Source organism: Streptomyces sp. NPDC043427, from assembly GCF_056436655.1.
On sequence record NZ_JBWKCC010000041.1, the window covers coordinates 1 to 55,932 of the forward strand.

A 55,932-nucleotide genomic window follows, 5' to 3' on the forward strand; every position below is an offset into this window, starting at 1 on the left:
TCGTCGTGCTCCGAGGAGACGACCAGCTGCTTGATGTTGAGGATCAGGTCGGTGACGTCCTCCTTGACGCCCGGCACGGTGGTGAACTCGTGCAGGACACCGTCGACGCGGATGGACGTGACCGCCGCACCCGGGATCGAGGAGAGGAGCGTGCGACGCAGGGAGTTGCCGAGGGTGTAGCCGAAGCCCGGCTCCAGCGGCTCGATCACGAACCGGGAGCGGAACTCGTCGACGACCTCTTCGGTCAGGGACGGACGCTGAGCAATCAGCACGGGGTGTTGCCTCCAGTGGTTTGGCGTCCGCTGTGTGACGCCGTGGACACCACGAAGGGTACGGGCGATACGGTCTCCGGTGGCAGCGCCGCACTTCCTCGCGGTGCACGGCGCCCGCAATCTGAACCGCCTCACGGGATGAGCTTCAGTGCTCGTCCCCCGATAGCGTGACCTTGTACGCCGGTGCTTCGGGGTGGGCTCCTGATCGAGGTCGCATCGGGGCTGGTTCGTGGTGAGGACCGCGCTCGTGGTGGCAGGACGGGCACGGGCCTGGGGGTGACCTCGGTGGAGATGTCCCTGGCGCGGCTGAAGGAGGCACTGAAACGGGCAGTGGCCCGGCGCCTGGTCGCCGCGGACGTCGGCCCAGGAGGTCACGATCCCTCGGAAAGCGCGCAAGGCGGAGCGCAGGGCCAAGGCGGTGGTGCAGCCCTGGAACGTCGAGGTGACACGTCGGCTGCTGCTTGCACGGTCAGCGCCTTGCCGGCGGCAGCCTGTGCTCGGCTGACCAGCGCCTTGCGGCGGCCACGGCTGTTCCCGCTGCTCCACAGGGCCGTCGGCCCCTGGTCGACACCGGGTGGAGGTGCACACCTCCAGCAGCGCCCAGCAGGGCAGGTGTGCCCTGGGCGGCACCGCGTTCACCGCTGCGTGGCACAGCCGGCTCGCGCCGAGCGGCGGCACTGCGACAGGGTCGTGCACCGGCGCCAGATGGATGTGGCAGAGCCAACCCAACCCCCTGTGGGTTTCGCTGCTGCACTTGCCTGGGTCTGCTGGGCGTCACGGTTTGAGACGGCGTGTGCGTGGCGTTGCCAGGGTGAACCACTGGTATGGGCGGTGTCGGCTCAGGACCGGTCGGGAACGGTCTCAAGGGATGCCCCGGGGCCGCGCAGGCGTGCGCGGGCTGCCCGGGGCTCACGGGTAGCTGATCCGGCCCTGTGACGCTTGCCGGCCACAGCGGGTGATACCGGCGCGTGGCCAGTGATGCGTGCGCCCGGCCCGCTCGCACGTCGGGCCTGGCCACGGCGACGCCCCCCGCACCCGGGACTACTTTCAACGGCGTACGGCGGAAGGCAAGACGCGCCGGGAAATCGTCCGCTGCCTCAAGCGTTACGTGGCACGCGAGGTCTTCCACTTGGTCCGGCCTGAGAGTGCACAGCGGTCTGGTGAGAATGAAGCCCATGGACCATCTGCTGCACCTCGACCGCACGCTCGACGAGCTGGACCCACCCCGCTGGATGCCTCCTGCCGCTGACGCGACCCACTTGGTGCGCACAGTGCATGAGCTGCGGTGCGTGCCCCTGGGCGAACTCGGTCCCGCGGATCTGCGCACCCTCATTTCACAGCAGGTGGCACTGCCCTACGTCCTTCCCCTCGCCGTGCGCCTGCTGATCGAGGAGCCGCTGCTCGACGCCTACTTCTACGAGGGCGACCTGTTGCTCGCCGCCGTCAACGCCCCTGCCTCGGCCTGGGCCGTACTGCCAGAGCTCGGCGCGCGGCTGCGGACCGTCATCACGACATTGCCGGAGACCGCGGTCGCCGGCCTGCCACGCGGTGCCGCAGAGGAGCTTGCGCACTTCGTCGGAGAGCCTGCGCCGCGCCCTTGAGCTGAAATCGGAGATTGGGGCTACAGCCTGCCCGGCGTCGCAGGCTGCCCTGAAACGACGCGACCTGGAAGGTTTGGCCACTCGCCTCATCGCAGTCGTGTCCCCGGGAAGGGGCCGGTCCGGGGCACAGGCCCCGGACCGGCTGCGTGGGAGTGGGGGGCGTCAGCCGGCCGTGGGCACAGGGTCACGGTCCGATCCGGCCGCTGACTTCGGGTCGGCCGCTTCGGTCTCTTCGAGCTTCGCGCTGGGTGCGGGGCTGGCCTGCGGCTTCGGATCACCCTGAACCTCATGGGTGCGGTCGGTCTCGGGAGCGGAGGTGTACGGGATCTCGCCACGCAGGACGGCCCTGGCGCGGTTCTCGTCGAGCTGCCCCTCCCATTTGGCCACCGCCAGGGTGGCGACGCCGTTGCCCACGACGCTGGTCAGAGCACGGGCCTCGGACATGAAGCGGTCGATGCCGAAGATGAGGGCCAGGGCGGCGACGGGTACGTGCGGTACGGCGCTGAGAGTGGCGGCCAGGGCGATGAAGCCGGAGCCGGTGACGCCGGCGGCGCCCTTGGAGGTGAGCAGCATGACGGCGAGCATCGACAGCTGCTGGGTGAGGCTGAGGTCGATGCCGAGGGCCTGGGCGAGGAAGACCGAGCCCATGGTCAGGTAGATCGCGGTGCCGTCGAGGTTGAAGGAGTAGCCGGCGGGCAGTGTGATGCCCACGACCGGCTTGGAGGCGCCCGCGTGCTGGAGTTTGGCCATCATGCGCGGCAGCACAGGCTCGCTGGACGAGGTGCCGAGGACGATCAGCAGCTCCTCCTTGATGTAGCGGAGGAAAGGCAGCAGGCGCAGGCCGTTGATGCGCATGACCGTGCCGAGGACGACCAGGACGAAGAACAGGGCGGTGAGCCAGAAGGAGCCGACCAGCAGAAAGAGGTGACGCAGGGTGTCCAGACCGTAGTTGCCGATGGTGAAGGCCATGGAGCCGAAGGCGCCGACCGGGGCCAGCCGCATGATCCAGCGGATGAGCGTGAACAGGACCTTGGACAGCTTCTCGACGCCCTGGGTGATCCCCGTCCCGGCCTCGCCGGCGGCGTTCAGACCGAATCCGAACAGGACCGAGACCAGAAGCACCGGCAGGATCTCGTGGCCGGTCAGCGCGCCGGGCAGGGTGTCCGGAATGTTGGAGAGGACGAACGCGGAGACGCTCTCGTGGCTCTGGGTCGCCTCCGGCGGCAGGCCCTCGGTGGAGAGGGTGGAGGGATCGACGTGCAGTCCGCTGCCGGGCTGGACGATGTTGACGACGACCAGGCCGATCACCATGGCGACGGTGGTCAGGACCTCGAAGTAGATCAGCGCTTTGAGGCTGACCCGGCCGACGGCGCGCGCGTTGCCCATGGAGGCGATGCCGTGGACGACGGTACAGAAGATGACGGGCGCGATCATCATGCGTACGAGCGCGATGAAACCGTCGCCCAGGGGCTTCAGGTCGGCTCCGAACGACGGCCACAGCCAGCCGACCGCTGCTCCGGCAAAGACGCCGATCAGGCACTGGACATAGAGCAGGGACAGCAGTCGGCGGATGCGGCCGGGTGGAGCGGTGACGGTGCCCGGGGCGGCGTCGTTGCGGCTCATGCGGGGCGTCCTTCCAGGACGGGAACGAGGAGTTCGGCTCGGGCGATGCGGCGGGCGGCGCGGTGCAGCAGCACCGTGGGGGACGCGCCCTCCGCTGCGGGGACGGCTCGGGCGGTGATGACACCGGCCGGGGTGCCCAGGCGCAGCGTGCCGTCGGCGGTCTGCCGGGCGACGCGGTGGGCGAGGGTGCCGGGGGTAGCGGCTGCGGTGACCAGCGCGACGGCCGAGGTGAGACCGATCGCCGGGTGGGGTGCGTGCATCGAGACCATGCGGACGGCCAGGTCGTACTCGTCCGGTCCGACCGGGGTGCCGTCGGTGGTGCGGTAGGCGGCGGGGCGGGCGACGACGCCGACCTTCGGCACGGCGTGGCTGACGGGATCGTGCTCCTTGGCCAGGCCCATGGCAAGGGCGGCCTGACGGCGCAGCACGGTGAGCGCGGGCAATGCCGTGGCGAACTCGGCCAAGGACTCGGTGCCCTGGAGACCGAAGGCCTTGGCCTCGAACAGTGCGGCCGGGGCTCCGGCGTCGACCAGGGTCGCCTCGATCCGGCCGGCCGGGCCGGTCAGGGCGTCCACGGCGCGGCCGGTTGGCAGTGCGCGCCCCGTGGTCGAACCCGCCGGGTCCTCGAAGCCGAGCAGGACCGGCACACCGAGCGCGGCGGTGCCCGGTACCGCGGCCGTGCCCTCGTCGAAGGCCGTCCGCCCGGGGGTGGGGATGGTGCCGGTGAGGCGGGCCCGGGTGTTGACATTGCGCATTCGCACCGTGGTGGAGTCCGACGTGATCGGCACCAGGCCGTTGTGGACGGCGTACAGGGCGACGGCGGTGGCGCAGTTGCCGCAGTTGCTGGCCCATTCCACGCGCTCGTCGCCGATGCCGACCTGCGCGAAGGCGTACTCGACGTCGACGCCCGGCTCGTCCGAGGCCCGGACGATCGCGGCCTTGGAGGTGGTGGAGGAGGCGCCGCCGACGCCGTCGATCTGGCGGGGGTCGGCGGCGTTGTAGGCGGCGAGCAGCAGGGTGTCGGCGTCCACGCCGGTCGCCACCACGTCGTGGTGGTCGAAGATCCAGCACTTGCTGGTACCTCCGCGGATCATCTCGCCCTGCAGACGCAACACAACAGACTCCTCATGGGAACCCCGACGGCACTTCCGTACGGGGTGCGATCCACAGTGGGCGCGCAGAGCGTGAAGTACAATCTCGGAAATCTGCACGGGTATTAAGTTGAAATTAACGCTGGAGGTGACGTGATGCTCGACGTGCGGCGCATCCTGCTCTTCGCCGAGGTCGCCCGCCGGGGCTCGGTCACCGCGACCGCACGGGCCCTCAACTACACGCCCTCAGCGGTCTCCCAGCAGGTCAGCCGTCTGGAGGCGGAGGCCGGACAGCCCTTGTTGGAGCGGCATGCGCGGGGCGTCACCCTCACCGACGCGGGACGCGCACTGGCCGAGCGCGGGGAGCGGATCAAGCGCGAGCTGACGGCGGCGGAGAACGAGCTCGCCGACTTCGCGGGACTGCGTGCGGGCACCCTCCGGGTCGGCACCTTCCCCACCGTCGGCGCCTCCCTCCTCCCGCGGGCCGTGATCGCCTTCCGGGAAGCTCACCCCGACGTGCGGCTGACGGTGCGCAGCGCCCGCATCGCGGGCCTGTGGGCGATGCTGGAGAACCGGGAGATCGAGATGTCCCTGATGTGGGACTACGACTGGAACCGCATCGACCGCGAGGACATCGTCGTCACCTCGCTCGTCGACGACCCTCCGGCACTCCTCGTCGGCCAAGACCACCCCCTCGCCGGCCGCTCTTCGGCCGCCCTCGCCGACTTCGCCGACGACGCCTGGATCACCCGTGCCGACCACCACCCGGTGGCCGAGGCCCTCGCCCGCAGCTGCCGCGCGGCCGGTTTCGAGCCGCAGATCGCCTACGAGGCCCACGACTACCAGGAGGCCCAGGCCATGGTCGCCGCCGGCATCGGTGTCGCCCTCGCCCCCACCCTCGCCCTCGAAGGCATCCGAGCGGGCGTCAGCGTCCTGCCGCTGCAACCCCCCGCCCCGGTGCGCCGCATCCTCCTCGTCCGCATGAGCGACCACGACCTCACCCCTGCCGCCCTGGCCTTCGCGGGCTTCCTGCGCGACAGTGCGACAGTCGGCGCGCCGTCCTGACATGCCGCGTTGTACGTCCAGCAGGGCAACGGCTGCCCCGCCGACGTCTTCGCCGGGATAACCATGATCCCGGACCTGCGATCCGGCTGGCGTGGCACTGCCCGCGACAGGTTCCAACGGTCTGTCACCGGGTGGTGGCGGCTCGGCGCCGGCGCGTCAGTCGTCCCCCGGCCTGGGTGGTCAGGCATTGACCTTCCGCAGCAGACGGGTCGGGAGCCGGGCCAGCAGGTATTCGGCGACGGTCCAGGGCACTCGGGGCACTGTCGCGTGGACGGCGCCGGACTCGATGCGGTCCATGATCTTGCGGGCGCCCGTGCGGGTGTCGATGAGGAACGGTCGTTTGTCGCCCAGGGCTTCGTTGATCGGGGTGTCGATGTAGCCGGGGGCGACCGTGGTCACGGTGATGCCGCTGTTCCACAGCTCGCCTCGGAGCGACTGAAGGTACCTCGTGAGCCCTGCCTTGGAGGCGCAGTACGGCGCCCCGCCTGGCAGGCCCGCCCCGGCCACGACGGAGCTGAAGCCCACCACCTGCCCGCCGCCCTTGCCGCGGAAGTGTGCGACGGCCGCGTCGATGGTCGCCATCGCCCCCAGCAGATTGACGTCGACCACCGCACGGTGCGCCTTGAAGTGGCCCTCCCCGATGTTGCCCCCTACGTCCACGCCCGCGTTGGCGATGACCATTCCGAGTCCGCCGAATTGCCGGGCCGCGTCGTCGACCGTCCGCGCCACGGCCTCGTACTCGGTCACGTCGAGGGCAGCCACGGTCACCGAACGCTGCGGGAACGCGGCGGTGAGCTGCGCCCGCAGTTCTTCCAGGAGCTCGATTCTGCGCGCGGTGAGGTACACGTCGTAGCCGCGGGCGCACAGCTCGGCTGCCAGCGCCTTGCCGATGCCCGAGCTGGCACCGGTCAGGAACGCGGTTCTCGCGGGCAGCGGGGGCCGGCCCGGGTCGACGAAGGGCAGCTTCCCGAGCAGGCGGCGCGCGGTGGTCAGTTCAGTGCCGTTCATCGGTCACCGTTCCTGTGATCCCCGAGCGCTTTGGCCGTGCGTCCGTCGAGGGCGGGCCTGCGGTACAGCTCTTCTCGGATGGCTGTCATGCGCTGTCCTTCGTGGAGTGCCGGAGAAGGGGGTCGAACGACCCCGTCGTCATCATGGCCACCCGCCCCAAGAGTGTCAACACTGGTGACAGGCATGCTGACACCAGAGTTAGCACCACTGTTGACACCGTTGGAATTGCAAGTCAGGGTGAGGGCGCCGAAGTTCTGCATGTCCGCGCGATGAAGGGGCTCAGTAATGCGCAATGAAGTGGGTGGATGGCTGCTGGGAGCCGCCGCGGCGGGCGCCGGGGCGGTGTGGCTGTGGCGCCACCAGGACGAGGTGATGACCGGCCGCCCGGTCAATGAGTGGACGTTCACTCACATGAATCTCCTCATGCCCACCGACGACGTCCGCCGGGGCGGGGACGTGTTCCCCCTGCCCGGGCGACCGCGCCCCCTGGCAGTGACCTACGGCTTCGAGGGGCGGGAGCGGAGCCTTGCCGAACTGCACGCTCGAACGAACACCACCTCCTTCGTCGTGCTGCATGGCGGCGAGATCGTCCACGAGTCGTATCCGGGGCTCTTCGCCGGGGACGACGTACGGTTCCAGATGTTCTCGATAACCAAATCGGTGACGTCGATGCTGATCGGGATTGCCCTCGACGAGGGGGCGATCAAGGATGTGACCGAGCCGGTGACGGGGTACTGCAGGGGGCTGGTGGGCTCCGCCTTCGACGGCGTGACCATCGAGCATCTGCTCGACATGAGCAGCGGAGTGGGTGACCTGGTGGAGGACCACACCGTTCGGGACAGTCTGATCAACCGGTTCACCAAGGCCGCCACAGGGGGCGGCTCGCTGCACGAGGTCGTGTCCTCGGCCGAGCGTTCGACCGAGGCCGGCACGCAGTTCAGCTACTCGACGATCGACACCCAGGTCCTGGGATGGGTGCTGGAGTCCGCCACCGGCCGCTCCCTCGCGCAGTACGCCACGGAGCGCCTCTGGAGCCGCATCGGCGCTGAGCACGACGCGTACTACTGGCTCACCCGTGGGCATCCGCGTACCGCGATCGGCGGCGGCTCGCTCAATGCCACCGCCCGGGACATGGCCCGGCTGGGGCTGCTGATGTCCCGTGGCGGAGAGCTGAACGGGCAGAGCATCGTGCCCGAGGAATGGGTGGCGCGCAGCCGGGGCCGCGGGGTGCCGCACCTGGAGGTCGGCGCGCTGGGCCCCAGCGGCTACCCGCACTACGGGTACAGCAACAAGTGGTGGACGCTCGGTGGCGAGCGACGTCCGTTCACCGCGGTGGGGATCCACGGCCAGTACCTGTATGTGGACCCGGACGCCGACGTGGTGATCGTCAAGACCAGCGCGTGGCCGACGGCGGACGACCCCTCACGTGACGCGGAGTCCGTCACGGCACTGCGGGCGGTGGCCGACCACCTGCAGGAGGACCACCGTTGACAACGCCGTCGATAAGATGACAGCCATGACACGCGCGAAGACCAACCCGGCAGGAGCCACTCCCGCGCGGCGGAAGCAGCGTCCGGCATCCTTCCTCACCCCGGATCTGATCCTGGACACCGCAATGGCCGTGATCGAGAGGGACGGTCCGCAGGCGCTCACCTTCCGTCGGCTGGGCACTGATCTGGGTGCCGACCACACAGCCGTGCTGCGGCACTTCCGCGGTAAGGACGACCTGCTGCTCGGCCTGGCCGCCCGGCTGGTCAGCGATGCCCTGCACGACTTCGCACCGTCGGAAAGCTGGCGCGAGACCCTCGCCTCGCTCGCCCGACGGATCCGTGCCGCATGCTTGCGGCACCCGGGTGTGGCCGTCCTTGTCGCGGCCCGCACCTCGCGGCGCGAGCCGGAGTTCCAGGGCGCCGACGTGGTCATCGGCGCCCTGCTCGAGGCCGGCTTCCATGGACGCGAAGCGGCCTCCTACTACCGGGTCCTGGCCGAAATGGCACTCGCCGCCAGCGCCTTCGAGGCTTCCTTCAACGTGCTGGACAAGGCCGCTCAGGAAGGCGACCGGCTGGCCTGGCGCCGCGAGTACCTGACGGCCTCGCCACAGCGGTACCCGAACCTGGCACAGGTCGCCCCCTATCTCGCGGAAATCGACGAAGAGGACCAGTTCGAGACCGCGCTCGGCCTGCTCCTCGACGCCGTGGAGCTCCGCGCGCAGCGGGCCCGCGCAGAGGGAAGCGAACGCAAGGAGAACTGACGCCTCGCCGGGACGCCGACCGTCTCGACGAACACGTACTCACCGACGCCTGCGCGACTCATCCCCTCGTCGTCTCCGCCGGCAAGACCCGACGTGAGATCATCCGATGCCTCAAGCGATATGCCGCCCGAGAAGTCCGCAACCTGGTCAGGACGGGTCTCCGGCGAGTGGTCCCCGGGAGCGGTGCAGGAATCCTGCCCGAGCAGCCGACCCGCCGCACGAAGGCACTCTCCGGTGCGAAATACTCTTCCGATGAGTTCACGCACTTCCCCGATCAGCCAGCCGATCACGATACGGAGGGCCGTTGCGCGGGATGCCAAACGGCTCACGCGGCTCGTGCGTGGCTCAGGCGCCTACGAGGGTAAGTACGCAGCCGCAGTCGCGGGCTACCGGGTCGGTCCTGATTACATCGAGGCCCACCGCGCCTTCGTAGCCGTCGGCGCCGACGAGCCCGGAGGCCGGGTCCTCGGGTTCTACTCGCTCGTCCTCGCTCCACCGGAGCTCGACCTGCTGTTCGTCGCTGACGAAGCGCAAGGACGGGGTATTGGACGACTGCTCGTCGCACACATGCAGTCCGAGGCCCGTGCCGCCGGGCTCGACCGTGTCAAGGTCGTGTCGCATCTTCCCGCCGAGGACTTCTACCACCGCGTCGGTGCAGTGCGGACCGGGACCGCTCTCGCGAACCCGCCCGCCGTGCCGTGGGACCGTCCCGAATTCGAGTTTCGCATTCCTTCGGAGTGACGCGGTGTGCCGGTTGGCGGGGCACCGGCTTCGCCTGCATGGTGGGCGGCATGCAGGAGCGGCTGGAGCCGCGCGCTCCGTGTGTGCCGTCGCCTCTGCCCTGGCGGGGCGATCGCCTGCGCCAGCGGCCTCCCCCGGCGACCCCCTCGCCTCAGGCACTCCCAGGGCCATCGAAATCGCGTACACCTCGGCTCGCTCCACACACGATCGAGGTCGGACGCGTAAATACGTAGTTCACGTAACCCTGATCTGCGAGATGAAGTGGCCACAGTCCACCGTCAGCGCTGTAGGGGGTGATGCCTTGCCAGTGCAGCCATCAGTGCAAGTGGAGGTAGTCAGAGCCCTTGCCCCGTGGAGTCTGGGCTGCCTCGCAGCAGGGGGCCGAGGGAAGCAACTGGTGCTGGATCTCCGCCGCCAGGCTGGTCTCGGTGGTGCGCCGGCCCTGGTGGTACAGATCGGTGAAGCGGCGGTCCGTGACGATGATGTAGGCCAGCGCGTGGGCCGCATGGCGGACCTGGCGCAGCACGGTGTCGTCTGCAGACTGCAGGCTCACCTCCAGGACGCCGATGCAGTCGCCGCGGTCGGTGACGGGCGTGATGACGCGTCGTCCGCCCTGGCCGTCCGGTTCCACATGCTGGCGCTGGCTCTGCAGAACGCTGTCGTAGACGCTGCCCTGCAGGTCGATCGGCTCACCAGGGTCGGCGGCCTTGTCACCGGTCGCGGCGAGGCGTATCAGCCGCTGGCCGATGAGGTCGACGAATTAGAAGGATACGGCCACGGCACCGAACCGCTTCCGCAGGTCGTGTGCCACCGCGTCGACGGACTCACCGGGCGGGGCCGCCTCCGCAGCGGCCAGCAACTCGCCCAGTTCCAGATCTCCACCCTTCACAGCAACCTCCTGTCGGTTGCCGCGCCTTCTTCCCCGAGTCTGCGCAACCTCACATATGCTGCCCATTTTGCCTGGTCAGGGCAGCATTCCAGATCGGTGCGAGCACGTCCGGCCTCCGTCAGGCGACGTTCGTGGGCGATCGTGCGGGCGGGCCACCCGTGGCTCATCCGTCGGTTGTCGTCGTCCGGGGTCCACCGCGTCCTCCCACCGTGCGAACAGGCGCCTGTGCAGGCCGGTGGCATGATCGTGCTTCTCGTGGGCAGGCGACCGGCGTGTCGTGCGCCCCGGCTGAACTTGTGTCCCGGGTGAGCTCTTGCCTGGTCCAGGCCGGCTTTCAGCTGCTGGGCGACGCGGACAGTGGGATTCCGGGGCTGCGGGTGACCGAGGTGTCTGCGGGCGCGCTGGTCAGCTGGACGGCCTCGGACGGGTTCACCGCGCTCGCCCGTGACCGGGCAGGCCGTGCAGCGAGCAGTGACAGCATGAGGGTGATCGTGCAGGCCGCAGTAGCAGGGCTGCTGGTCCAGCTCGGGCACAGCGTCACCGAAACGCCTGATGGCTGTGGTTTGGTGGTGCTCGCCGAAGCGGTCCTGCCACGGGGCGGCAAGGGCAGCTAGGCACCGGCCCGCCCGACGCACTGGGCGCCGGCAGTGTGCGTATGCGGGGCGAAGTCGGCGTCGCTCGCGACGCTGCCAGCCGGCGGCGCCACCCCGCACGCCGGCACCGTGCCCACTCCGACCGCTCCCCGCCGAATTCGCCCCTGTAGCGCCCCGCTTCACGGCAGATCGTCAGGGAAGGCGGCGAGGCCGACGGGAGCGCAGGCTGTTACTGGGAGCGGCGTCCGGTGATGTCCCCGCCGGGGTTGTCGAGTAGGGCTATGCGGGCGGTGATGCGTTTGCCGACCGGCTCCCGCTGGGCCTCGAAGCCCTGGGCGACGGCCATGACGATCTCCGTGCTGCCCGACTCTGCCCGCATCGGCGGCCCGCGCCACCGGCAGGACGGGATCGCTGTCCCACACGACCACTTCCACGACGGCGCCAATGATGCGCAGCTCCATCAGCACGGGGCCAGGGGCGTACTTGCGGGCGTTGGTGACCAGCTCGCTGACCACCAGCTGGGTCAGGTCCATCGCGCGAGCGGACACCGGCAGGCCGTGCTCCGCCTGGACACGGGCGAGGAAGTCCACTGCCCGGTGGCGTGCCTCAGCGATCACGTGCCCGTCACCGTCCAGCGCGACGGTGTCCTGTATGTGAGGGGCGTCCGGCGTCACGCTGCCCTCACCCGCAGGGACTGATTCGGCCGGGTCCATCCTTGTTTCCCCTTCACACGTCCTGCGCGTACCCGGCACTCTGCCTCACATGTCCCGTGAGAACCGCATAACGGGCCGCACACGTGTTCGCCGTAGCATCGAGGCAGGTCACCGGCGCACTATCGCGCCGGGCCTTGAGGTCCCATCAGCGAGAACAGTCGAGGAAACGGTGACAGACACTCACGGAGCAGCCCGGCCCGGCCACCTGTCGATCGGCCACACCGCCATCGACGGCATCCGGGTGGTCACCGTGCACGGCGAGATCGACCACGCCGTCAAGGGCATGCTCAGCGAGGCCCTCCTGTCCTACGACGGCTCGGGGCCCCTGCGGACCGTGGTGGACCTCACCGGCGTGACCTTCATGGACTCAAGCGGAATCAACGTCTTCGTCGCCGCCCACCAGGCCGCGAGTGACGATCAGGGATGGCTGCGTATCGCCGGCGCCCAGGAATCGGTGCTACGGCTCCTTGAGATCGTCGGCCTGGACGAGGTCATCGGCTGCCATCCCACCGTCGACCAGGCACTGACCGCCTGACCCGCGCCGTGCCCGGCCACCGCGTCCTACCCGGCTTCCGCGCCTGGGGCATCCCGTCGGCGTGAGCGCCGCTGCACGGCCGCGTACAGCTCCTGCCCCACCGGTTCCGGCAGTGGCTGCCCCAGCGCCCAGGCGATCACCGTCTCGGCCACCGTGTGCAGCTTGGTATTGGTGTGCTGGGACACCTCACGCAGTACCTCGAACCCGACGGCCGGCGCGAGCTGGTGGCTCGCGGTGAGGACACCGATGGCCTGGTCCACCGTCGCGTGGGAATCGACGGCGTGCCGCAACTGCGCGTTCTCCTGCTCCAGGCGGGCTCTCGCGGCGCCGTCAGGTATGCCGTCAAGCGAGGACCGCGGCACGCGAGAGGTCGTCATTACTGGTCTCCATACAGGGGCAAGGCTTCCTGTACGCCTGCCCCCTACCGCGACAGCAAGGCACCCTCAGTACGGCAGCGAAAATCACACACGTGGGATGGGCCTCTTCGCCAGCCGAGGCTGGCGAAGAGGCCGAGAGGCTGACACGCTGACCAGCCGTGGTCGGCAGTGGGCGCGGAAAGCCCGGGCTCATGGTCGGGCCAGCTGGCCACCCCGGCCACGGCTCACGGCTGCGTTTCCTGGGCGGCAGCGGCTTCACGGCCGTCGCGCAGCGTGCCGGTTGGCAACTCTGCTGAGACGTTGAACTCCGAGTGAATCAATATCTGTTCCCGAGGGATCAGATTTTGGGGGGCCGCGCAGCGGGGGTTTTTGCCGCGAAGAGCAGAGTGGAATTATCCAACACGCGCGGGCCGCTCCGGCGTGCTACTGTCTATCTCAGTTGCAGTTGTGGTTCCCGAAACTTCAAGTGCCCCCACCAGCCTTCTGTCGGGTGGGAGCGCTTTTGTATTTCCGGTCATTTCCGGGCGGGGTAATCATTGCGGCGACATGGCGTTCGCGCAGTGCGGACGCCGATGCACTGCCCCAAAGGAGAAATGACATGGCTGCTGGTACTGTGAAGTGGTTCAACGCGGAAAAGGGCTTCGGCTTCATCGAGCAGGACGGTGGCGGCGCTGACGTGTTCGCCCACTACTCGAACATTGCCGCGCAGGGCTTCCGTGAGCTGCTCGAGGGCCAGAAGGTGAACTTCGACATCGCGCAGGGCCAGAAGGGCCCGACGGCCGAGAACATCGTTCCGGCCTGACGCTCACGCACCATCTGTAGCTGGGGCCCGCATCCTTCGGGGGTGCGGGCCCCAGCTGTACGCGTTTCCCGCAGCGGCTTTCACCCGCGGGACGAGTCGGAGGAATCCGGAGTACGGCCACACGTGGTTCCTCTTTCAGGACGCAGGCGCATCCTGAAGCGCTGCCCCGCAGCCGGCGCCCGGATCGCAAGGTCCCCATCGCGTCACCCATTTCCGCACCTGCGCCCACGGATGTTTGCGCAGGCCAGATCTGCTTTCTTTTGTCACCGGTCCATACTTGTAATTCTCCATGCCGTTCATCGCAGCGGGAATTCCTTGATATGTGCCAAATCGAGGAAGGTTCCGCATGAACCGCACGTACACGAACGACCGCCCCTCCCGCTCCCGTGACAGCCGTGCCGACGCAGGAAGGGGTGGCAGCGGCTACGGCTCGCAGGCACCGCGCCGTACCGGCGCCCCCGTCCGCTCCGGCGGTTACGGCCGTCGGCCCGCCGCAGTGCAGGGTGAGTTCGCGCTGCCCAGGACGATCACCCCCGCACTGCCCGCTGTCGAGGGCTTCGCCGACCTCGACATGCCCGAGCAACTGCTGGCCGAACTCGGCAGGCAGGGTGTGACCGCACCGTTCCCGATCCAGGGCGCGACGCTGCCGAACTCCCTGGCGGGCCGTGACGTCCTGGGCCGCGGCCGCACCGGTTCCGGCAAGACGCTCGCCTTCGGCCTCGCCCTGCTCGCCCGCACCGCCGGACAGCGTGCCGAGTCCCGCCAGCCGCTGGGGCTGATCCTCGTACCGACGCGTGAGCTGGCGCAGCAGGTGACCGACGCGCTGACCCCGTACGCCCGCTCCGTGCGGCTGCGGCTGGCCACCGTGGTGGGCGGCATGTCGATCGGCAGGCAGGCCAGCGCGCTGCGCGGCGGAGCCGAGGTCGTCGTCGCAACCCCGGGCCGACTCAAGGACCTCATCGACCGCGGCGAATGCCGGCTGAACCACGTCGGCATCACCGTGCTGGACGAGGCCGACCAGATGGCCGACATGGGCTTCATGCCCCAGGTCACCGCGCTGCTCGACCAGGTGCGCCCGGAGGGGCAGCGCATGCTGTTCTCCGCCACCCTGGACCGCAACGTCGACCTGCTGGTACGCCGCTACCTGACCGACCCCGTCGTGCACTCCGTCGACCCGTCGGCCGGTGCGGTCACGACGATGGAGCACCACGTCCTGCACGTCCACGGCGCCGACAAGCACGCCGCCACGACCGAAATCGCCGCCCGCGACGGCCGCGTGATCATGTTCCTGGACACCAAGCACGCCGTCGACCGCCTGACCCAGGACCTCCTCAACAGCGGGGTACGGGCCGCCGCGCTGCACGGCGGCAAGTCGCAGCCGCAACGCACCCGCACACTGGCGCAGTTCAAGACGGGGCACGTCACCGTGCTGGTGGCGACCAACGTCGCGGCGCGCGGCATCCACGTCGACAACCTCGACCTCGTCGTCAACGTCGACCCGCCGACCGACCACAAGGACTATCTCCACCGCGGCGGCCGTACCGCCCGCGCCGGCGAGTCCGGCAGCGTCGTCACCCTGGTCACGCCGAACCAGCGCCGCGGCATGGTCCGTCTGATGTCGGATGCCGGAATCCGGCCGCAGACCACCCAGATCCGCTCGGGCGACGAGGCCCTGAACCGGATCACGGGAGCTCAGGCCCCGTCCGGCATCCCGGTCGTCATCACCGCACCGGTGGTCGAACGCCCCAAGCGCAGCGCCACTTCGCGAGGCCGCCGCCGCCCCGCCTCGGCGGCCAGGCGCACCCCTGTACGCCAGTCCGGCTTCGGCACGGTGGCCTAGAACTTTCGTGATCAGGAGCCGGCCCGTCTCTGCAGGAGGCACCCTTTGACTCTGGTTCAGACGCAGCCCCGCCCGGCGGACGCCAACCCCGTGCACACGACGGTGGCTGAGGACATGGACCAGGCCGGACCGCAGGTCTGTGACGACATGAGCGTCGAGGTGGCGCTGGCCGTCATGGCCGCCGCACGCACGGGCCGTCCTGGTCGTCTGCGACCAGGACGGCCCGTGCACCGGCCTGGTCACCCGCACCGAACTCGCCGCCGTCCGTGACAGCTCCGACTACACGGACCGTGTCCGCCTGCGCGACATCCTCGGCGACCACGGTTCGTTCACCTCATCCGCGACCACGATGGCCGAAGCCGAGCACGCGATGCGCACCCGTCGGCTCGGTGTCCTGCCGGTGGTCGACGAGCAAGGCAGCGCCCTGGGCATCCTCGCCCTCTCCCGCTGAAACACCTCGCCCCAGGTCGGACCGTTCCTTCCCTTCTCTCTGTGAGGCCACATGCGCTGCGTCATCGCCCGCTTCCCCTTCGAGCTCACCAAGGGCGGCGTGCTGGAATCAATGAAGGGCATCAAGCCCGAACCGGTCACCGGCGAATCGGTGATCATCGGCCGCCGCCACTACCCCCTCAAGCAGGTCGGCCAGGTCATCACGCGCCAGGACCGCCGTGACTTCAGCGCCGCCGAAGTCCTGCGGGCCATGGCTCAGCTCGGCTTCACCTGCCGCGCCGTTCCCAAGGCAGCGCCCCTGGGCATTCTCAGCCCGATGCAGCACGCCTCCGCGATGCTCGGCACCCCCGTCACGGTCTGACCGGGTAAACAGACACGAGTCGACACCTGACCAGCAGTGTGGGCCCCACCGGTACGCCGGTCGGGCCCACACTGCGTGCAGCGGGTTCCCGTCGCCGTTGCCCTGCAGGATCCGGGCGGCATGGAAGTGCAGACGCGTGGGCGGCCCGTCCTCCTTCACGGGGGCGTCGAAGACGGCGGGCGAACTCGCCCAAGTGGGCGGAATCCCTCAGCACATCCGACACCCTCTGCCTCCACACCGCTTCGGCAGCCAGCCGACCGGTGATGACAGCGCCACCGGCGGCCACGGCCAGGGACATCTGGTTGCTCTGGCCGGACTCCACCAGGGCGGCAACGTCAACCAGCAAGTCGTCAGGCTGCGGCATGAGGCGGACCATGTTCGCCGGCCATCCGGCTACTTGAGCGGTGACGCTACCGGGCGAGGAAGGCGCTCACGGTCTTGCCGCCGGAGGCCCGGCGGGTGACCGCCGTGGTGTGGGTGAGGCGGGTGACCATGGGCCAGCCGAAGCCCCCCGGTGCCGCCGTTCAGGTTTGGCCGGTGCCGCCGACGCTCGCCGCGGCGCAGTCGGCGACGTCACATCCAGCCCGACATGCCACGCGGCGGTGGGTCACTGTGAGCGCCGGACAGAGCCTCGCAGCTGCTTGAACCATCCATGGGACCGGTCGAGGCAGACTGGTCGAGGCGGAGTACCTCACCTTCCAACGCACGGAAATCTATACCCGCTGGAGTAGACATTGGCCGGCGGTGTGGTTAAGGTTTCTGTCGTAGCCGAGATCAAGAGAGGCCCGGCAGAGATGAACTGCCGGGCAGCAGTACGCAGTTGCAGTTCGTAGGACGGTGCGGTGGTGGAGTTCCGAAGCCAGAGCGGTTGCAGGACGGCGACGGGACTGACGACCGGACCGGGTGGCCCGCAGTGATCAGGGGCCGCCATGAGCAGTACCGCAGTGGCAGTACCAGTAAGTGAAGGTTCGCAGTACCCAGCAGTGAAGTCAGTGAGCAGTACCTCGGTGAAGGCGTCGGCTGCGGGCGCGCGCACCGGGAGGTTCGGCAGTGGGGTTCCAAGCCAGAGCAGACGCAGGACGGGCGACGGGGCTGGCTGCCGAAGAGTGGCGCTGTTCGAGGCCACCAGCAGTTCGCAGTTTCCGTTAGTGAGTAGTTGATCAAGAGGGAAGAACGGAGGAGCCGAGCGCCATCAGGATCGCCCGGGCGGAAGTCTTGGCCCCGGGTACCGCAGGACATCGATAGTGAGGTGGTCTCCGGTCAAGCAACCGCGATCCCCGCGCCCCCGACAGCGTCTCGGTCGGGTCTGCGGAAACAGAGGGCCGGTGCAGTATCAGGGCCGGCAGATGGTGTAGTAGTTCCTTCGGGGCCCTGGCGGCAGTACGGCGCCAGGGCCCCTCCACGCGTTCCGCAGAGAGGTGCAATGACAGCAGACGACACCTTCGGCCGTCTCGATGACGACGACTACCCCGCCTACACCATGGGCCGGGCCGCCGAGATGCTCGGCACCACCCAGGGCTTCCTCCGCGCCATCGGCGATGCCCGCCTCATCACCCCGCTGCGATCCGCGGGCGGCCACCGCCGCTACTCCCGCTACCAGCTGCGCATCGCCGCGCGGGCCCGGGAACTCGTCGACCACGGGACCCCCATCGAGGCCGCCTGCCGGATCGTCATCCTTGAAGACCAGCTCGAGGAAGCCCAGCGCCTCAACGACGAATATCGCCGTGCCGTCGAATCAGCGAACCCGATGGCAGCAGCATGAGATGAGCGTGCACGTCAGCGTCGGCGGGCACTGCACGCGCGGTCTCGGTGTGCGGTGTGATCATTTCCTGTGGTGACGCGGTGTGTGGGCGTGTAGCGTCTGCGTCAGCTGTCGTGGTTCGGAATTCCCTCTTGCCCACGCCTTCGGTGTGGGCGTTTTGCTGTGCTGTGCCGCAGGGACCAGGGCGATCACCTCCGCCTGCCACATGGAGTGGGAGGCGTTCATCGACTGGAAGGCATGAGACATGGCTACGGGAACTGTGAAGTGGTTCAACGCCGAGAAAGGCTTCGGCTTCATCGCCCAGGACGGCGGCGGCCCGGATGTCTTCGCGCACTACTCCGCGATCAACTCCACCGGCTTTCGTGAGCTCCAGGAGGGCCAGGCCGTGACGTTCGACGTCACCCAGGGCCAGAAGGGTCCGCAGGCCGAGAACATCAACGTGGCCTGACCTCGCAGACCTGCCCGAGAGATCGCGCACGCCGCGTCCAGGTGGCCGCCACCCCTGCGGGCCCTGCCACCCACCCGGACGAAGGCGCCTGCTCTTGTGCCGGGCCGGCAGGATCAGGGGCCGCGCAGCAATGGCTGCGCGGCCCCTGATCTGTGGAGGGTTCCGGGCCGGTGTGACTTCGGCCCGGAACTCCTGACCTCAGTCGCTGCAAGCGTCGTCGGGCACGGGAGACGCATGTCCTGCGCGGCTGCCGTGCAGCTCGAAGGAGCCGACGCTCAGACGCTCGTCCAGGCGTCGAGGAAGGCTTTCCGTCCAGCCGGATCGTCCGATTTGCGGTCTGCGTGCAGGACGCGCCAGGCGGTGAGCTCGATATCTTGGAGCCACAGTTCTCCGATGACCTGTGTTTTGAGGTCGGGCAGATGGTCGCACTCGACGAGGGCCTGACCGATCACCTTCCAGGCCGCGACGCGCTGGGGCGGGGTCATCTCATCGACGGCCGAGAGGATCTGCCGGGCCAGGGCGGTTCCTTCTCCTGCCAGGAACGCGGCACCAGAGCCTTGATGTTGACGGGCAGCAGGTACGCGGTGCCCGACGACCTCCACAGGTCCGACCAGAAGCGTTCTCCTGCCTTGATGGGGGCAGGCAGCGCGGCCAGCAGCCCGAGGAGATGGCCGGTGGCCGCACAGCCGTCGCAGTGGGCAGCTGCGACGACTGCGATGCCGGCGACGCGCTCCACGTCGAGCTGGCCGGCTTCGAGATGCGGAGCCAGGTCCAGTTGGTGTTCCAACTGGTCTGCGATGGCGGTGGATACGTGGGGGCGGACCTCAGGAAGCATCGGCGATACTTGCGCGTAGGCGAGCGGAGATGCCCGTTCGGAAGCCCTGATCGTTCCCATGACCAGCCGTTCTGCTCGGCTTTGGCAAGCCCAATTGGCGGAAGCCTCAAGGGGACTGGAGTTCACACGGTGGCGAACCGGCCCGCGTCCGGCGACGTGGCTCTGGGGTTCTGGATCGACCTCCCGTCATGTGTCCGGGTGAGGTTTCCTAGCATGACCGCATGGTTGCCAGTGACGCCCAGGAGCCCAGGGGAGGACGAGAAGCTGTGTCCCGCGACGCCGCTGAAGTCGATTGTGGTCACGTCGTGTCAGCGCGTGGGGAGCGCCGTGCAGACGGGCTCCCCGACCAATCACAGGGCGACCAGGCGGGGGAGGGGGCTCACTCGGTTGCTGCTCTGGTGGAGCGGCTGTCTGACCTGGCCGAGCCGATCAAGCCGAGGTTGCGTGGCTGGCTCCATGCCGGAATGGTCCCCGCCGCACTGATCGCAGGCGTCGTGCTCATCTGCCTGGCCCGTACTCCGCAGGCGGTCGTGGCCTGCGCCGTGTACTCGGTCACCGCCTGGCTGCTGTTCGCGACGAGCGCCATCTACCACCGCGGCACCTGGGGACCGCTCGGCGAGGCTCTTCTGCGACGCCTCGACCACGCCAACATCTTCCTGATCATCGCCGGCACCTGCACCCCCCTGGCTGTGACCCTCCTCCCGCCGGACCAGCGGTCCGTGCTGCTGTGGATCGTCTGGACGGGAGCTTTGGCCGGCATCGCGTTCCGGGTCCTGTGGGTCGGAGCCCCGCGCTGGCTGTACACCCCGTGCTACCTGGCCCTGGGGTGGGCACCGGTCAGCTACCTGCCCGACTTCCTGCACACCGGCGGAGCGGCCGTAGTCGTCCTGATCGTTGTCGGCGGCCTCCTCTACAGCGCGGGCGCGGTGGTCTACGCCCTCCAGCGGCCCGACCCCGCACCCCGCTGGTTCGGCTTCCACGAGGTCTTCCATGCGCTGACCGTGGTGGCCTTCACCGCGCACTACACCGCCATTTCCCTCGCCACCTACTGACAGTGATGATGTTCGTGGTGACGCTGCGGGTGGGTCTGACTCGCCTAATGACTAGGACGGCCGTCGAACGCCTGTGTTGTGTAGCCGCCTCGTAGATCTCAAACACCGGTCGTGCGGTTCCTCGTCCGTTGTCCGCTCCGCATCGCCTGTAGCCAGCCGCAGTTGCCCCCCCCCGGGCGGCGCCGGACCGCCAGCGGGCGGTGTGGGCCGTTCCCTGTTACCGGCGGTGCCCTGAGGACAGAGGGCGATGGCTTCGTCTACATCCACGCAATCGTCTTCGCGCTGCGGATGCTGTTCATCGAGCAGGAATTGGACCAAGGCCAACACCGCCCTGACGCGAGCGATCCACGTCATGACCGGAACTCCAGTGCCGTCTGATCGAGGACGGTGCAGAGCAGTAGCGGGCTCCGGCAAAGCGTGGGTCAGGACCCCAGGCCGGTGAGGGGTTCGGAGCTGTCGATCAGGGCGCGGGCCACATCGGCCAGGCGCCGGTTGTGGGCGCGGGCGTAGCCGCGCAGCGCGGTGAACGCCTGCTCCATGTCGATGCCCTGGCGTTCGGCGAGCTTCCCCTTGGCCTGTTCGATCAGTACCCGGCTGTTCAGCGCCGTCTGCAGCTGTTCGTTGAGCACCGTGCTGCGCTGAGCGGTGCGTTGTTGTAGCAGGCTGATGGTGGCGACGTCGGCCAGGGCCTGGCCGACGGGTGTGGCGGCCGGGTCGAAGGGGCCGGTGGCGGTGCGGAAGAGGTTCAGGGCGCCGACGATCTCGTCCCGCAAACGCATGGGCAGGGCCTGGACTGCCCCGAACCCGCTGCGCTGGGCCGCCACAGCGAAGCGCGGCCAGCGGGCGGTCGCCGTGCCGAGGTCGGGGATGATCACCGGTACGCCGGTACGGAAGCATTCGAGGCAGGGGCCTTCGTCGTTCTGGAGCTGGAAGAGCTCCAGCAGGCGCACCCGTTCGTCGGAGGCGGCCATGACGCGGAGTTTGCCGTCCCGGTCGGCGAGCAGCACCCCGGCGGCGCTCGCGTCGAGCATGCCGACGCAGCGGTCGGTGAGCAGGCGCAGGAAATCGATGAGGTCGAAGTCGGCGACCAGATTGTCGGCCAGCTCGACGAAGGTCTTGGCCAGAAGCTGTTGGTCCATCGTGGGCACCCTCGATTGAGACTAGTCCCTGCCCGAAGAGGCGGGAAGTACGGCACGTTCCTCGGCCGGGACCGAACGTCAGGTTTCCTCCTCGGCCTGATCGGGCTCCGCGTCCGGAGAGAAACGAAGCCGTCGGGCCACCACGTCGGCGGCCACGTCCGCGAGCCGGCGGCCCTGCGCATAGGCGTAGGCGCGGAGCCGCACGAAGGCTTCTTCGATGCCGACTCCGAGCTGAGCAGTGAGCATTCCGCTGGCCTGGTCGATCTCCGCTCGGTATGCGCCCAGGTCCTCGAAGCTGCGGTCCGCCATAGGCCCGCCGGTCGGCGCGCCCGCCTCGTCGATCCTTGCGTCGAGCAGGAGAAGCGTCGCGAGATCGGCGAACGCCATAGCGTCGGCCAGTTCCTCCGTGTTCAGTACGGTCGGAATGTTGGCGTACAGGTCCAGAACTCCCGGGCTGATCGCTCCCTTCTGCAGGGGGAGCGAGAACACCGCGCGGGCTCCGGCTTCCAGGGCCGCGTCGGCGAACACGGCCCAGTGATCCTGAAGTTCAGTGGTGAGCAGATCGGGTGTCAGGACGGCCCAGCCGCGTACATAGGCGTCCACGCAGGGCCCCTCGCCCAGCGTGAGCTGGAGCTCTTCCAGTTGCTCGCTGATGTCGTCGGTGCTGCACAACGGATGGCTCGGCGTGGTCGGGGACATCACCGACAGCCCGGCCCCGCCGACCGGCAGCGCGGCCACGGCCGCGGTGCATACGTCCACCACACTCACCCGGGCACCTCGTCGCACCGCCTGCTCGGCCACCAGCATCCGAATACGGGTCGACCGCCTGTCAGACCCCACTGGGGCCACCGTCTCCGGGCATCGTGACAAGGCCCTCCAGCCTCGCCGTGGTGCGTTCCCCGAAGGGAAGTACCAGCGCGCGGAATGTGGTGGCGCCCGCCGGCCTGCGAAGCTCTCCGATGTCCAGCCACCCCCAGGAGTGGAGTGCAGCGAGGGTTGGGCGATCGGCCCGGTCCACCAGGGTGGTGCCGAGCGATGCCTGATGGTCGGTCAGCAGCCGTTCCTGCACACGGCGGGCGAGTTCCCGGTCCTGGGGGTGCCGCCGGATCAGGATGGCGGCGAACGCGAAGACGTTGCCCGACTCTGTGAGTTGCTCGATGCTGCGCGGCAGTGCTACGTCGAAGCCGAGCCACCAGGAGCCGTCGCCGCCTACCGGGAATCCGAAGGCGCATCCCGTCAGGCTGTCGGTCTCGGCGATCACCATGGCGAATCCCGGTCGGCGCATGTCCACGGTGAGGCGGTTCAGGAAGTTCTGGCGGCTGGGACGGCGGTATGGATCACCCGGCGGCGTTGCGCGGGACTCCACATACAGAGCCACCAGATCCTCACGCAGGCCCTCCACCAGCCAACGGCTCAGCCGACGCAACCGCGCCGGAGCCACGGCGGGCGGCTCGCCGTCCCCTGGCTTCCGTGACTGTCTCCGCCCGGCTTCGGCCGTCATCGCACATCACCCGAGAGAACAGGCGCAAGCGTGACAGACAGGTGCGGCGGGGCTGGACGGGGCGCGGCCGGGGTGTCGCCGAGAGGAGATGGCAGGTGGTCGAACGGAAGGCCGAGGAGCAGGAACCCGCAGCCGGCCAGGTCGAGAATCCGAGCCAGCGTCGTCGGCGGATGGTGCAGTCGCAGGGTCCCACCGGCCACGGTGGTCTGTTGCGCAGCGTGGAGAAACGCGTTGAGTCCGCTGCAGTCGCAGAAGGTGACGGGGGTGAGGTCGACGTCGATGGTGCGGATACCGTCCCGCAGGCACCGCTCCAGGGACTCGCGCACCAACGGCGCGGATTCGAGGTCGATCTCACCGGACAGGGTGATCAGCGCCTGTTTCCTTTGGTCATGGCGGTGGACGGTGAGCTGTGACAGGGGCATGGCGCCTCGGTTCGGAAGACCATCCGGCAGCGGCACGGTGAGCCGGAGTTCCGGCCCCTTGGGCGCGCTCCCGGCAGGGGCGTACTTTCGGCGGAGGCAGAGCAGCGGCCGGCCCGACAGCCTGCGCAGCAGGACAGAGGACCCACCCAGTTCTCTCCAGGGAGGCGCCGGGTGACAGGCGAAGAGTCCGCACCCCGCAGCCATCTGTGTTCAGCAACAGCATGCCGCCGGGGTCTGGGACGTCTACACAGCAGCGTAGTCCTCGCGTCGTGTGACCGGCGGTCCGAAGCAGCCCAATCCCAGGATATGGACGGTGCAAAAGACGCGGTGGCTCGCGCATGTCCGAGGCATCGCAACAGCAGTTGGACAGCAAGCACTCATGACGGCCGCCAGAGTGCGGCACCTCGTGCACCGCCCCAGGAGGTGGCTCGCATGACGGAGCCGGTCGTGCGGTTGTCGGCTCACTCCAGGAGCACGAGGTGGTCGGCGGCACCCCCTCAGTCATAGGCCCGGCGACGTACGGCTGCGGCGGCGCCGCGGCGGGAACCCGTCGCGGCCCCCGTCGCGGTGGTCACGCCGTTCGCCCGTGTTCGGCGACTCGGACCGGTCTGGTCCCACCGGGGGCTGCGGGGTGCCGCGGCCGCGGCGGCCGGGCAGGGGGGCGCTGTACCGGTGCACGGCGATTCTGTCGGCGTGCTGGATGTTGAGCCGGTGGATCACGTATGCCGCCCCTGCGATGAGAACCACGAAGGCGGCGGCCGTCAGGAAGGCGTTCATGGCGGCCACCTCACATACCGACGATCAGACGGCTGACCCGACTGGCCCGACCGGGCGGACCGGTCTGTTCGGGAACCGTCGCGGACACCGCCGAGGCGCCGCCCTCGTACTCCCACGCCTCGTCCGGTGCCAGTGGCACGTCGGCCGCGGAGACGCCGTGACGGGCCTCGTCCGCGGCGATGAACGCGCTCGCAGTCAGCGGCGGGCCGTCGTAGTCGGACGCGGCAGCCATCAGACGGGCCGCCGACTCCGCGCCGGTCTCGGGCGGGATGACCAGCAGGTCCCAACGGCCGGTGCCGTAGGAGAGCAGCAGCAGCTTGTGCGGGTCGATTTCCGGTGTGAACCAGCCGACCTTGACGATGTGGCCGTCCACGGGAACCTTGCGGGGGATGACCGGCCAGTGCTCCGGGTTGACGGCGATGCGGGTGATGCGGCCCCACAAGGGGTCCAACACGTCGGTCAGTGCCGGCAGTTCGCTCAGCAGATCCCGGGAGCGGGGCCACCAGGCACCGTCCAGGAGTCCACGGGAGGTGCCGTCGGTCTTCAGGGCGAGACGCGCGGCCGGGGCTGCGACGGGCTCGGGGTGCGGCAGGGATGGAAGCAAGGTCGCCGACATGATGCGGACCCGTCTCCGGGCCGCCTCTGCGGCGGCCCGGGTTCATCTTTCGCCAAGAACGACCCGGCATGGTAGCCGGTGTGCGAAATGCCCTCGGCGCTGTCCACACTACTCCGCGCTCCCCGGCGGCGCGGAGGAGTGGCCGCCTAGGGTCTTTCGTTTGGATCAGGCCGGATCAGGGAGCGGAGTCCGGTGCCGTGCGTCGCAAGGCGGAGGAGGGCGGCAGGGCGGAGCCCTGACAGCCGACGACAACGCGGCGAGGCGCGGTGCCGGGGCCCGCGAGCCCGGCGTGATCCAAACGAGAGGCCCTAGATGTGGAGCAGTCGCTGGGTGATCTCCCGGTACTGCCTCAGCGCGAGCCGCAGTCCATCGGACTGCGCCTCCGGGTCCTGGTCCTGCCAGCCGGCACGCAGGAGTCGCCGCCGTTCCGCGAGGGCGTTCACGAGTTGGGCGGTGGCTTCGTCATAGGCGCTCTCGGCCTCTTCCAGCGCCTCACGCGGAGTGTCGGCGAAGGTGTTGAGGGCGTGCCGGAGGCGTTGGACGATCTTGTCCTGTTCGTCCGACGGGAGCAGCGGCTCCGGGCCCGGGGTACGGCGCTCGGCGGGGCCCCGGGTGTGATCCGCGGGCTGCTGGGCGCGTTTCTGGTCGTACATCATCGGGGGCTGCTTCCGTTCCGCCTGAAGGCGCCCTTGGCCTTCTCGACGGCCTGTTTCAGGCTTCCGGAGACCCGGTCGGCCCTGCCTCGGCGCTGCAGCCGCCTGTTGCGGGTGACCCGGCCGAGCTCCTGCGTGATCCTGCCCTTCATCGTCTGCGCCTGGTTCTTGATGGTCCGTGAAACGGTCATGGCCGGCCTCACTGTTGTCCGGCAGGTGGGTTCCCGCGGGGTCTGGGCGAGGCGGGAAGGCGGAATGCTCGCCGTGTGTTCCGGGGTGGCATGGCCCTGCACCGTGCTGCCAGTCAACGTCCGGCCACGGTCCGTGTCAACGCGGTCGCCACGCGATCCGGCCCGCCTCGTCCCGGAGCGTGCGGGAGTACGGTGGAGAAAGCGAGGCGCTTCGTAGCCGGTGCCCGGCCCCCTCCTCGCGACTCCCATCCCATGGGCAGCCCGTGACCCCGGCCGCGCCATCCGCATCCAGGCCGAGGAGCCACGTATGCCACTCAGCCTCACCACGTCCACGACGGTCACACCGTCGGGCCCCGCCCCGCCGCCCCAGGGCTACGACGGGACGTCCCCCTTCCCGCCGGACGGCCCGGCGCCCGCGCGTGGCGGCAGTGACCGGCTGTATGTCATGGTGACGGCGGTGATCGTCGTTCTGCCGTTCGTGGCGCTCGGCCTGGCCGGCTGGTTGCTGTGGGGGAGCCTCATCCATCCCGCCGACATCGTGCTCACCCTCATCCTCTACACGATCACAGGTCTCGGCGTCACGGTCGGCTTCCACCGTGGTCTCACCCACGGCGGCTACCGGGCCGTCCGTCCCGTGCGGATCGCGCTCGCGGTGGCCGGGTCGATGAGTTTCCAGGGCGACGTCATCGGCTGGGTCGCCACGCACCGCCGCCACCACGCCTTCACCGACCGGCCGGGGGATCCGCACTCCCCGTACCGCTACGGCACGCATCTGCGCGGCCAGTTGCGTGGTCTGCTGCACGCGCACGTCGGCTGGCTGTTCCGCAACGACCGTACGCCGCCTGAGCGCTATGCCCCCGACCTGCTGGCCGACCGCGACATCCGCGCCGTCGCCCGCGCCTTCCCGGCGCTGTGCGTCCTCACTCTCGCTCTGCCCTTCGCGGCGGGTTGGCTGATCGGCGGGACCTGGGTGCACGCGCTCACCGCCCTGCTGTGGGCGGGACTCGTCCGCATCGCCCTGCTCCACCACGTCACCTGGAGCGTGAACTCCCTCTGCCACATGATCGGTGAGCGCCCGTTCCGCACCCGGCGCCACGACCGGGCCACCAACCTGTGGCCCCTCGCCCTGCTCTCGTTCGGCGAGAGCTGGCACAACCTCCACCACGCCGATCCCACCAGCGCGCGCCACGGTGTCGACCGCGGCCAGATCGACCCGTCGGCCGCCGTCATCCGCCTCCTCGAACGCCTCGGCTGGGTGCACGACGTGCGCTGGCCCACTGCGGACCGGGTCGCGGCCCGTCGCGCCTGACACCGACCACTCAGTCTCTTAAGGCAGTTGGCAGGAGCCTTCATGACTACGTCACCGCAGTCCCCGCTTCGCTCTCACCCCCTCCTCCGACTGCGTCTCGCATCCCGCAGCGGCATGCCCCGGCCCATCGACGGAGCGTGGTGGCCTCGCTCATACGACCTGCTCGCGGAACTCCCGTCGCTGCTCGCCGGGTTGCCTCGCGCATGGGGCCACATCACCAGCGTCACCGTCAACGGAGCGACATGGTCCGCGGTGCCCGGCCGGATGCTCGTCTTCAACCAGGTCGTACGACTGCGCAGGACCGTGGCGGCATCCGCCCAGCATACGATCGTCCTGCTCGCCCCCGGCCGGGGGCGCTGGGACCTGCTGGTCGTGCCTCCGGATACGACCGAGGAGGAGGCGGAACCGCTCATGGCAGCCGCGGCAAGTGGCCACGACTGATCCGGCCCATCACGGGCTGCCCCATGAGGGACAGCAGGAGCGGAGCGTAGAGCCGTTCACCCTTGACGCCCTGCACAAACGTCTGAACCTCCTGGATGTTCCACGGTCTACGTCCGGCTGCTGCAACCCGGACCACCTGGAAGCCGTGCCAAAGAAGGAAGCTCTGCGGAGCAGGGACTGGGAGAGCGCGCGAGTCAGGAGGACGCACTGTCCCCACGGCCACGCGTACACGACGGAGAACTCGTATCTGGATCCCCGAGGGTTCCGGCAGTGCCGGACATGCCGCGCCGAGAGGGTCAAGAGCCGTCGGGTTCCCCGGGCCGTGTGAGATTTCGTGATACGTGAGAGGCTCTGAGGCGTGAGTGAGACACCGTCGAACACCCTGCAATACCGCTTTGACGGGCCAGAAGAGGCTCCCGTCCTGATCTTGGGTCCCTCCCTGGGTACCACATGGCACATGTGGGACCGGCAGGTCCCGGAGCTGGCCAAGCAGTGGCGGGTCTTCCGGTTCGACCTGCCGGGGCACGGCGGAGCGCCGGCGTACCCCGCGGGCTCGGTCGGCGACCTCACCGCACGACTCCTCGTCACCCTCGACAGCCTCGGTGTGCACCGCTTCGGCTACGCGGGCTGCGCCCTCGGCGGCGCGGTCGGTGTCGAGCTGGCCCTGCGCCACCCCGAGCGTCTCGCCTCCCTCGCGCTGATCGCCGCCTCGCCCCGCTTCGGCACGGCCGACGAGTTCCGGCAGCGCGGCGTGATCGTCCGTACGAACGGGCTCGACCCGATCGCCCGCACATCGCCCGACCGCTGGTTCACCAGCGGCTTCTCCGCCGCCCAGCCCGCGATCACCGACTGGGCCGTGCAGATGGTCCGCACCACCGACCCCGGCTGCTACATCGCCGCCTGCGAGGCGCTCGCCTCGTTCGACGTACGGCCCGAACTCTCCCGCGTCGGCGTGCCGACCCTCGTCCTCGTCGGCTCCGACGACCAGGTCACGGGCCCCGCCGAGGCCCGTACGCTGGTCGCCGGCATCCCGGACGCCCGGCTCGCCGTCGTCCCCGGCGCCTCCCACCTCGTCCCCGTCGAGCAGCCCGCCGCCGTCACCGACCTCCTGGTCCGGCACTTCTCCACCGCCTGGCAACCCGCCTTCGAGTCGACCACCGGCCAGACGGCGATTCCCGCGGCCCCGGTCAAGCCGGTCCTGTCCGCCGCGCCCCCGCAGCCCGCGCCCATCGCCGAGATCGCCCCGGCCGTCGTCGTACCGCCCCAGGTGATGGGGCGGCCCGACCCGTACGACGCCGGGCTCAAGGTGCGGCGAGAGGTGCTCGGGGACGCGCACGTCGACCGGGCGCTGGCGCAGGCCGACGAGTTCTCGGGGGACTTCCAGGAGTTCGTCACGCGTTACGCGTGGGGCGAGATCTGGGACCGGCCCGGCCTCGACCGGCGCTCCCGTAGCTGTGTCACCCTCACCGCCCTCGTCGCGGGTGGTCACCTCGAGGAACTCGGCTTCCACACCAGAGCCGCCCTGCGCAACGGACTGACCCCCGCCGAGATCAAGGAAGTGCTGCTCCAGGCCGCGGTCTACTGCGGGGTGCCCGCGGCGAACAGCGCGTTCAAGGTGGCCCAGCAGGTCATCCGCGAGGAGACCACCCCGCAGGGGTGAGCAACGTCCGTACGGGAACGGCAGGATGGACCCATGAAGCTCACCAAGAAGTCGCACGCCTGCATCCGCCTCGAGAAGGACGGGCAGACACTCGTCCTCGACCCCGGAGGATTCAGTGAGGCCGACGCCGCGCTCGGCGCGGACGCCGTCCTCGTCACGCACGAGCACCCCGACCACTTCAACGAGGAGCGGCTGCGCGCCGCCATGGAGGCCAACCCGGCCGCCCACATCTGGACCCTGAAGTCGGTCGCGGAGAAGATCTCCGCCGCGTTCCCGGGCCGCGTCCACACCGTCGGTCACGGCGACACCTTCACCGCCGCGGGCTTCGACATCCAGGTCCACGGCGAGCTCCACGCCGTCATCCACCCGGACATCCCGCGCATCACCAACGTCGGCTTCCTCGTCGACGGCGGCCGCGTCTTCCACCCCGGCGACGCCCTCACCGTCCCCGACCACGCCGTCGAGACGCTGATGCTGCCGGTCATGGCTCCCTGGAGCAAGATCTCCGAGGTCATCGACTACGTCCGCGAGGTCAAGCCGCAGCGCGCCTACGACATCCACGACGCCCTCCTCACCGACCTCGCCCGCCCGATCTACGACAACCAGATCGGCGCCCTCGGCGGCTCCGAGCACCTGCGGCTGGCGCCCGGGGCCTCGGCCGAGGTGTGACGAACCCGGGCGGGACACGTTGTCAGACCCGCCAGGTAGGTTGTGAGGCATGCGTATCGCGACCTGGAACGTGAACTCGATCACCGCTCGCCTCCCGAGGCTGCTGGCCTGGCTGGAGAGCAGCGGCACCGACGTGCTCTGCCTGCAGGAGGCCAAGGTCGCGGAGGAGCAGTTCCCGTTCGACCAGCTGCGCGAGCTGGGGTACGAGGCGGCGGTCCACGCGACGGGCCGGTGGAACGGCGTGGCGGTGCTCTCCCGAGTGGGCCTCGACGACGTGGTCAAGGGCCTGCCCGGCGACCCCGGGTACGACGGGGCGCCGGAGCCCCGCGCGATCTCCGCGACCTGCGGCCCGGTCCGTGTCTGGTCGGTGTACGTGCCGAACGGGCGCGAGGTGGACCACCCCCACTACGCGTACAAGCTCCAGTGGTTCGAGGCCCTGAAGGCCGCCGTCGCGGGTGACGCGGGCGGCAGCCGCCCCTTCGCGGTCATGGGCGACTACAACGTGGCGCCTACGGACGACGACGTCCACGACGTGGCCGCGTTCGAGGGCCTCACCCACGTCACCCCGGCCGAGCGCGCCGCCCTCGCGTCCCTGCGCGAGGCCGGTCTGTCCGACGTGGTCCCGCGCCCCCTCAAGTACGAGCACCCCTTCACGTACTGGGACTACCGCCAGCTCTGCTTCCCCAAGAACCGCGGGATGCGCATCGACCTGGTGTACGGCAACGAGCCGTTCGCGAAGGCGGTCAAGGACGCGTACGTCGACCGCGAGGAGCGCAAGGGCAAGGGCGCCTCGGACCACGCGCCGGTGGTCGTCGACCTGGACGTGTGACCGCTCAAGGATTTCTTGGGGGGCACCGTCACAGCAGCCGCAGGTCCACCGCCCACGCCAGCGCCGCGTACCCCGCGTCCCCCGGGTGCAGATGGTCACCGCTGTCGTAGGCCGGCAGCATCCGCGTGGGGCGGTCGGGGTCGCGTACCACCGCGTCGAAGTCCAGGACGCCGTCGAACACGTCGGCGTCCCGGATCCAGGCGTTGACGGCGAGCCGCCGCGCCTCCACGACGGGCGTGCAGCCCGCCCAGCCCTCGCAGGGCAGGAGCGTCGCCGCCAGCAGCCGCAGCCCCCGGGCGCGGGTCTGGTCGGCGATCTCACGGAGCCCGGCGACGACCTCCTCGGCGGACCTGCCCGACAGCAGATCGTTGATCCCCTCGAACACCACCGCCGTACGCGCCGAGGTCTGGGCGAACACATCCCGGTCGAGGCGGTGCAGCGCGCTCACCCCGGCCTGGTCGGTGGAGACCCCGTCCCCGGGGTAGCGGTCGGTCACCACCCGGTTGCCCGAGATGCCCTGGTTGAGGACCCCGTAGCGGGGCACCGCGCTCTGCCCCAGCAACCGTGCGGCCAGCACGTCCGGCCACCGCCGGTTCGCGTTCGTCGTGGACTTGTCGCCGTCGGTGATCGAGTCGCCGAGCAGCACCACGGATCCCGGTCCGCCGCCCACGTCCACCCCGGTCAGCAGCGGCCAACCGGTGAGCGTCGAGGTGTAGGCGGTGGCGGACGGGTCGGCCGTATGGTCGCCCGCCTCACTCACGTACGACCGTTGTACCGCGAGCCGATGCGCGGGTACCGCCGTCACCGTGCCGGGCAGGTGGAAGCTCACCAGCAGATCGGCCCCCGGGGGTACCGGGAAGCCCAGCGGATCGGTGAACGCCTGCGCCCCCGCCGGGATCTCGGCCCCCGGCGCCTTCCCGAAGGACAGCGGCACGGGTGTCTTCCGCGCCGCCGCACCCGCGGCCTGTACCGCCACCGTCGCACTCCCGATCCGTGCCGGCGCCGACGCGAAGGTGTTGTCGAACCGCAGCCGCACCCGTGGCCCGCCCACCGACGTGTGCACGATCAGCCGTAGCGTGCGGTCCGTCCACGGCCCCGCGGCGGGGTGCCCGGACGTCGCGGTCGCCCAGCTGCCCGTCCAGCCCCGTGCCTGGGCCCGCACCGACAGCGCGAACACATGCAGACCGGCCGCGTGCGGCAGCCGTACGGAGGTCACCTCGCGCCCCGGCCGGAGCGGCACCGTCACGACGTACAGCCGCGCCTTCTCCGCGAGTTGCCCACCGGGGGTGTTGACGTGCGGCATAGCCACCGCCTTGGTGGCGAGCGGTCCGGTGCGCCAGTCGGGCGCGGCGAGCCGGTAGGAGGAGCGGCTGCCGTCGGCGTACGCGACCGTGCCCGCACCGCTCACCTCCGCCCCGCCCGTGCCCGCCACCAGGAACGCGAGGGCGTCGCCGCGTCCGGTCAGGCGTACGGCCTGGCCGTCGGCCCGGACGTTGTCCGGCTCGCCCGGCGCCCGCCGGGGCCAGGCCAGCCGGGCGCCCTGCACGGTGAGCGTGCGGCCGGGCGTCCAGCCCGCGGCGGTGAGGTCGCCCGCCGACAGGGAGGCGCCCGAGCCGTCGAAGTCCGCCTCGTCGGGATCGGCGTCGTCGCTGACGGCTGTGTTGTCGAACAGGTGCTCCAGCGGCAGTGGGGCGGAGTGGTCCTGGGCGGCGGCCGGTGTGGAGGAGCCCGGCACCAGGGCCGTGGCCACCAGGGCGAGGACCACCGCCGAACCCCGGACAGATCGGTGCACCTGCCGACACCTCCCGCACACCGGTGGACGAAAGACGCACCGAAGCTAGGCAGGCGGCCTGGACAGGTCAACGAACCATGAGTGGATCCGACATGAAATCGGCCCGAAATGACCGCCCGCGCGCCTGTGGTGCGTACGCCGGTACGAATGACACGCTGGGGGTATGAAGATCCCTTTTCTGGGCCACCGGAGTGAGAAGCCCGGGTCCTTCGATCCCGAGGGCATCGCCGAACTCCTCTCCGAGTGCGACCTGCTGCGCTCCCAGGCGGCGGAGAGCGGTGTCCGACTCGACGACTCCGCCGCCTCGTTGGAGGCACTGGACCAGCTGGTTCCGCGCTGGAGGAGCGACGAGGAGACCCTGTCCTGGCTCGGCAACGACGCGGGGCTGTACCTCGGCACCGTGATCGTGCGCACCGTGCCGGGTGCCGTCTGGGAGATCCGCGGCGACGGCCAGCCGGTCGTACGGCTCTCCTCCGGCCGTGAGTTCGACGTCGTGGCCTCCGGTCACGAGTGGGCCGTCAGTGGCGCGCCCGAGCTGTCGCAGCTGTACGCCGAAGTGGCCGAATCGTGAACCTCTGGCCCGGGTTCCCTCGTAAATACGGCTAATGAACGAAAGGTGCGTGTCGGGCATTTCCGTCACTCAGGTCTGGATAGTTTGCGGCAACCACCACACAGCTGCTGAGAGTGGGTAGGGCTGCGCATGGTCGGCGATCCGTTGATCGAGCTGCGTGACGTCAACAAGTACTTCGGGGAGTTGCATGTCCTGCAGGACGTCAACCTCACCGTCGCGAAGGGGGAGGTGGTCGTGGTCATCGGCCCTTCGGGGTCGGGGAAATCGACCCTGTGCCGGACGATCAACCGGCTGGAGACCATCCAGTCCGGCACGATCCTCCTCGACGGGCAGCCGCTGCCCGAGGAGGGCAAGCCCCTCGCGAGGCTGCGCGCCGAGGTCGGCATGGTCTTCCAGGCGTTCAACCTCTTCGCCCACAAGACGGTCCTGCAGAACGTGTCGTTGGGTCAGGTCAAGGTCCGGGGCCGCAAGAAGGAGGACGCCGACCGGCGTTCGCGCGAACTCCTCGACCGGGTCGGGCTCGCCGACCAGGCGGCCAAGTACCCGGCGCAGCTCTCCGGCGGTCAGCAGCAGCGCGTGGCCATCGCCCGGGCCCTGGCGATGGAGCCCAAGGCGATGCTGTTCGACGAGCCCACTTCCGCCCTCGACCCCGAAATGATCAACGAGGTGCTCGAGGTCATGCGGCAACTCGCCAAGGAGGGCATGACGATGGTCGTCGTCACCCACGAGATGGGCTTCGCCCGCTCGGCCGCCAACCGCGTGGTGTTCATGTCCGACGGGCGTATCGTCGAGGACCGGACCCCCGACGACTTCTTCACCAACCCGAACACCGACCGTGCCAAGGACTTCCTCTCCAAGATCCTCAAACACTGATCCCGAACACCGATCCCGAACGCTGATCCCCGAACACTGAGTTCGCCCCACCTGGAAAACCTTCGTGTCGGTCCTCGACTACGATGTGGCGTTCATGCCCGTGGCCGAAACCGGGACGCCGCTGCCGGTTGGGGAAGTCCCCCCGCGGCCCCGAGACCGTAGGGGGGTGGCAGCTCACGGAGCCAGGCCCGACCGGCAGCAGCCGGAGATCACTGCTCGCGCAGCGGAATCGACACGTACGACGGGTCGTTCGCCGGCGAGGAGAAGGTCAGCTGCGCGCCGGACGGGTTGTGCTCGATGTAGAGCGGGTCGACCGTGTCGACCACCAGGGCGAGTCGATGCCCTGCCGGGACGTCATAGGCCGTGGAGTACAGCTCCAGGTCGAGACCGAACGGCTTCCCGGGTGTACGCCCGTGGAAGGTGTACGGCGCGTTGCTGACCAGCTTGCCGAGGCCGAGCGGCCCCACGTCGTACAGGTACGCGACGAGGGTGCCGCTCTCCTTGGTCGGAGTGACCGTGGTGTGCAACTCGGCCGTGCCCCGCACCCGTTGGGTGGTGACGTACTTCTCCGACTGCCAGACGGCGGCCCAGCGGCGGGGGAGCAGCGGGATCGAGGCCACCGGGGGCAGTTGGGCCACCTGGTCGAGGAAGCTGGACAGGAGGACGACCCCGCCGTCCGCTCCCGAGTCGACGTTGGTGTGGATCGTGGTCGTGCCCGCCAGGTCGATCTTGCGGCTGGTGGCGCCGACCGACTTCCAGTCCGGGTAGCCCTCGTAGCCTCCCGAGGAACGGGATTTGAGCCGCACCGGCGATTCGCGGTCGATGCCCTTGTCGGTGCCCTTGAGGTAGTGGTCGAGCCAGCGCCGGGTGTCGCTCCATACGTCGTTGGGCAGGCCGAAGAGTCCGGTGAGTTCGGCGGTCGCGTGGTCGCCGGGGCGGAACTCCAGTCTCTTCGGGCCGGTCAGCTTCTCGTAGAAGTCGGCGTACTGGTTGGGCGGGAAGATGGTGTCGCCCCAGGCGTTGGCCAGCATGACGGCGGCGCCGTTGGCGTTGAGCCGGTCCACGTAGGTGGCGGCAGAACGTTTCTTCCCCCAGTCGACGATGTCCTGCTCCCTCGCCAGGTCGGAGGCGTAGAAGTCGTCGAAGATCTGCCGGAGTTCGGCGCTCTGGCGGCCGGTGACGAGGCTCGCTCCGTCGAGCAGTCCGGCGGCCTGGACGTGCTGGGTGCGGCCGGAGTAGATCGAGCCGATGAGGTCGGCCCAGCCGCTGAGCGCGGCGACTGCCTTGATCCGTTTGTCGTGCGCGGCGGCGAGCAGGCTGATGCCGGCGCCGTAGGAGACCCCCGCCATGCCGATGTGCCGGGCGTCGGCGGGGGTGTGGGCGAGCGCCCAGTCGATGACCTTGGAGGCGTCCGCTGTGTCGGGCGGCCCGGCGACTTCTATCTCGCCGCCGGACTGCCAGAAGCCGCGCACGTTGTACGTGAGGACGACGTACCCGGAGTCGGCGAGCTGCTGGGCCTGGGCGAGGTACTCGACCTGGGGCAGGCCCCAGCTCGTGGGGAGCACGACCAGCGGGTAGCGGCGTGAGCCGTCCGCTCCGGCGGGCGTGACGACGTTCGCCTTGAGGACGGTGCCGTCGGCGCCCGTGATGTCGACGAAGCGCACATCGGTGCCCGCCGCCTGGGCGGCGGGGGCGAGGCCGAGGACGCCTCCGGCGATCAGGGTCGCGGAGACGGCGCCCACGGCGGTCGTACGCAGGGCCTTGCGGTGCTGGTGTCCCACGGGGTCACTCCTCACTCGTGTCAATGCAAAGTGACCCGACGGTAACCGGGGTTCTTTACCGTAGGTAACCCGTCGGTAAGTTACGTGGGAGTAACGATTATTGGCCGGTGCAGGTATTCAGGAGGCACGGTGTGAGGTGCGTGGAGTGGAGGACGGTTCCGGGAGGGGCGCCAGGGCCGCCCGGGTCACGTCGGCGACGAGTTCGACGACATCGGGGCCGTACGCCTGCGAGTTGACGACCTTCAGCAGCAGCGCGAAGGAGCTGTTGCCGTGCTTGCGGGCCAGCCGCTCGTGATGGCGGGCGAGGTAGCGGGTCGCCGCCTGGTTGGTGATCGCGCTCTGCCCGCAGAACAGGAACACCGGCCGCTCCTCACGGCGCTGGCCCATGGTGAGCCGGGCCAGCAGCACGTACTCGGTGCTGCCCTGCTCCATCCGATAGCGCTCGTCGCCGATCTGGAAGGCGCCGCGATCCGGCCCGGGCTCGGTGCCGATGTTCACCCGGACGCCCGGCAGCAGCGATGACAGGTGCGCCAGCATGCGCCGGTTCGACGACGGCCCGCCGACGCAGAACTCCGTGCGCTCGCCGAAGCCCTGGCGGGCCGTGTCGTGGCCGACGACCTGGGCGTGGGCGTTGCAGTCCTTGATGAGCGCGGCGAGCTCCAGCAGGGCGAACACGTCGTGCCGCATCACCGACAGCTCGGCGCCGCCCGCCTCGCGGTTCACCACGAGCAGCGACTCGGAGTTGTCCGGCAGCCCGAAGAAGGCCTGCTTGCGCCGCAGCTTCCGCTTCCACAGGTAGGTGCGGGCCAGCCAGCCGAGCGCGGCACTGACACCGGCGGCTATCACGCCCAGGGCGATGTTGCGCACGTCGTCGTTCATGGGCGCGCATGGTAGCGGGCGCGACACAAACCCGCGTTCGAGATACCTGACGGGCCGTTGGCCTTGAATTAAGCTGCGCGGACGGTCCCCCACTGGAGGTGCGGATGCGTCGCCCTGTCGCACGCAAGCTGTCGGTCCTGGCGGTCTCGGCCGCCGTGGTGTCGGTGGGGGCGACGGCGCCACCCGCCGCCCCGAGCACACCCGTCCAGAAGGTTCCCGTGGCCGTCGGCTACGGCGGCGCGGTCGCGAGTGTCGACACGGACGCCTCCGCCGCCGGCATCGAGGTCCTCAGGAAGGGCGGCAACGCCGTCGACGCGGCCGTCGCCACGGCCGCCGCGCTCGGCGTCACCGAGCCCTACTCCTCCGGCATCGGCGGAGGCGGCTACTTCGTCTACTACGACGCCAAGTCCCGTACGGTGCACACCATCGACGGCCGGGAGACCGCCCCGCTGACCGCCGGCTCCGACCTCTTCGTCGAGAACGGCAAGCCCCTGGCCTTCGCCGACGCCGTCAGCAGCGGCCTCAGCGTCGGCACCCCGGGCACGCCCGCCACCTGGCAGACGGCACTCGACCAGTGGGGCAGCAGAAGGCTCGGCACGGTCCTCGAGCCCGCCGAGCGGATCGCCCGCGACGGCTTCACCGTCGACGACACCTTCCGCTCCCAGACGGCCGCCAACGAGACCCGGTTCCGCTACTTCCCGGACACCGCGAAACTGTTCCTGCCCGGCGGGCAGCTCCCCGTCGTCGGCTCCACCTTCAAGAACCCCGATCTCGCCCGCACCTACGCCGAGTTGGGCCGCAAGGGCGTCGGCGCGATCTACCGCGGCAAGCTGGGCGACGACATCGTCGACACCGTGAACAACCCTCCGGTGGACCCCGGTTCGGGCTGGAACGCCCGCCCGGGCAAGCTGTCCGAGAAGGACCTGGCGGCCTACCGAGCCAAGCTCCAGGCACCCACGAAGACCTCGTACCGCGGCCTAGGCGTCTACTCCATCGCGCCCTCCTCCTCCGGTGGAACCACCGTCGGCGAGGCGCTCAACATCCTGGAGAAGACGGACCTTTCGAGGGCGAGCGACGTCCAGTATCTGCACCGCTACATCGAGGCCAGCCGCATCGCGTTCGCCGACCGCGGGCGCTGGGTCGGCGACCCCGCCTTCGAGGACGTACCGACGAAGGAACTGCTGTCGCAGAAGTACGCCGACTCGCGGGCGTGCCTCATCAAGGACGACGCGGTCCTCACCAGCCCCCTCGCGCCCGGCGACCCGCGCCGTCCGGCGGCCTGCTCGACGGGCGGCACGGCGGCGCCCACGACGTACGAGGGTGAGAACACCACGCACCTGACGGTCGCCGACAAGTGGGGCAACGTCGTCGCCTACACCCTCACCATCGAGCAGACCGGCGGCAGCGGCATCACCGTGCCCGGCCGCGGGTTCATCCTCAACAACGAGCTGACAGACTTCTCCTTCGCCCCGGCCAACCCGGCCGTCCACGACCCGAACCTGCCCGGCCCGGGCAAGCGGCCGCGCTCGTCGATCTCGCCGACGATCGTGCTCGACCAGCACAACAAGCCCGTGGTGGCGCTGGGTTCGCCCGGTGGCGCGACCATCATCACCACCGTGCTGCAGACCCTGACCCAGTTCCTCGACCGGAAGCTCCCGCTCGTCGACGCGATCGCCGCACCGCGCGCCAGCCAGCGCAACGCGGCCCAGACCGAGCTCGAACCCGGCCTCTACGGCAGCGAGTTGCAAAAGCAGCTGGAGGCGATCGGGCACTCCTTCAAGCTGAATCCCGAGATCGGGGCCACGACCGGCGTGCAGCGACTGCCGAACGGAAAGTGGCTGGCGGCCGCCGAGAAGGTACGGCGGGGCGGCGGCTCGGCGATGGTGGTACGTCCGGCCTCGTAGACCGTCGTGACGGAGGGCGGGTTGCTCCCGGAGTTCGAAGGAGCAACCCGCCCTTCAGAGCGTCACAGTTCGGGCGCCGGCTGCACCTCGCCCGTGCGGAACGCGAGGCGGGAGTCCTCGACGTCGACCGTCACGCGGCTGCCCTCCGACAGCCGTCCGTCGAGCAGCAGCCGGGACATCTGGTTGTCGACCTCGCGCTGGATGGTGCGGCGCAGCGGGCGGGCGCCGTACTCGGGCTGGTAGCCCCGCTCGGCGAGCCAGTCGACGGCCGCGTCGGTGAACTCGACCGTGACCCCCTGCGCCTGCAGCAGACGTCGGGTCTTCTCCAGCAAGTGGTCGGTGATCTGCCGCAGTTGGTCGCCGGTGAGCTGACGGAAGACCACGATCTCGTCGATGCGGTTGAGGAACTCCGGCCTGAAGTGCTCCCGCAGCGGCCGCAGGATCTGCTCCCGCCGCGCCTCCTCGTCGGCCTCGGCGCCCCCCGGGCCGAACCCTATGCCGGCGCCGCGCCGGGTGATCGCCTCCGAGCCGAGGTTGCTGGTCATCACGATGACGGTGTTGGTGAAGTCCACCGTGCGGCCCTGGGAGTCGGTGAGCCGTCCGTCGTCGAGGACCTGGAGCAGGATGTTGAACACGTCCGGGTGCGCCTTCTCCACCTCGTCGAGCAGCAGCAGCGAGTACGGGTGCCTGCGCACCACCTCGGTGAGCTGCCCGGCCTCCTCGTGGCCGACGTACCCGGGCGGGGCGCCGACCAGGCGGCTGACGGTGTGCCGCTCCTGGTACTCGCTCATGTCCAGGCGCACCATGCGGTCCTCGCTGCCGAACAGCGCCTCCGCGAGCGTGCGGGCCAGCTCGGTCTTGCCGACGCCGGTCGGGCCGAGGAAGAGGAAGCTGCCGATGGGCCGGTCCGGGCTGGAGAGCCCCGCACGGGAGCGCAGCACCGCGTCGGCGACCACACTGACCGCCTCGTCCTGGCCCACGACCCGCTGGTGCAGATGCTCCTCCAGCTCCAGCAGGCGCTCCTTCTCCTCCTGGGTGAGGCGGCTGACGGGAACACCGGTCTGCCGGGACACGACCTCGGCGATCGCCTCCGCGGTCACCTGCAGGTTCATCCCCTCGTCGGCCTCGTCGTGGTGCGTCGCCCGGCCGATCCGGTCCTTCAGCTCCACGATCCGGTCGCGCAGCTGTGACGCCTGCTCGTACTGCTCGTCCGCGGCCGCCTGGTCCTTGTCCCGCGCGAGCTGCTCCAGCTCGCGCTCCATGGCGCGTACGTCCGTGCCCTTCGTCCGGGCACCCAGCCGCACCCGCGCCCCCGCCTGGTCGATCAGGTCGATCGCCTTGTCCGGCAGGCGCCGGTCGGTGAGATAGCGGTCGGACAGCTCCACGGCGGCCACCAGCGCCTCGTCGCTGTAGCGGACCTGGTGGTGGGCCTCGTAGCGGTCGCGCAGACCGCGCAGGATCTCCAGGGCGTCCCCGACGGAGGGCTCGGGAACCAGGATCGGCTGGAAGCGGCGGGCGAGCGCCGCGTCCTTCTCGATCCTGCGGTACTCCTCCAGCGTGGTGGCGCCCACGATGTGCAGCTCGCCGCGGGCCAGGGCCGGCTTGAGGATGTTGCTGGCGTCCATCGAACCGCCCTCGCCGCCGCCCCCGGCGCCGACGACGGTGTGCAGCTCGTCGATGAAGACGATCAGCTGGTCGGAGTGGGCGCGGATCTCACCGACGATGTTGTTCAGCCGCTCCTCGAAGTCACCGCGGAAGCGGGTCCCGGCGACCACGCCCGTCAGGTCCAGGGCGACCACACGGCGGCCGGTGAGGACGTCGGGCACGTCGCCGTCGGCGATCCGCTGGGCGAGCCCCTCCACGATGGCGGTCTTGCCGACGCCCGCGTCACCGATGAGCACCGGGTTGTTCTTGCCGCGCCGGGAGAGCACCTCGATCGTCTGCTCGATCTCGTCGTCCCGGCCGATCACCGGGTCTATGCCGCCCTGGCGGGCCAGGTCGGTCAGGTCGCGCCCGTACTTGTCGAGCGTGGGCGTCCCGGTGGGCCGCTGCCGCTCGGCACGCGCCTGCGGGGCCTCCTGCGCCTCGGGCGGCAGGCCGGTGGGCGCGAACCGGGCCGAGTTCAGGATGTGCCCGGCCGCGGAGTCCGGGTTCGACGCCAGGGCGCTCAGCACGTGCTCCGGGCCGATGTAACCGGCGCCCTTCGAGCGGGCCAGGTCGTGCGCGTCCAGCAGGGCGCGCTTGGCGGCCGGCGTCAGGGACAGCGAGGTGGGCGGCGGGGCCTCGCCCGGCGGGTGCTGGGAGGGGCCGGACCGCTGGTCGATCTCCGTCGCCATCGAGTCCGGGTCCGCGCCCGCCCGGCTGAGCAGACTGCGCGTCGGCTCGGCGGCGAGTGCGGCCCGCAGCAGGTGCTCCGTGTCCAGGTCCCGACTGCCGTGCTCGGCGGCGTACTGGGCGGCGCCGCGTACGAGCTCCCTGGCGGGCTGGCTGAGCAGCTGGCCGATGTTGATCTGACGGGGTCCGGGGCGGGGGCCGCCGAAGAAGCGGGCCAGGAATTCGCCGAAGGGGTCGCCGTAGCCCTCCGGGCTGGTGAAGCCGCTGGTCATGGCGTTCCGTTCGATCGACTTGCGATTGCGTTGCGGTGCCGACGGGTGCCCTTTCCGTGCCGGGCTACACCGGTTGGGGCCGTTAACTCACCTTGGCATGAAGCGGGGGGTTGGGCATGTTCAGGCGCCTGTGGGGTGAGGGCGGAGTGTGGTCCGGCGTGTGCGGGTTCGTTGTGGTTGGTCGCGTAGTTCCCCGCGCCCCTGGGAGAATTCGCTCACCGTTCCGTGAGAATGCGAGGGCCCGATTCTGTGATCGCCACGGTGTGTTCCGCGTGGGCTGCGCGGGAGCCGTCGTTGGTTTTCAGGGTCCAGCCGTCCTGGGCCGCGTGGTAGCCGTCCGTGCCGCCGGCGATGAGCATGGGTTCGATGGCCAGGACCATGCCGTGGCGGAGTCGGAGGCCGCGGCCGGGGCGGCCCTCGTTGGGAACCCCGGGGTCCTCGTGCATGTGGCGGCCGATGCCGTGGCCGCCGAAGCCGTCGGGGATGCCGTAGCCGGCGGTGCGGCAGACCGTGCCGATGGCGTGGGCTATGTCGCCGATGCGGTTGCCCACGACGGCCGCCTCGATGCCGGCGGCGAGCGCGCGCTCGGCGGTCTCGATCAGGCGGAGGTCGGCGGGGCGCGGGCGGCCGACGGTGAAGCTGATCGCCGAGTCGCCGGCCCAGCCGCCGAGCTGGGCGCCGAAGTCGGCGGAGAGGAGGTCGCCGTCGCGCAGGCGGTAGCGGGTCGGGATGCCGTGCACGATCGCGTCGTTCACGGAGGCGCAGAGGACGGCCGGGAAGGGGGTGGGTGCGAACGAGGGCCGGTAGCCGAGGAACGGTGAGGTCGCGCCCGCGGCGCGCAGTACGTCGTGCGCCAGTTCGTCCAGCTCCAGCAGGGAGACACCCACGTCAGCGGCCTCGCGTACGGCCGTCAGGGCCCTGGCGACCACCTGGCCCGCCTCGTACATGGCGTCGATCGATGTGTCCGTCTTCAGTTCCACCATGCCAATTACTATACCGGTATTAGAATGGTGGCATGGTGCGCACCCCCCTCACCCCCGAAGAGCGTGAACGCGGCGAGCGGCTGGGGCGGCTGCTGCGTGAGACGCGCGGCAGCCGCAGCATGGCCGAGGTCGCGGCGAGCGCGGGCATCTCCCCCGAGACGCTCCGCAAGATCGAGACCGGCCGCGCCCCGACCCCGGCGTTCTTCACCGTGGCGGCCCTGGCCCGTGCTCTCGGTCTCTCGATGGACGAGCTGGCGGGGCAGTGTGTGTGCGTGGATGCCTGAGGCGTTCGACCGGTCGACGCGCAAGGGTCAAGATCGCGCAAGGAGGCGCCCGCACACCCGTTGAAAAGTGGCTGTAGCCCGCCCGTAACGCAACTGGTGTTGCCTACGGACCGGAGTGCTCCGGTCTGGCGGGAGTTGAGCGATGGCTGTGGATCAACTCCCACGAGAAGTACGGGAGTTCGCGAACTACCTGGACGGTCTGCTGGCGCGCCTTGACCAGGGTGGCGGCTGGTGCGGGGTGTTCTGGCAGCGCGATCCCGAAGGCATGCAGGCCTGCCTCGACGGGCGCGAACTGCCGCCCTGGGACGTCATGGTGGCACTGCTCCAGGACCTCGCCGCGACCTACGGTCCCCACGCCGCCACACAGGAGACGGAACGGGCCCGCTCCCTGCACGCCGCCGCACTCATCGCGTACGACGCCCGGCCCGGCGGCCGTGACGCCCTCGGCGACCGGCTCGATGTCATGCTCCGCGAACAGAAGTACGCGGCGGAACGGCAGGCCGAGCTGGGGCGGATGCTCGCCGGCGCCGCGCCCCAGGCCGACGCCGACGCCATCCGCCTCGACCTCGCCTGGGCCCGCGACGACCACGACCGGGCGACCGCCCGATGCGCCGAACTCCGTTCACGTATGACGGAGTTGGACCGACGGGCAGGTGTCGGCCAGGTGTGGGACACGCACGCGATACAGCGGGGGAGCGCGGGCGGTGCGGCGGGTTCGGTGGGCGCGGGTGGGCACGGCGCTCAGGGCCCCGCCGGCACCGGACACACCTCGCGCGACTACGCCGCCCGAGGGTACGGCGCCGAAGACTCGGCCGCGGGCGACCGCGACCCCCGCGGCACAGCCGTACGCGGTTACCGCCCTCACCAGGATGCCGCCGCACGCGGCTACGGTCACCACGATGCCGCCGCACGCGGCCACGCGACGCGCTCACCGGCCGCCTCCGACCACTACGGGGCCCGCGGCTCGGCGGCCGCCGCCCACAGCGCCCAGCCCTCGGCCGAAGCCTCCGCGTTCGGCACCCCGGCCCTGGAGGCTTCCGCGTACGGCACCCCGGCCCTGGAAACCTCGGCGTACGGCACCCAGCCCTCGGGTGAAGCCTCCGGGTACGGCACCCGGGCCCTGGGAGAACCTCTCGGACACGGTGCCCGCACCGCGGCCAGCCCCTATCGGCACGGCGCCCCCGCCTCCCTCACCTCCGTTCACCGCACCCCGCACCACCATGCACCCGGTGAAGAGCCCACTGCCCCGCTGGCCGCCGCCCACAGGCCCGCCGTCGCCGATCCGGGCCGCACCGAGCCCAACCCCCCGGAGCCGACCCCCGCCCCCATTCCCAAGCAACGCAAGCGTCGCCGTGGCGGCGCCCGCTTCGCCGGGATGGTTGAGGAAGAGGCCGCCGCATCCGTCGTACCGCCGGAGGCCGTCGTGCCGACGCTGCCCGCGCCCTCCGCCCCGACCGGCCGTACCCCGCGGGGAGCGAGGTTCGCCGGGGCGGCCGAGGCGGTGGGGCGGGAGGAGCGTCGGGGTGAGCCGGTGGGGGACGACGGGGCGCGGCGGGAGACCGTCGAGACGGTGCGGCGGCTGGTGGGGCTTCGTGCGGAGAGTCGCAGCGGTGAGGCGCATGCGCTGCTGGTGGAGATCGCGTACTGGCCGGCCGCACGCTTTCCGCTGCTCGCGGCGGAGCTCCAGTACGCCGGTCTCGGCGCGGACTGGGTGACGCTGCTCTGGGAGGCGGCCTCGCTGCCCGCGGACCGGCTCGTCGCCGCGGCGGACGCGCTGGCCGCGGCGGGGCGCACGGGCGACGGGGAGCAGATCCTGCGGCAGGGCGTCGCCCGGCCCGCCCGGGAGATAGGTGAGGCCGTCCTGGGGCTGGCGGCGGAGGGGCGGCGGCGTGAGGTGCGGGCGCTGCTCGACGCGTACGTGCGGGTCCGCACCCCGGAGGAGGCGGCCCGCAGTGCCGACGTGGACCCCGAGACCCTCGTCCCGCTGCTCGTCGAGGCCGCACGTGGCGTGTCGGACGAGCGCCACTGGGACCTGGTCCACGCCCTCAGGGTCGCCGGGCACAGCACCTGACGCCCCACCCGCCGCATCCCCCTCGCCCGCCCCACCACTCACCCACAGGAGTGCGAAACGGGATGGACTCAGCGGGTTAACGGCGATGGTCTTGGCAAGGCTGCCGGTGAGGCTTACGTTCGTGCCTCTACGGCCCGCCTTCTACGGGCGTAGAGGCTCTGGCGTCCCGTCGAAGGAGCAGCTCATGGCCAACGTCGTTCGCGCCGCTCTGGTACAGGCCACCTGGACCGGCGACACCGCGTCCATGGTGGCGAAACACGAAGAGCACGCCCGCGAGGCGGCCCGGCTGGGCGCCAAGGTCATCGGGTTCCAGGAAGTCTTCAACGCGCCCTACTTCTGCCAGGTCCAGGACGCCGAGCACTACCGCTGGGCCGAGCCGGTCCCGGACGGGCCCACGGTGCGTCGTATGCAGGAGCTCGCCCGGGAGACCGGCATGGTCGTTGTCGTGCCGGTGTTCGAGATCGAGCAGTCGGGCTTCTACTACAACACCGCCGCCGTGATCGACGCCGACGGCTCCTACCTCGGCAAGTACCGCAAGCACCACATCCCCCAGGTCAAGGGCTTCTGGGAGAAGTACTACTTCCGCCCGGGCAACATCGGCTGGCCCGTCTTCGACACCGCCGTCGGGAAGGTCGGGGTCTACATCTGCTACGACCGGCACTTCCCCGAAGGCTGGCGGCAGCTCGGCATCAACGGTGCCCAGCTCGTCTACAACCCCTCCGCCACCCACCGCGGGCTCTCCTCCCACCTCTGGCGCCTGGAACAGCCCGCCGCGGCCGTCGCCAACGAGTACTTCATCGCCGCGATCAACCGGGTCGGCGTGGAGGAGTACGGCGACAACGACTTCTACGGCACGAGCTACTTCGTCGACCCACGCGGTCAGTTCGTGGGGGACGTCGCCAGCGACAGGACGGAGGAACTTCTCGTCCGCGACCTCGACTTCGACCTCATCGAGGAAGTGCGGCAGACGTGGGCCTTCTACCGCGACCGCCGCCCCGACGCCTACGAAGGGCTGGTGCAGCCGTGAGCGATCTCTACGCCCGCCATCGGGGCGTCCTGCCGGACTGGCTCGCCCTCTACTACGAGGACCCGCTCGAGATCACGCACGGCGAGGGCCGCCACGTCTGGGACGCCGACGGCAACAAGTACCTCGACTTCTTCGGCGGCATCCTCACCACCATGACCGCGCACGCCCTGCCCGAGGTGACCAAGGCGGTCAGCGAGCAGGCCGGGCGGATCATCCACTCGTCGACCCTCTACCTGAACCGGCCGATGGTCGAACTCGCCGAGCGGATCGCCCAGTTGAGCGGCATCCCCGACGCGCGTGTCTTCTTCACCACCTCCGGCACCGAGGCCAACGACACGGCGCTGTTGCTGGCGACGGCCTACCGCCGCAGCAACACCATCCTGGCGATGCGCAACAGCTACCACGGCCGCTCCTTCAGCGCGGTCGGCATCACCGGCAACCGCGGCTGGTCCCCGACCTCCCTGTCACCGCTGCAGACGCTGTACGTCCACGGCGGCGTACGCACCCGGGGCCCCTACGCCGGGCTCGACGACGACGCCTTCATCGCCGCCTGCGTCGACGACCTCAAGGACCTGCTCGGCCACACCCGCCCGCCCGCCGCCCTGATCGCCGAGCCCATCCAGGGCGTCGGCGGCTTCACCTCGCCCCCGGACGGCCTGTACGCCGCCTTCCGCGAGGTGCTGAAGGAGCGCGGCATCCTGTGGATCGCCGACGAGGTGCAGACCGGCTGGGGACGCACCGGCGAGCACTTCTGGGGCTGGCAGGCCCATGGGCAGAGCGGCCCGCCGGACATCGTCACCTTCGCCAAGGGCATCGGCAACGGCACCTCCATCGGCGGCGTGATCGCCCGCTCCGAGATCATGAACTGCCTGGACGCCAACAGCATCTCGACGTTCGGCGGCACCCAGGTCACCATGGTCGCCGGCCTCGCCAACCTCGCCTATCTGCTGGAACACGACCTCCAGGGCAACGCCCGCCGGGTCGGCGGACTGCTCCTCGAGCGGCTGCGGGCGGTCGCCGCCCAGGTGCCGGGCGTACGGGAGGTGCGCGGCCGGGGACTGATGCTCGGCGTCGAACTGGTCAGGCCCGGCACGGACGACGCCGACCCGGAGCGCGCGGCCGCGGTGCTGGAGGCGGCCCGCGAGGGCGGCCTGCTGATCGGCAAGGGCGGCGGCCACAACACCAGCGCCCTGCGCGTCGCCCCACCGCTGTCCCTCACCGTCGCGGAGGCCGAGGAGGGCGCCGCGATCCTCGAACAGGCTCTGCGGAGCACCTCGTAGTCACAGAGCCCAGCAAGGGAAGAGTGCCATGACCGCCACCCTGGAGCCCCTGGACCCGCTGGAGCCCACGGAACCCCTGGAGCCCGCCCTGTCGGTCCGCCAGGTCCTCACCCTGGAGCGGGTACTGGCCGGGGAGCCCGAGGTGGTGGCCGGCGCCGGCCAGCTGGACCGGCCGGTGCGCTGGGTGCACGTCGCCGAGGCGCCCGACGTCGGCGTGATGCTCAGCGGCGGCGAGATGGTGCTCACCACCGGGGTGCTGCTCGCCGGGGACGAGGCCAAGCAGGTCGAGTACGTGCAGTCCCTGCACCGCGCCGAGGCCGCGGCCGTCGTCCTCGGACTCGGCCGCGCCTTCCCCTCCCCGCCGGAGGTGATGCGCCGGGCCGCCGAGCGGTGCGGGCTGCCCATGATCGTGCTCCACCGGCCCTTCCCCTTCGCCGAGCTGACGGAGGAGGTGCAGGCCCGGCTGGTCAGGCGGAAGTTCGCCGCGGTCAGCCTCTCCGAGTCCGTCCGTACGGCGCTCACCGGGCTCATCACGGCGGGCGCACCGCTGCAACGCCTCCTCGACGAGGTCGCCCAGCACAGCGCCTGCCCCGTCGTCGTCACCAACCTCGCCCACCGCGTCCTCGCCACCGCGGGGGAGCGGCCCGCGGTGGACGACGTGCTGCGCGACTGGGAACGCATCGCCCGCCAGGCCGGCGGCAGCGAGGGCGACGGCTGGATCCGGGCCGAGCTGGGCGGGCGCGGAGAGCGGTGGGGCGAGATCATGCTGTGCGGGTACCGCGGCGACACCGCTACGGGACGACTCCTCGCCGACCGCGCCGCCGAGGCCCTCGTCCTGCACCGCATGCTCGGCGGCAACTCCGCCCACACCTGGGAGGAGCAGTCCGCGCAGAGCCTGCTGACCGACCTGGTCTCCGGGGTCGTACCGGCCAGGCAACTGCTGCCCCGCGCGCGGGCCGCCGGACTGCCCGTCAACCGGCGCACCTTCGTCCCGCTGGTCGTGCGCGACAGCGAACCCGCCGGGCTCGACCGGGTCCTGCGGATGCTGGGGCTGTCCGGGCTCGTCGCCGAGCTGGCCGACGGGGCGACCGCCGTGCTGCTGAGCCTCGCCCGCGACCAGGACGCCCAGGCGCTGGTGGCCCACTTCGCGGCCCGGCTGCGCACGGAGACCGGCGCCGTCCGCACGGTCGCCGCCGCCGACGCCCGTACCGCCTGGGACGACGTGCCCGCCGGGCTGCGCGAGGCGCAGCACGTCGCGGACGCCGTGGCCGACTCCTCGGCGGCGCTCGACCTCCCGGCCGTCGTACGGCTCAGGGACGTCCATCTGCGCGGCCTGATCCGGCTGCTGCGGGACGACCCGCAGGTGCAGTCCTTCGCTGAGCGTGAGCTGGACGGGCTGCTGTGCGCGGCCGACGAGGACCTGCTGTCCGTCCTGCGGACCTACCTCGCCACCGGCCGCAACAAGTCCCGCACCGCCCAGCTCCACCACGTCTCCCGCCCCGCGCTGTACCGCCGCCTGGAGGCGATACAAGGCCGGCTCGGCGTCGACCTCGACGACTTCGAGCAGGCGGCGTCGGTGCACATCGCGCTCCTCGCACACGACGCGCAACAGGGGTGAAACATGGAACGACCTGGGAAAACGGCGGTGAAACATGGGACGGCGAAGGCGTGACACCGTGGCACGCCACACGCCCGCAGACGTGACACGGTGCAACTCAAAGCCTGCTCGCGGACTTCCTAGCCTTCTCGCACACCGAGCGACCGGAGGTCCCGATGAGCCAAGTGATCCGTGCCGCCCTCTTCCAGACCGCCTGGACCGGCGACAAGGAATCGATGATCCAGGTACACGAGCAGGCGGCCCGCGACGCGGCCGCGCAGGGTGCTCAGGTCCTGTGCTTCCAGGAGCTGTTCTACGGGCCCTACTTCTGCCAGGTCCAGGACAAGGCGTTCTACGAGTACGCGGAGCAGATCCCCGACGGCCCCATCGTCAAGCGTTTCCAGGCGCTCGCGAGGGAACTGGGCATCGTCCTGATCCTGCCGATGTACGAGGAGGAGCAGCCCGGCGTTCTCTACAACACGGCGGCCGTGATCGACGCGGACGGCTCGTACCTCGGCAAGTACCGCAAGCACCACATCCCGCAGGTCCCCGGCTTCTGGGAGAAGTTCTACTTCCGCCCGGGCAACGCCGGCTGGCCGGTCTTCGAGACCGCCGTCGGCAAGATCGGCGTCTACATCTGCTACGACCGCCACTTCCCGGAGGGCTGGCGGGCGCTCGGCCTGGAGGGTGCCGAGATCGTCTTCAACCCCTCGGCCACCTCGCGCGGCCTCTCGCGCTACCTGTGGCAGCTGGAGCAGCCGGCTGCGGCCGTCGCCAACGAGTACTTCGTCGGCGCGATCAACCGGGTCGGCGTCGAGGACCTGGGCGACAACGACTTCTACGGGACGAGCTACTTCGTCGATCCGGAGGCCCAGTTCGTAGGCGAGGTCGCCGGCGACAAGGAGACCGAGCTCGTCGTCCGCGACCTGGACCTGGCCAAGCTCCGCGAGGTCCGCGACCGCTGGCAGTTCTACCGCGACCGCCGCCCGGAGGCATACGGCCCGCTGACGGCACCGTAAAACAAACGAGGCCCCGCGCCGCCTGAAGGGCGCAGCCCTCAGGGGCGCGGGGAACTGCGCGACCAGCCACATACGACCCGCACTTTTCCACCACACCCAGCGGAGCGTCACGCATGAGCAGCCGTACCGTCATCCGGAATGGCCTCGTCATCACCGCGTCCGACGAGATCCACGCCGACGTCCTCATCGAGGACGGCCGAATCGCCGCCCTCGCCGCATCCGGCACCCCCGCCGCCGGGGCCTGGACGGCCGAGCGCGTCATCGACGCGACCGGGAAGTACGTCATCCCGGGCGGGGTCGACGCCCACACCCACATGGAGCTGCCGTTCGGCGGCACCTTCGCCTCCGACACCTTCGAGACCGGCACCCGGGCCGCCGCCTGGGGCGGCACGACGACCATCGTCGACTTCGCGGTGCAGTCCGTCGGCCACACCCTGCGCGAGGGCCTGGACGCCTGGCACGCCAAGGCCGAGGGCAACTGCGCCATCGACTACGGCTTCCACATGATCGTCTCCGACGTGAACCAGGACACGCTCAAGGAGATGGACCTGCTGATCGAGGAGGGCGTCTCCTCCTTCAAGCAGTTCATGGCCTACCCGGGCGTCTTCTACAGCGACGACGGCCAGATCCTGCGCGCCATGCAGCGCTCCGCCGAGAACGGCGGGCTGATCATGATGCACGCCGAGAACGGCATCGCCATCGACGTGCTCGTGGAGCAGGCGCTGGCCCGCGGCGAGACCGACCCGCGCTACCACGGCGAGGTCCGCAAGGCCCTCCTGGAGGCCGAGGCCACCCACCGCGCCATCAAGCTCGCGCAGGTCGCGGGTGCGCCCCTGTACGTCGTGCACGTCTCGGCGCAGGAGGCGGTCGCCGAACTGACCAGGGCGCGCGACGAGGGGCTGAACGTCTTCGGCGAGACCTGCCCGCAGTACCTGTTCCTGTCGACCGACAACCTCGCCGAACCCGACTTCGAGGGCGCCAAGTACGTGTGCTCGACCCCGCTCAGGCCGAAGGAACACCAGGCCGCGCTGTGGCGGGGCCTGCGCACCAACGACCTCCAGGTGGTCTCCACCGACCACTGCCCCTTCTGCTTCGTGGGCCAGAAGGAGCTCGGCCGGGGCGACTTCTCCAAGATCCCCAACGGTCTGCCGGGGGTCGAGAACCGTATGGACCTGCTCCACCAGGCCGTCGTCGACGGGCACATCTCGCGCCGCCGCTGGATCGAGATCGCCTGCGCCACCCCCGCCCGCATGTTCGGCATGTACCCGAAGAAGGGCACCATCGCCCCGGGCGCGGACGCCGACGTCGTGATCTACGACCCGAACGCCGAGCAGGTCCTGTCCGCCGTGACCCACCACATGAACGTCGACTACTCGGCGTACGAGGGCAAGAGCGTCACCGGCCGTGTCGAGACGGTTCTCTCACGTGGCGAACCCGTCATCACCGAGCGGGAGTACACCGGGCGCGCGGGTCACGGCGTCTACACCCCGCGGTCCACCTGTCAGTACCTCAACTAGGAAGGGCGCGATGGACCCCATGGACTTCGGACTTGTCCTGCAGACCGACCCGCCGGCCTCGCGGGTCATCAGCCTGATGAAGCGCGCCGAGCAGAGCGGCTTCACGTACGGCTGGACGTTCGACTCCGCCGTGCTCTGGCAGGAGCCGTTCGTGATCTACAGTCAGATCCTGGCGAACACCACGAAGTTGACGGTCGGTCCGATGGTCACCAACCCGGGCACCCGCACGTGGGAGGTCACCGCCTCCACCTTCGCCACCCTCAACGACATGTTCGGCAACCGCACCGTCTGCGGCATCGGCCGCGGCGACTCCGCGATGCGCGTCGCGGGCCGCAAGCCCAACACGCTGGCCCGCATCAGCGAGGCGATGAAGGTCATCCGGGCCCTCGGCAGCGGGGGAGAGGCCGACCTCGGCGGTACGGTGATCAGGTTCCCGTGGATCAAGGAGGGTGCCGAACTCCCCGTCTGGATGGCCGCGTACGGCCCCAAGGCGCTGAAGATGACCGGCGAGGAGGCCGACGGGTTCATCCTCCAGCTCGCCGACCTGTACCTCACCGAGTCCATGGTGAAGGCGGTCAAGGACGCGGCCGTCGCCGCCGGGCGTGACCCGTCCGAGGTGAAGATCTGCGTCGCCGCCCCCGCGTACGTCACCGACGACGACTCGCCCGAGGCGCTCGCCCACGCTCGGGAGCAGTGCCGGTGGTTCGGCGGGATGGTCGGCAACCATGTCGCCGACCTGGTGTCGAAGTACGGCGAGCACTCGGGGGCCGTACCCGACGAGCTCACCGACTACATCAAGGCCCGTGAGGGGTACGACTACTCCCACCACGGGCGTGCCGACAACCCGGACACCCAGTTCGTGCCGGACGAGATCGTCGACCGGTTCTGTCTCGTCGGACCGGTCGAGAAGCACATCGAGAAGCTGAACGCCCTGCGCGAGCTGGGCGTCGACCAGTTCGCCGTCTACGACATGCACGACGCGCAGGAGAAGGTCATCGACGCGTACGGCACGACGGTGATCCCCGCCGTCAACGGCTGACCCGCAACCAGGATCGACAACCTCCCCACCCCCCACTCCAGTTCTCCCCTCCCCGCCGTCCCCGGCGAGGGAGGGGGCCGGAGACCCGCACGGCCTTTCCGGATCCGCCCCTCGTTTGATTGGCCTGCCCATGACCGACACCGTTCCCACGGCCATACCGCCGTCCACACAAGTCACCCTCGCCGACGGCCGGGTGGAGATCGCTCCTGGTTCGCCGCTGCCCAGCGGCCCGTACGCCAACGAGGACCTGCTGCCGGTCCCCGTCGAGAAGCGCACCTGGACCACGTACAACTTCTCCGCGCTGTGGGTCGGCATGGCCCACAACACGGCCTCGTGGACCCTGGCCTCCGGTCTGATCGCGGTCGGCATGGACTGGAAGCAGGCCGTGCTCACCATCGCGCTCGCCAACGTGATCGTGCTGGTCCCGATGCTGCTCACCGGACACGCGGGACCCAAGTACGGCATCCCCTTCCCGGTCTTCGCCCGTGCGTCCTTCGGCATCCGCGGCGCCAACCTGCCCGCCGTCGTCCGGGCGTTGGTGGCGTGCGGCTGGTTCGGCATCCAGACCTGGATCGGCGGTGAGGCGATCTACTTCCTCGCCGGGAAGCTGATCGGCAGCGGCTGGACCGACGTCGGCAAGGTCGGCGGCTACGCGTGGACGATGTGGCTGTCGTTCGCGATCTTCTGGGTGCTCCAGGTCGCGATCATCTACCGGGGCATGGAGACCATCCGCCGCTTCGAGAACTGGGCGGCGCCCTTCGTGCTCGTCGGTGCCTTCGTGATGCTGGTCTGGATGAGCAACAAGGCGGGCGGCTTCGGTCCGCTGCTCGACCAGCCGTCCAAGCTCGGCTGGGGCGGCGACTTCTGGAAGCTGTTCTGGCCCTCACTCATGGGCATGATCGGCTTTTGGTCCACTTTGAGCCTGAACATCCCGGATTTCACCCGTTACGGCAAGAGTCAGAGGGCGCAGACCTGGGGGCAGGCGCTCGGTCTGCCGACCACGATGACGCTGTTCGCGCTGCTGTCGGTGATGGTCACCTCCGGTTCGCAGGCCGTGTACGGCGAGACGATCTGGGACCCGGTACAGCTCGCCGCGAAGACGGACAACGTCGTGGGCCTGCTCTTCGCGCTGGTGACCGTGCTGGTGGCGACGCTGTCCGTGAACATCGCGGCCAACCTCGTCTCGCCGGCTTTCGACTTCTCCAACATCGCGCCCCGGAAGGTCAGTTTCCGGGCCGGAGCGCTCGCCACCTGCGTCCTCGGGGTGCTGATCTTCCCGTGGAAGCTGTACTCCGACCCGCAGGGCTACATCTTCACCTGGCTCGGCCTGGTCGGCGGTCTGCTCGGCACGGTCGCGGGCATCCTCATCGCCGACTACTGGATTCTGCGCCGTGGTCGGCTGGTGCTGGCGGACCTCTACCGCAGCGGCGGCCGCTACTGGTACGAGAACGGCTGGAACTGGCGAGCCGTCGTCGCCTTCCTGGCCGGCGGTGTGCTGGCCGTCGGCGGTGCCAGCTTCAAGCCGCTGATCGACGGCCGGCCCGTTCCGGCCCTGGAGCCGCTCGCCGACTACGGCTGGGCGGTGGGCCTGGGCACCTCGATGGTGCTGTACGTGGCGCTGATGCTGCTGCTGCGGGGCCGGGGTCGGGAGACGGCCGACGCGTGACGCGTGCCCGGGGGAGGGCGGTCAGTTCGTCTGGCCGCCCTCCAGCGCGGCCACCGCGTCCTTCGCGGCCTTGATGGCGCCCTTGTTGATCACATCCGTGCTGGGTGCCTTCTTCGACTCGAAGTCGCTGCCGTTGTAGGTGATGATCACCAGGGCGTTGGAGGCGCGGACCAGGACCGTCCCCTCACGCGTCTGCTGCTTGTCCTCGGTGGTGAGGTTCACGATGGAGTACGCGGAGTCGCCGAGCCCGGGGACCTCGCCTCCGCCGCTCTTCTCCTTCACGCGGTCCGTGTAGGACCGTGTCGCCTCGGCGTCCGAGTCGGTGATCTCGAAGGAGACGTCGAGCCAGCGGTAGTCGTATCCCTTGAGCGCGTTCCACGAGCAGGTGCGGCGCACGTTCGTGTCCGTCGAGGGGATCTCCTTGCCGCCCGCCTTGGCGCCCGGCACGAGGGACTTCACCGTGCTCGCGGCCACACTGGCGCACGGCGCGGGGGCCGCGGCGTACGTCTTGGTCTCCGCCGACGTCGACGGCGCCGAGGCCGACGACTGCTTGGCCGTCCTGGTGGCCGGCTCGTGTTCGGCGGCCGGCGCCGGGGCGAGCGGGCCGGACGTCAGCGCCCAGCCCGCGCAGGCGAGCACGACGACGGGGGACAGGCGCGCGGTCAGGGTGAGCGGCAGGGGGAGAGAACGCACGGCGCACTTTTCGTGGGGGACGGTGCGGAAGGAGTCCGCACTGCGGACGGGACGACAGTTTCACATGACTACCGGTGGGTTGGAAGTGCGAACTCGCTCCGTACCGGCGCGGTGACGGAGGCCGGTTGACGATACGTCATGTGTCCCGTTATGTCCGGCACGTTGTTGTGGGTTCAACTTGCTAGTTCGGCCGTTCCTTGCGCAGGAACCGGCGCAGCCTCCGTAGCGGCCAGGTGTTGATCACGTCGTCCTGGGTGAGCCATCCGCGCTGCGCCAGGCCGATCCCGTAGCGGAGGTAGGCGAGGTGGCGCAGGGAGTGGGCGTCGCTGTCGACGGCGAACTTCGCCCCGACGCTCCTGGCGCGGAGGATGTCCTCGTCGCTCAGGTCGAGCCGGTCGGGCTGGGCGTTGACCTCCAGCGCCGTACCCGTGCGGGCACAGGCGGCGAACACCTCGTCGAGGTCGGCGTCGATGCCCGGCCGTCTGCCGATCAGACGCGTGGTGGGGTGGCCGATGACGTTGACGTGCGGGTTCTCGCAGGCGCGTACGATCCGCCGGGTCATCGCCTCACGGCCGATGCCGAAGTGGGAGTGCACCGAGGCCACGCAGAGGTCGAAGCCCCGGAGGAACTCGTCGGGCCAGTCCACCTCGCCCTCGGGGCCGATGTTCAGCTCGGTTCCGTGCAGCAGCCGCATCCCGTGGTGTTCGCCGTCCAGTGACCGCACGCGCTCACGCTGGGCGAGGATCTTCGCATCGGTCATGCGCTGCATGTACATGTTGGGCGCGTGGTCGGTGACGGCGTAGTACGCGTACCCCCGCTCGGCGGCCGCCGCCACCATCTCCTCCAACGGGGCGAGGCCGTCGGTGAGGTCGGTGTGGGTGTGCAGATCACCCTTGATGTCCCCCTCCGTCACCACCTCGGGCAGTTCGTCGCGCAGGCCCGCCTCGATCTCCCCCCGGTCCTCGCGCAACGTGGGCGGGATCCACGGCAGGCCGAGCCTTGCGTACACCTCGTCCTCGGACCGGGACGCGACCCGCCTGCCGCCCTCGACTTCGAACAGGCCGTACTCGGAGAGCTTCAGCCCGAGGTGGACGGCGATGGTGCGGGTGCGGATGTTGTGCGCCTTCGAGCCGGTGAAGTACTGCAGAGCGGCGCCCCACGAGTCCGGCGGCACCACCCGCAGGTCGACCTGGACTCCCTGCACGGTACGGACCGAGGTCTTCTTCCGGCCGTGTGCGATCACCTCGGCGGTGGAGGGCAGCTCGGTGAGCGCGTCCATGAAGGGCTCCGACCGGTCGGCGGCGACGAGGACGTCGATGTCGCCGACGGTCTCCCTCACGCGGCGCAGCGATCCGGCAGGGGCGCAGTTCTCACAGCCGCCGATCCCGGAGAGCGCCGCGACGATCTCCTCGGCGGCCTCCGTGGCGGTGCTCAGCAGGATCCGCTCGCCGGCCTGCCGCATGAGGGCGATGCCGTGCAGGATGTTCTCCTCGGTCCGCTCCCCGAAGCCCTTCAGGTCGCGCAGCCGCTCCTCCTTGATGGCGTCGGTCAGCTCGCCCACCGACGAGATGCGCAGGTCCTCGTAGAGCGCCATCGCCTTCTTCGGGCCGAGGGTGGGGATGGTCATGAGCTGCCGTACCCCGGCGGGAATCGTGGCCCGCCGCTCCTCGACCGCCGCGATGTTGCCGGTACGGAAGTACTCGACGACCTTCTCGGCGATCGACCTGCCCACGTTCGGGATCTCCCTGAGGCCCGCGACATCGAGGCGGGAGACGTCGGCGGGGTGCCCGCCGATCGCGCGCGCGGCCTTCTCGTAGGCGCGGGCCTTGAACGC

Annotated in this window: 50 protein-coding genes and 7 pseudogenes (1 of these 57 only partly in view); 32 read left to right on the plus strand and 25 right to left on the minus strand. The window is 70.0% G+C overall.

Features of this window, described 5'->3' with window-relative positions; all coding sequences use genetic code 11:
- A pseudogene (locus AC067M_RS41320) lies at nt 1-272 on the minus strand (DNA-directed RNA polymerase subunit alpha); the annotation flags it as partial.
- A gap of 1,030 nt (nt 273-1,302) precedes the next feature.
- Here AC067M_RS41320 and AC067M_RS41325 point away from each other — a divergent pair.
- Nucleotides 1,303-1,521, plus strand: a pseudogene (locus AC067M_RS41325) (hypothetical protein); the annotation flags it as partial.
- The gene (locus AC067M_RS41330) at nt 1,448-1,873 is read left to right on the plus strand and encodes a contact-dependent growth inhibition system immunity protein (RefSeq protein ID WP_478702148.1); all 426 of its coding nucleotides are present in this window, start codon (nt 1,448-1,450) and stop codon (nt 1,871-1,873) included. The pseudogene AC067M_RS41325 and the gene AC067M_RS41330, both read left to right, overlap by 74 nt.
- Nucleotides 1,874-2,035: 162 nt before the next feature.
- On the opposite strand, the gene dctA is transcribed toward AC067M_RS41330, so the two are convergent.
- On the minus strand, nt 2,036-3,496 hold the full coding sequence (dctA, locus tag AC067M_RS41335; protein WP_478702149.1) for a C4-dicarboxylate transporter DctA: 1,461 nt from the start codon (nt 3,494-3,496) through the stop codon (nt 2,036-2,038).
- Entirely contained in the window at nt 3,493-4,611 is a 1,119-nt protein-coding gene (locus AC067M_RS41340; protein WP_478702150.1) for a PrpF domain-containing protein, read from the minus strand. Before AC067M_RS41340 ends, dctA begins: the two co-directional genes overlap by 4 nt.
- A 132-nt stretch (nt 4,612-4,743) precedes the next feature.
- Here AC067M_RS41340 and AC067M_RS41345 point away from each other — a divergent pair, with 132 nt between their 5' ends.
- Complete coding sequence (locus tag AC067M_RS41345) at nt 4,744-5,652, plus strand: LysR family transcriptional regulator (RefSeq protein WP_478702151.1); 909 nt, start codon at nt 4,744-4,746, stop codon at nt 5,650-5,652.
- A 180-nt stretch (nt 5,653-5,832) separates the two neighbouring features.
- On the opposite strand, the gene AC067M_RS41350 is transcribed toward AC067M_RS41345, so the two are convergent.
- Complete coding sequence (locus tag AC067M_RS41350) at nt 5,833-6,660, minus strand: SDR family NAD(P)-dependent oxidoreductase (RefSeq protein ID WP_478702152.1); 828 nt, start codon at nt 6,658-6,660, stop codon at nt 5,833-5,835.
- 285 nt (nt 6,661-6,945) lie between these two features.
- On the opposite strand from AC067M_RS41350, the gene AC067M_RS41355 reads away from it, so the two are divergent.
- The 3 genes from AC067M_RS41355 to AC067M_RS41365 all read left to right on the plus strand — a co-directional run bounded on the left by AC067M_RS41355 (nt 6,946) and on the right by AC067M_RS41365 (nt 9,652).
- On the plus strand, nt 6,946-8,151 hold the full coding sequence (locus AC067M_RS41355; RefSeq protein ID WP_478702153.1) for a serine hydrolase domain-containing protein: 1,206 nt from the start codon (nt 6,946-6,948) through the stop codon (nt 8,149-8,151).
- Nucleotides 8,152-8,176: 25 nt separating this feature from the next.
- Nucleotides 8,177-8,911, plus strand: a complete 735-nt coding sequence (locus AC067M_RS41360; protein ID WP_478702154.1) for a TetR/AcrR family transcriptional regulator — start codon at nt 8,177-8,179, stop codon at nt 8,909-8,911.
- Between the two features lie 252 nt (nt 8,912-9,163).
- On the plus strand, nt 9,164-9,652 hold the full coding sequence (locus AC067M_RS41365) for a GNAT family N-acetyltransferase (protein ID WP_478702155.1): 489 nt from the start codon (nt 9,164-9,166) through the stop codon (nt 9,650-9,652).
- A gap of 358 nt (nt 9,653-10,010) precedes the next feature.
- Here the strand turns inward: AC067M_RS41365 and AC067M_RS41370 are convergent.
- Nucleotides 10,011-10,541 (minus strand): annotated as a pseudogene (locus AC067M_RS41370) (serine/threonine-protein phosphatase); the annotation flags it as partial.
- Between the two features lie 305 nt (nt 10,542-10,846).
- Here AC067M_RS41370 and AC067M_RS41375 point away from each other — a divergent pair.
- Nucleotides 10,847-11,155, plus strand: a complete 309-nt coding sequence (locus tag AC067M_RS41375; RefSeq protein ID WP_478702156.1) for a hypothetical protein — start codon at nt 10,847-10,849, stop codon at nt 11,153-11,155.
- A gap of 208 nt (nt 11,156-11,363) precedes the next feature.
- Here the strand turns inward: AC067M_RS41375 and AC067M_RS41380 are convergent.
- Nucleotides 11,364-11,847: pseudogene (locus tag AC067M_RS41380) on the minus strand (ATP-binding protein).
- A 169-nt stretch (nt 11,848-12,016) separates the two neighbouring features.
- Between AC067M_RS41380 and AC067M_RS41385 the strand changes: the two are divergent.
- A complete protein-coding gene (locus AC067M_RS41385) occupies nt 12,017-12,382 on the plus strand; it encodes an STAS domain-containing protein (protein WP_478702157.1) in 366 nt (121 codons plus the stop codon).
- Nucleotides 12,383-12,408: 26 nt separating this feature from the next.
- Here AC067M_RS41385 and AC067M_RS41390 read toward each other — a convergent pair whose 3' ends face one another.
- Nucleotides 12,409-12,759, minus strand: coding sequence for an ANTAR domain-containing protein (locus AC067M_RS41390; protein WP_478702158.1), 351 nt, complete (start codon nt 12,757-12,759; stop codon nt 12,409-12,411).
- A gap of 598 nt (nt 12,760-13,357) precedes the next feature.
- On the opposite strand from AC067M_RS41390, the gene AC067M_RS41395 reads away from it, so the two are divergent.
- From AC067M_RS41395 to AC067M_RS41410, 4 genes and pseudogenes are all read left to right on the plus strand, one after another.
- The gene (locus AC067M_RS41395; protein ID WP_003973099.1) at nt 13,358-13,561 is read left to right on the plus strand and encodes a cold-shock protein; all 204 of its coding nucleotides are present in this window, start codon (nt 13,358-13,360) and stop codon (nt 13,559-13,561) included.
- Nucleotides 13,562-13,907: 346 nt separating this feature from the next.
- A complete protein-coding gene (locus AC067M_RS41400) occupies nt 13,908-15,401 on the plus strand; it encodes a DEAD/DEAH box helicase (RefSeq protein ID WP_478702159.1) in 1,494 nt (497 codons plus the stop codon).
- A gap of 45 nt (nt 15,402-15,446) precedes the next feature.
- Nucleotides 15,447-15,852 (plus strand): annotated as a pseudogene (locus AC067M_RS41405) (CBS domain-containing protein).
- A gap of 51 nt (nt 15,853-15,903) precedes the next feature.
- Complete coding sequence (locus AC067M_RS41410) at nt 15,904-16,212, plus strand: SCO5918 family protein (RefSeq protein WP_311128525.1); 309 nt, start codon at nt 15,904-15,906, stop codon at nt 16,210-16,212.
- A 99-nt stretch (nt 16,213-16,311) separates the two neighbouring features.
- Here the strand turns inward: AC067M_RS41410 and AC067M_RS41415 are convergent.
- Nucleotides 16,312-16,576, minus strand: a pseudogene (locus AC067M_RS41415) (hypothetical protein); the annotation flags it as partial.
- A 1,059-nt stretch (nt 16,577-17,635) separates the two neighbouring features.
- Here AC067M_RS41415 and AC067M_RS41420 point away from each other — a divergent pair.
- Complete coding sequence (locus tag AC067M_RS41420) at nt 17,636-17,974, plus strand: MerR family transcriptional regulator (RefSeq protein ID WP_478702160.1); 339 nt, start codon at nt 17,636-17,638, stop codon at nt 17,972-17,974.
- A gap of 244 nt (nt 17,975-18,218) precedes the next feature.
- Nucleotides 18,219-18,422, plus strand: a complete 204-nt coding sequence (locus AC067M_RS41425; RefSeq protein WP_031104458.1) for a cold-shock protein — start codon at nt 18,219-18,221, stop codon at nt 18,420-18,422.
- A gap of 275 nt (nt 18,423-18,697) precedes the next feature.
- Here the strand turns inward: AC067M_RS41425 and AC067M_RS41430 are convergent, their stop codons facing one another.
- Complete coding sequence (locus tag AC067M_RS41430; RefSeq protein WP_478702161.1) at nt 18,698-18,907, minus strand: hypothetical protein; 210 nt, start codon at nt 18,905-18,907, stop codon at nt 18,698-18,700.
- Complete coding sequence (locus AC067M_RS41435; RefSeq protein WP_478702162.1) at nt 18,904-19,257, minus strand: hypothetical protein; 354 nt, start codon at nt 19,255-19,257, stop codon at nt 18,904-18,906. Before AC067M_RS41435 ends, AC067M_RS41430 begins: the two co-directional genes overlap by 4 nt.
- Nucleotides 19,258-19,478: 221 nt before the next feature.
- Between AC067M_RS41435 and trhA the strand changes: the two genes are divergently transcribed.
- Nucleotides 19,479-20,309, plus strand: a complete 831-nt coding sequence (trhA, locus tag AC067M_RS41440; protein ID WP_478702163.1) for a PAQR family membrane homeostasis protein TrhA — start codon at nt 19,479-19,481, stop codon at nt 20,307-20,309.
- A gap of 422 nt (nt 20,310-20,731) precedes the next feature.
- Here the strand turns inward: trhA and AC067M_RS41445 are convergent, their stop codons facing one another.
- The 8 genes and pseudogenes from AC067M_RS41445 to AC067M_RS41480 all read right to left on the minus strand — a co-directional run bounded on the left by AC067M_RS41445 (nt 20,732) and on the right by AC067M_RS41480 (nt 25,608).
- Nucleotides 20,732-21,448, minus strand: coding sequence for an ANTAR domain-containing protein (locus AC067M_RS41445; protein WP_478702164.1), 717 nt, complete (start codon nt 21,446-21,448; stop codon nt 20,732-20,734).
- 78 nt (nt 21,449-21,526) lie between these two features.
- A complete protein-coding gene (locus AC067M_RS41450; RefSeq protein WP_478702165.1) occupies nt 21,527-22,255 on the minus strand; it encodes an ANTAR domain-containing protein in 729 nt (242 codons plus the stop codon).
- A 22-nt stretch (nt 22,256-22,277) separates the two neighbouring features.
- The gene (locus tag AC067M_RS41455; RefSeq protein ID WP_478702166.1) at nt 22,278-22,949 is read right to left on the minus strand and encodes a hypothetical protein; all 672 of its coding nucleotides are present in this window, start codon (nt 22,947-22,949) and stop codon (nt 22,278-22,280) included.
- Complete coding sequence (locus tag AC067M_RS41460) at nt 22,946-23,407, minus strand: STAS domain-containing protein (RefSeq protein WP_478702167.1); 462 nt, start codon at nt 23,405-23,407, stop codon at nt 22,946-22,948. The genes AC067M_RS41455 and AC067M_RS41460 overlap by 4 nt, the downstream gene beginning before the upstream one ends.
- Nucleotides 23,408-23,872: 465 nt before the next feature.
- On the minus strand, nt 23,873-24,148 hold the full coding sequence (locus AC067M_RS41465) for a hypothetical protein (RefSeq protein ID WP_478702168.1): 276 nt from the start codon (nt 24,146-24,148) through the stop codon (nt 23,873-23,875).
- Nucleotides 24,149-24,158: 10 nt separating this feature from the next.
- Nucleotides 24,159-24,871: pseudogene (locus AC067M_RS41470) on the minus strand (DUF5994 family protein).
- Nucleotides 24,872-25,072: 201 nt separating this feature from the next.
- Nucleotides 25,073-25,420 carry a hypothetical protein gene (locus tag AC067M_RS41475; protein ID WP_478702169.1) on the minus strand — a complete coding sequence of 116 codons (348 nt, stop codon included), beginning with the start codon at nt 25,418-25,420 and terminating at the stop codon, nt 25,073-25,075.
- Complete coding sequence (locus AC067M_RS41480) at nt 25,417-25,608, minus strand: CsbD family protein (RefSeq protein WP_478702170.1); 192 nt, start codon at nt 25,606-25,608, stop codon at nt 25,417-25,419. The genes AC067M_RS41475 and AC067M_RS41480 overlap by 4 nt, the downstream gene beginning before the upstream one ends.
- Before the next feature lie 307 nt (nt 25,609-25,915).
- On the opposite strand from AC067M_RS41480, the gene AC067M_RS41485 reads away from it, so the two are divergent.
- From AC067M_RS41485 to AC067M_RS41505, 5 genes are all read left to right on the plus strand, one after another.
- Nucleotides 25,916-26,917, plus strand: a complete 1,002-nt coding sequence (locus tag AC067M_RS41485; protein WP_478702171.1) for an acyl-CoA desaturase — start codon at nt 25,916-25,918, stop codon at nt 26,915-26,917.
- A 42-nt stretch (nt 26,918-26,959) separates the two neighbouring features.
- A complete protein-coding gene (locus AC067M_RS41490) occupies nt 26,960-27,358 on the plus strand; it encodes a DUF5994 family protein (RefSeq protein WP_478702172.1) in 399 nt (132 codons plus the stop codon).
- 358 nt (nt 27,359-27,716) lie between these two features.
- Entirely contained in the window at nt 27,717-29,018 is a 1,302-nt protein-coding gene (gene pcaDC / locus AC067M_RS41495; RefSeq protein ID WP_478702173.1) for a bifunctional 3-oxoadipate enol-lactonase/4-carboxymuconolactone decarboxylase PcaDC, read from the plus strand.
- A 33-nt stretch (nt 29,019-29,051) separates the two neighbouring features.
- Complete coding sequence (locus AC067M_RS41500) at nt 29,052-29,687, plus strand: MBL fold metallo-hydrolase (protein ID WP_478702174.1); 636 nt, start codon at nt 29,052-29,054, stop codon at nt 29,685-29,687.
- Between the two features lie 49 nt (nt 29,688-29,736).
- Nucleotides 29,737-30,516 (plus strand): exodeoxyribonuclease III, encoded by a 780-nt coding sequence (locus AC067M_RS41505; protein ID WP_478702175.1) that lies wholly within the window; start codon nt 29,737-29,739, stop codon nt 30,514-30,516.
- A gap of 28 nt (nt 30,517-30,544) precedes the next feature.
- Here the strand turns inward: AC067M_RS41505 and AC067M_RS41510 are convergent, their stop codons facing one another.
- The gene (locus AC067M_RS41510) at nt 30,545-32,308 is read right to left on the minus strand and encodes an SGNH/GDSL hydrolase family protein (protein ID WP_478702176.1); all 1,764 of its coding nucleotides are present in this window, start codon (nt 32,306-32,308) and stop codon (nt 30,545-30,547) included.
- A gap of 163 nt (nt 32,309-32,471) precedes the next feature.
- On the opposite strand from AC067M_RS41510, the gene AC067M_RS41515 reads away from it, so the two are divergent.
- Both AC067M_RS41515 and AC067M_RS41520 read left to right on the plus strand, forming a co-directional pair.
- Complete coding sequence (locus tag AC067M_RS41515) at nt 32,472-32,879, plus strand: DUF6278 family protein (RefSeq protein ID WP_478702177.1); 408 nt, start codon at nt 32,472-32,474, stop codon at nt 32,877-32,879.
- Between the two features lie 129 nt (nt 32,880-33,008).
- Nucleotides 33,009-33,752 carry an amino acid ABC transporter ATP-binding protein gene (locus tag AC067M_RS41520; RefSeq protein WP_478702178.1) on the plus strand — a complete coding sequence of 248 codons (744 nt, stop codon included), beginning with the start codon at nt 33,009-33,011 and terminating at the stop codon, nt 33,750-33,752.
- A gap of 209 nt (nt 33,753-33,961) precedes the next feature.
- Here the strand turns inward: AC067M_RS41520 and AC067M_RS41525 are convergent, their stop codons facing one another.
- Together AC067M_RS41525 and AC067M_RS41530 are read right to left on the minus strand one after the other, a co-directional pair.
- Complete coding sequence (locus AC067M_RS41525; protein WP_478702179.1) at nt 33,962-35,533, minus strand: CocE/NonD family hydrolase; 1,572 nt, start codon at nt 35,531-35,533, stop codon at nt 33,962-33,964.
- 117 nt (nt 35,534-35,650) lie between these two features.
- Nucleotides 35,651-36,412: a hypothetical protein gene (locus tag AC067M_RS41530; protein ID WP_478702180.1), complete on the minus strand. Its 762-nt coding sequence runs from the start codon at nt 36,410-36,412 to the stop codon at nt 35,651-35,653.
- 104 nt (nt 36,413-36,516) lie between these two features.
- On the opposite strand from AC067M_RS41530, the gene ggt reads away from it, so the two are divergent.
- Entirely contained in the window at nt 36,517-38,316 is a 1,800-nt protein-coding gene (gene ggt, locus AC067M_RS41535) for a gamma-glutamyltransferase (protein WP_478702181.1), read from the plus strand.
- A 62-nt stretch (nt 38,317-38,378) separates the two neighbouring features.
- Here the strand turns inward: ggt and AC067M_RS41540 are convergent, their stop codons facing one another.
- A complete protein-coding gene (locus tag AC067M_RS41540; protein WP_478702182.1) occupies nt 38,379-40,922 on the minus strand; it encodes an ATP-dependent Clp protease ATP-binding subunit in 2,544 nt (847 codons plus the stop codon).
- A 215-nt stretch (nt 40,923-41,137) separates the two neighbouring features.
- Nucleotides 41,138-41,905 carry a type I methionyl aminopeptidase gene (gene map, locus AC067M_RS41545; RefSeq protein WP_478702183.1) on the minus strand — a complete coding sequence of 256 codons (768 nt, stop codon included), beginning with the start codon at nt 41,903-41,905 and terminating at the stop codon, nt 41,138-41,140.
- A gap of 32 nt (nt 41,906-41,937) precedes the next feature.
- On the opposite strand from map, the gene AC067M_RS41550 reads away from it, so the two are divergent.
- The 9 genes from AC067M_RS41550 to AC067M_RS41590 all read left to right on the plus strand — a co-directional run bounded on the left by AC067M_RS41550 (nt 41,938) and on the right by AC067M_RS41590 (nt 53,405).
- Nucleotides 41,938-42,189 (plus strand): helix-turn-helix domain-containing protein, encoded by a 252-nt coding sequence (locus AC067M_RS41550; RefSeq protein ID WP_478702184.1) that lies wholly within the window; start codon nt 41,938-41,940, stop codon nt 42,187-42,189.
- A gap of 142 nt (nt 42,190-42,331) precedes the next feature.
- Nucleotides 42,332-44,260 (plus strand): hypothetical protein, encoded by a 1,929-nt coding sequence (locus tag AC067M_RS41555; RefSeq protein WP_478702185.1) that lies wholly within the window; start codon nt 42,332-42,334, stop codon nt 44,258-44,260.
- A gap of 184 nt (nt 44,261-44,444) precedes the next feature.
- Nucleotides 44,445-45,287: a nitrilase-related carbon-nitrogen hydrolase gene (locus AC067M_RS41560; protein WP_478702186.1), complete on the plus strand. Its 843-nt coding sequence runs from the start codon at nt 44,445-44,447 to the stop codon at nt 45,285-45,287.
- Complete coding sequence (locus tag AC067M_RS41565) at nt 45,284-46,567, plus strand: aspartate aminotransferase family protein (RefSeq protein WP_478702187.1); 1,284 nt, start codon at nt 45,284-45,286, stop codon at nt 46,565-46,567. The genes AC067M_RS41560 and AC067M_RS41565 overlap by 4 nt, the downstream gene beginning before the upstream one ends.
- Before the next feature lie 28 nt (nt 46,568-46,595).
- The gene (locus tag AC067M_RS41570; protein ID WP_478702188.1) at nt 46,596-48,185 is read left to right on the plus strand and encodes a PucR family transcriptional regulator; all 1,590 of its coding nucleotides are present in this window, start codon (nt 46,596-46,598) and stop codon (nt 48,183-48,185) included.
- A 155-nt stretch (nt 48,186-48,340) separates the two neighbouring features.
- Nucleotides 48,341-49,183 carry a nitrilase-related carbon-nitrogen hydrolase gene (locus tag AC067M_RS41575; RefSeq protein ID WP_478702189.1) on the plus strand — a complete coding sequence of 281 codons (843 nt, stop codon included), beginning with the start codon at nt 48,341-48,343 and terminating at the stop codon, nt 49,181-49,183.
- A gap of 113 nt (nt 49,184-49,296) precedes the next feature.
- Nucleotides 49,297-50,700 (plus strand): dihydropyrimidinase, encoded by a 1,404-nt coding sequence (gene hydA, locus AC067M_RS41580; protein WP_478702190.1) that lies wholly within the window; start codon nt 49,297-49,299, stop codon nt 50,698-50,700.
- Between the two features lie 19 nt (nt 50,701-50,719).
- A complete protein-coding gene (locus tag AC067M_RS41585) occupies nt 50,720-51,739 on the plus strand; it encodes a TIGR03842 family LLM class F420-dependent oxidoreductase (protein WP_478702191.1) in 1,020 nt (339 codons plus the stop codon).
- A 130-nt stretch (nt 51,740-51,869) separates the two neighbouring features.
- Nucleotides 51,870-53,405, plus strand: a complete 1,536-nt coding sequence (locus tag AC067M_RS41590; protein WP_478702192.1) for an NCS1 family nucleobase:cation symporter-1 — start codon at nt 51,870-51,872, stop codon at nt 53,403-53,405.
- Nucleotides 53,406-53,426: 21 nt separating this feature from the next.
- Here AC067M_RS41590 and AC067M_RS41595 read toward each other — a convergent pair whose 3' ends face one another.
- Both AC067M_RS41595 and polX read right to left on the minus strand, forming a co-directional pair.
- On the minus strand, nt 53,427-54,098 hold the full coding sequence (locus tag AC067M_RS41595) for a hypothetical protein (protein WP_478702193.1): 672 nt from the start codon (nt 54,096-54,098) through the stop codon (nt 53,427-53,429).
- A gap of 181 nt (nt 54,099-54,279) precedes the next feature.
- Nucleotides 54,280-55,932 carry the 3' portion of a DNA polymerase/3'-5' exonuclease PolX gene (gene polX, locus AC067M_RS41600; RefSeq protein ID WP_478702194.1) on the minus strand. 75 nt of this gene lie beyond the right edge of the window, so 1,653 of the gene's 1,728 nt are visible here — the last part of the coding sequence; its start codon lies beyond the right edge, outside the window; its stop codon occupies nt 54,280-54,282.

Excerpts from the sequence above, each read along its gene's own strand:
- AC067M_RS41400 (WP_478702159.1), top strand. The coding sequence starts at position 13,908 with ATGAACCGCACGTACACGAACGACCGCCCCTCCCGCTCCCGTGACAGC.
- AC067M_RS41570 (WP_478702188.1), top strand. The coding sequence starts at position 46,596 with ATGACCGCCACCCTGGAGCCCCTGGACCCGCTGGAGCCCACGGAACCC.
- AC067M_RS41420 (WP_478702160.1), top strand. The coding sequence starts at position 17,636 with ATGACAGCAGACGACACCTTCGGCCGTCTCGATGACGACGACTACCCC.
- AC067M_RS41355 (WP_478702153.1), top strand. The coding sequence starts at position 6,946 with ATGCGCAATGAAGTGGGTGGATGGCTGCTGGGAGCCGCCGCGGCGGGC.
- AC067M_RS41395 (WP_003973099.1), top strand. The coding sequence starts at position 13,358 with ATGGCTGCTGGTACTGTGAAGTGGTTCAACGCGGAAAAGGGCTTCGGC.
- AC067M_RS41520 (WP_478702178.1), top strand. The coding sequence starts at position 33,009 with ATGGTCGGCGATCCGTTGATCGAGCTGCGTGACGTCAACAAGTACTTC.
- AC067M_RS41590 (WP_478702192.1), top strand. The coding sequence starts at position 51,870 with ATGACCGACACCGTTCCCACGGCCATACCGCCGTCCACACAAGTCACC.
- dctA (WP_478702149.1), bottom strand. The coding sequence starts at position 3,496 with ATGAGCCGCAACGACGCCGCCCCGGGCACCGTCACCGCTCCACCCGGC.
- AC067M_RS41530 (WP_478702180.1), bottom strand. The coding sequence starts at position 36,412 with ATGAACGACGACGTGCGCAACATCGCCCTGGGCGTGATAGCCGCCGGT.
- AC067M_RS41345 (WP_478702151.1), top strand. The coding sequence starts at position 4,744 with ATGCTCGACGTGCGGCGCATCCTGCTCTTCGCCGAGGTCGCCCGCCGG.
- AC067M_RS41445 (WP_478702164.1), bottom strand. The coding sequence starts at position 21,448 with ATGGACCAACAGCTTCTGGCCAAGACCTTCGTCGAGCTGGCCGACAAT.
- AC067M_RS41465 (WP_478702168.1), bottom strand. The coding sequence starts at position 24,148 with ATGAACGCCTTCCTGACGGCCGCCGCCTTCGTGGTTCTCATCGCAGGG.
- trhA (WP_478702163.1), top strand. The coding sequence starts at position 19,479 with ATGGTTGCCAGTGACGCCCAGGAGCCCAGGGGAGGACGAGAAGCTGTG.
- AC067M_RS41505 (WP_478702175.1), top strand. The coding sequence starts at position 29,737 with ATGCGTATCGCGACCTGGAACGTGAACTCGATCACCGCTCGCCTCCCG.
- AC067M_RS41330 (WP_478702148.1), top strand. The coding sequence starts at position 1,448 with ATGGACCATCTGCTGCACCTCGACCGCACGCTCGACGAGCTGGACCCA.
- AC067M_RS41550 (WP_478702184.1), top strand. The coding sequence starts at position 41,938 with ATGGTGCGCACCCCCCTCACCCCCGAAGAGCGTGAACGCGGCGAGCGG.
- AC067M_RS41430 (WP_478702161.1), bottom strand. The coding sequence starts at position 18,907 with ATGACCCCGCCCCAGCGCGTCGCGGCCTGGAAGGTGATCGGTCAGGCC.
- AC067M_RS41365 (WP_478702155.1), top strand. The coding sequence starts at position 9,164 with ATGAGTTCACGCACTTCCCCGATCAGCCAGCCGATCACGATACGGAGG.
- AC067M_RS41585 (WP_478702191.1), top strand. The coding sequence starts at position 50,720 with ATGGACTTCGGACTTGTCCTGCAGACCGACCCGCCGGCCTCGCGGGTC.
- AC067M_RS41515 (WP_478702177.1), top strand. The coding sequence starts at position 32,472 with ATGAAGATCCCTTTTCTGGGCCACCGGAGTGAGAAGCCCGGGTCCTTC.
- AC067M_RS41390 (WP_478702158.1), bottom strand. The coding sequence starts at position 12,759 with ATGACGACCTCTCGCGTGCCGCGGTCCTCGCTTGACGGCATACCTGAC.
- AC067M_RS41485 (WP_478702171.1), top strand. The coding sequence starts at position 25,916 with ATGCCACTCAGCCTCACCACGTCCACGACGGTCACACCGTCGGGCCCC.
- AC067M_RS41435 (WP_478702162.1), bottom strand. The coding sequence starts at position 19,257 with ATGCTTCCTGAGGTCCGCCCCCACGTATCCACCGCCATCGCAGACCAG.
- AC067M_RS41360 (WP_478702154.1), top strand. The coding sequence starts at position 8,177 with ATGACACGCGCGAAGACCAACCCGGCAGGAGCCACTCCCGCGCGGCGG.
- AC067M_RS41410 (WP_311128525.1), top strand. The coding sequence starts at position 15,904 with ATGCGCTGCGTCATCGCCCGCTTCCCCTTCGAGCTCACCAAGGGCGGC.
- AC067M_RS41500 (WP_478702174.1), top strand. The coding sequence starts at position 29,052 with ATGAAGCTCACCAAGAAGTCGCACGCCTGCATCCGCCTCGAGAAGGAC.
- hydA (WP_478702190.1), top strand. The coding sequence starts at position 49,297 with ATGAGCAGCCGTACCGTCATCCGGAATGGCCTCGTCATCACCGCGTCC.
- AC067M_RS41425 (WP_031104458.1), top strand. The coding sequence starts at position 18,219 with ATGGCTACGGGAACTGTGAAGTGGTTCAACGCCGAGAAAGGCTTCGGC.
- AC067M_RS41490 (WP_478702172.1), top strand. The coding sequence starts at position 26,960 with ATGACTACGTCACCGCAGTCCCCGCTTCGCTCTCACCCCCTCCTCCGA.
- AC067M_RS41555 (WP_478702185.1), top strand. The coding sequence starts at position 42,332 with ATGGCTGTGGATCAACTCCCACGAGAAGTACGGGAGTTCGCGAACTAC.
- AC067M_RS41480 (WP_478702170.1), bottom strand. The coding sequence starts at position 25,608 with ATGACCGTTTCACGGACCATCAAGAACCAGGCGCAGACGATGAAGGGC.
- AC067M_RS41540 (WP_478702182.1), bottom strand. The coding sequence starts at position 40,922 with ATGACCAGCGGCTTCACCAGCCCGGAGGGCTACGGCGACCCCTTCGGC.
- AC067M_RS41475 (WP_478702169.1), bottom strand. The coding sequence starts at position 25,420 with ATGATGTACGACCAGAAACGCGCCCAGCAGCCCGCGGATCACACCCGG.
- AC067M_RS41560 (WP_478702186.1), top strand. The coding sequence starts at position 44,445 with ATGGCCAACGTCGTTCGCGCCGCTCTGGTACAGGCCACCTGGACCGGC.
- AC067M_RS41455 (WP_478702166.1), bottom strand. The coding sequence starts at position 22,949 with ATGACGGCCGAAGCCGGGCGGAGACAGTCACGGAAGCCAGGGGACGGC.
- AC067M_RS41350 (WP_478702152.1), bottom strand. The coding sequence starts at position 6,660 with ATGAACGGCACTGAACTGACCACCGCGCGCCGCCTGCTCGGGAAGCTG.
- ggt (WP_478702181.1), top strand. The coding sequence starts at position 36,517 with ATGCGTCGCCCTGTCGCACGCAAGCTGTCGGTCCTGGCGGTCTCGGCC.
- AC067M_RS41450 (WP_478702165.1), bottom strand. The coding sequence starts at position 22,255 with ATGCTGGTGGCCGAGCAGGCGGTGCGACGAGGTGCCCGGGTGAGTGTG.
- AC067M_RS41575 (WP_478702189.1), top strand. The coding sequence starts at position 48,341 with ATGAGCCAAGTGATCCGTGCCGCCCTCTTCCAGACCGCCTGGACCGGC.
- map (WP_478702183.1), bottom strand. The coding sequence starts at position 41,905 with ATGGTGGAACTGAAGACGGACACATCGATCGACGCCATGTACGAGGCG.